This window comes from Neobacillus citreus (genome assembly GCF_018343545.2).
Classification (GTDB): Bacteria; Bacillota; Bacilli; order Bacillales; family Cytobacillaceae; genus Neobacillus; species Neobacillus citreus.
On sequence record NZ_JAGYPE020000009.1, the window covers coordinates 1 to 57671 of the forward strand.

General features: G+C 37.3%; 43 protein-coding genes and 2 pseudogenes. 8 read left to right on the forward strand and 37 right to left on the reverse strand.

From position 1 onward, the window contains the following. The 7 genes and pseudogenes from KHB02_RS07135 to KHB02_RS07165 all read right to left on the reverse strand — a co-directional run. Positions 1–905 (reverse strand): hypothetical protein (locus KHB02_RS07135; protein WP_420848070.1); only part of this gene is annotated, 905 nt, incomplete at its 3' end. A 401-nt stretch (positions 906–1306) separates the two neighbouring features. Further along, entirely contained in the window at positions 1307–2584 is a 1278-nt protein-coding gene (locus tag KHB02_RS07140) for a TRAP transporter large permease (protein ID WP_213145812.1), read from the reverse strand. Between the two features lie 38 nt (positions 2585–2622). Further along, the gene (locus KHB02_RS07145; protein WP_213145811.1) at positions 2623–3129 is read right to left on the reverse strand and encodes a TRAP transporter small permease; all 507 of its coding nucleotides are present in this window, start codon (positions 3127–3129) and stop codon (positions 2623–2625) included. An 87-nt stretch (positions 3130–3216) separates the two neighbouring features. After that, positions 3217–4320 (reverse strand): annotated as a pseudogene (gene dctP, locus KHB02_RS07150) (TRAP transporter substrate-binding protein DctP). Positions 4321–4346: 26 nt separating this feature from the next. Further along, a complete protein-coding gene (locus tag KHB02_RS07155) occupies positions 4347–5222 on the reverse strand; it encodes an isocitrate lyase/PEP mutase family protein (RefSeq protein WP_213145808.1) in 876 nt (291 codons plus the stop codon). A gap of 14 nt (positions 5223–5236) precedes the next feature. Beyond that, entirely contained in the window at positions 5237–5767 is a 531-nt protein-coding gene (locus KHB02_RS07160) for a 3-isopropylmalate dehydratase small subunit (RefSeq protein WP_241113757.1), read from the reverse strand. Continuing rightward, a complete protein-coding gene (locus KHB02_RS07165; RefSeq protein ID WP_213145806.1) occupies positions 5764–7050 on the reverse strand; it encodes a 3-isopropylmalate dehydratase large subunit in 1287 nt (428 codons plus the stop codon). Before KHB02_RS07165 ends, KHB02_RS07160 begins: the two co-directional genes overlap by 4 nt. A gap of 150 nt (positions 7051–7200) precedes the next feature. On the opposite strand from KHB02_RS07165, the gene KHB02_RS07170 reads away from it, so the two are divergent. Then, complete coding sequence (locus tag KHB02_RS07170; protein WP_213145805.1) at positions 7201–7794, forward strand: TetR/AcrR family transcriptional regulator; 594 nt, start codon at positions 7201–7203, stop codon at positions 7792–7794. Between the two features lie 105 nt (positions 7795–7899). Beyond that, positions 7900–8037: a YvrJ family protein gene (locus KHB02_RS07175; protein WP_213145804.1), complete on the forward strand. Its 138-nt coding sequence runs from the start codon at positions 7900–7902 to the stop codon at positions 8035–8037. A 477-nt stretch (positions 8038–8514) separates the two neighbouring features. Here KHB02_RS07175 and KHB02_RS07180 read toward each other — a convergent pair whose 3' ends face one another. The 4 genes and pseudogenes from KHB02_RS07180 to KHB02_RS07195 all read right to left on the reverse strand — a co-directional run. Beyond that, a complete protein-coding gene (locus KHB02_RS07180; protein WP_213145803.1) occupies positions 8515–9501 on the reverse strand; it encodes an SPFH domain-containing protein in 987 nt (328 codons plus the stop codon). A gap of 26 nt (positions 9502–9527) precedes the next feature. Then, the gene (locus KHB02_RS07185; protein ID WP_213145802.1) at positions 9528–10397 is read right to left on the reverse strand and encodes a TPM domain-containing protein; all 870 of its coding nucleotides are present in this window, start codon (positions 10395–10397) and stop codon (positions 9528–9530) included. Next, positions 10394–11422, reverse strand: coding sequence for a TFIIB-type zinc ribbon-containing protein (locus KHB02_RS07190; RefSeq protein WP_213145801.1), 1029 nt, complete (start codon positions 11420–11422; stop codon positions 10394–10396). Before KHB02_RS07190 ends, KHB02_RS07185 begins: the two co-directional genes overlap by 4 nt. 41 nt (positions 11423–11463) lie before the next feature. Further along, a pseudogene (locus tag KHB02_RS07195) lies at positions 11464–11888 on the reverse strand (PspA/IM30 family protein); the annotation flags it as partial. A gap of 515 nt (positions 11889–12403) precedes the next feature. Here KHB02_RS07195 and KHB02_RS07200 point away from each other — a divergent pair. The 4 genes from KHB02_RS07200 to KHB02_RS07215 all read left to right on the forward strand — a co-directional run bounded on the left by KHB02_RS07200 (position 12404) and on the right by KHB02_RS07215 (position 14691). After that, positions 12404–12790: a hypothetical protein gene (locus KHB02_RS07200; protein ID WP_241113758.1), complete on the forward strand. Its 387-nt coding sequence runs from the start codon at positions 12404–12406 to the stop codon at positions 12788–12790. A gap of 3 nt (positions 12791–12793) precedes the next feature. After that, positions 12794–13252, forward strand: coding sequence for a hypothetical protein (locus KHB02_RS07205; protein WP_241113759.1), 459 nt, complete (start codon positions 12794–12796; stop codon positions 13250–13252). 117 nt (positions 13253–13369) lie between these two features. Then, positions 13370–13567 (forward strand): helix-turn-helix domain-containing protein, encoded by a 198-nt coding sequence (locus tag KHB02_RS07210; RefSeq protein ID WP_213145799.1) that lies wholly within the window; start codon positions 13370–13372, stop codon positions 13565–13567. A gap of 608 nt (positions 13568–14175) precedes the next feature. After that, positions 14176–14691, forward strand: coding sequence for a competence protein ComK (locus KHB02_RS07215; protein ID WP_213145798.1), 516 nt, complete (start codon positions 14176–14178; stop codon positions 14689–14691). A 549-nt stretch (positions 14692–15240) separates the two neighbouring features. Here KHB02_RS07215 and KHB02_RS07220 read toward each other — a convergent pair. The 5 genes from KHB02_RS07220 to KHB02_RS07240 all read right to left on the reverse strand — a co-directional run bounded on the left by KHB02_RS07220 (position 15241) and on the right by KHB02_RS07240 (position 20330). Continuing rightward, positions 15241–16200 (reverse strand): hypothetical protein, encoded by a 960-nt coding sequence (locus KHB02_RS07220; RefSeq protein WP_213145797.1) that lies wholly within the window; start codon positions 16198–16200, stop codon positions 15241–15243. 65 nt (positions 16201–16265) lie between these two features. Further along, positions 16266–16427 (reverse strand): hypothetical protein, encoded by a 162-nt coding sequence (locus KHB02_RS07225; RefSeq protein WP_213145796.1) that lies wholly within the window; start codon positions 16425–16427, stop codon positions 16266–16268. A gap of 86 nt (positions 16428–16513) precedes the next feature. Next, entirely contained in the window at positions 16514–16996 is a 483-nt protein-coding gene (locus tag KHB02_RS07230) for a hypothetical protein (RefSeq protein ID WP_213145795.1), read from the reverse strand. A gap of 57 nt (positions 16997–17053) precedes the next feature. Next, entirely contained in the window at positions 17054–17470 is a 417-nt protein-coding gene (locus tag KHB02_RS07235; protein ID WP_241113760.1) for a hypothetical protein, read from the reverse strand. Positions 17471–17567: 97 nt separating this feature from the next. Further along, positions 17568–20330: an AAA domain-containing protein gene (locus KHB02_RS07240; RefSeq protein WP_213145793.1), complete on the reverse strand. Its 2763-nt coding sequence runs from the start codon at positions 20328–20330 to the stop codon at positions 17568–17570. 848 nt (positions 20331–21178) lie between these two features. On the opposite strand from KHB02_RS07240, the gene KHB02_RS07245 reads away from it, so the two are divergent. Together KHB02_RS07245 and KHB02_RS07250 are read left to right on the forward strand one after the other, a co-directional pair. Further along, the gene (locus KHB02_RS07245) at positions 21179–21967 is read left to right on the forward strand and encodes a hypothetical protein (protein ID WP_213145792.1); all 789 of its coding nucleotides are present in this window, start codon (positions 21179–21181) and stop codon (positions 21965–21967) included. A 141-nt stretch (positions 21968–22108) separates the two neighbouring features. Then, positions 22109–23095, forward strand: a complete 987-nt coding sequence (locus tag KHB02_RS07250) for a hypothetical protein (protein ID WP_213145791.1) — start codon at positions 22109–22111, stop codon at positions 23093–23095. A gap of 262 nt (positions 23096–23357) precedes the next feature. Here the strand turns inward: KHB02_RS07250 and KHB02_RS07255 are convergent, their stop codons facing one another. The 21 genes from KHB02_RS07255 to KHB02_RS07355 form a co-directional block, all read right to left on the reverse strand. Continuing rightward, on the reverse strand, positions 23358–25634 hold the full coding sequence (locus KHB02_RS07255; RefSeq protein WP_213145790.1) for a DEAD/DEAH box helicase: 2277 nt from the start codon (positions 25632–25634) through the stop codon (positions 23358–23360). Beyond that, on the reverse strand, positions 25541–25867 hold the full coding sequence (locus KHB02_RS07260; RefSeq protein ID WP_241113761.1) for a hypothetical protein: 327 nt from the start codon (positions 25865–25867) through the stop codon (positions 25541–25543). Before KHB02_RS07260 ends, KHB02_RS07255 begins: the two co-directional genes overlap by 94 nt. 5 nt (positions 25868–25872) lie before the next feature. Continuing rightward, entirely contained in the window at positions 25873–28338 is a 2466-nt protein-coding gene (locus KHB02_RS07265) for a DEAD/DEAH box helicase (RefSeq protein WP_213145789.1), read from the reverse strand. Between the two features lie 662 nt (positions 28339–29000). Then, the gene (locus KHB02_RS07270) at positions 29001–30944 is read right to left on the reverse strand and encodes a DUF2075 domain-containing protein (protein WP_213145788.1); all 1944 of its coding nucleotides are present in this window, start codon (positions 30942–30944) and stop codon (positions 29001–29003) included. Positions 30945–31072: 128 nt separating this feature from the next. Next, entirely contained in the window at positions 31073–31768 is a 696-nt protein-coding gene (locus tag KHB02_RS07275) for a DNA/RNA nuclease SfsA (protein WP_213145787.1), read from the reverse strand. A gap of 188 nt (positions 31769–31956) precedes the next feature. Further along, entirely contained in the window at positions 31957–35163 is a 3207-nt protein-coding gene (locus tag KHB02_RS07280; RefSeq protein ID WP_213145786.1) for a DEAD/DEAH box helicase, read from the reverse strand. A gap of 46 nt (positions 35164–35209) precedes the next feature. Further along, a complete protein-coding gene (locus KHB02_RS07285; RefSeq protein ID WP_213145785.1) occupies positions 35210–35917 on the reverse strand; it encodes a hypothetical protein in 708 nt (235 codons plus the stop codon). Positions 35918–35935: 18 nt separating this feature from the next. Then, the gene (gene pglZ / locus KHB02_RS07290) at positions 35936–37873 is read right to left on the reverse strand and encodes a BREX-3 system phosphatase PglZ (RefSeq protein WP_213145784.1); all 1938 of its coding nucleotides are present in this window, start codon (positions 37871–37873) and stop codon (positions 35936–35938) included. A 22-nt stretch (positions 37874–37895) separates the two neighbouring features. Next, positions 37896–40712, reverse strand: coding sequence for a DNA methyltransferase (locus KHB02_RS07295; RefSeq protein WP_213145783.1), 2817 nt, complete (start codon positions 40710–40712; stop codon positions 37896–37898). Between the two features lie 16 nt (positions 40713–40728). Then, positions 40729–44430 carry a DUF6079 family protein gene (locus tag KHB02_RS07300; RefSeq protein ID WP_213145782.1) on the reverse strand — a complete coding sequence of 1234 codons (3702 nt, stop codon included), beginning with the start codon at positions 44428–44430 and terminating at the stop codon, positions 40729–40731. An 18-nt stretch (positions 44431–44448) separates the two neighbouring features. Continuing rightward, positions 44449–44901, reverse strand: coding sequence for a BREX-3 system P-loop-containing protein BrxF (brxF, locus tag KHB02_RS07305; protein ID WP_213145781.1), 453 nt, complete (start codon positions 44899–44901; stop codon positions 44449–44451). Positions 44902–45049: 148 nt separating this feature from the next. Further along, on the reverse strand, positions 45050–47539 hold the full coding sequence (locus tag KHB02_RS07310) for a pPIWI_RE module domain-containing protein (RefSeq protein ID WP_213145780.1): 2490 nt from the start codon (positions 47537–47539) through the stop codon (positions 45050–45052). A 2-nt stretch (positions 47540–47541) separates the two neighbouring features. Next, positions 47542–50616 carry a pPIWI_RE_Z domain-containing protein gene (locus KHB02_RS07315; RefSeq protein WP_241113762.1) on the reverse strand — a complete coding sequence of 1025 codons (3075 nt, stop codon included), beginning with the start codon at positions 50614–50616 and terminating at the stop codon, positions 47542–47544. Then, positions 50613–51653 carry a restriction endonuclease-related protein gene (locus KHB02_RS07320; protein WP_213145778.1) on the reverse strand — a complete coding sequence of 347 codons (1041 nt, stop codon included), beginning with the start codon at positions 51651–51653 and terminating at the stop codon, positions 50613–50615. The genes KHB02_RS07315 and KHB02_RS07320 overlap by 4 nt, the downstream gene beginning before the upstream one ends. A gap of 20 nt (positions 51654–51673) precedes the next feature. Next, positions 51674–52624, reverse strand: coding sequence for a helix-turn-helix transcriptional regulator (locus KHB02_RS07325; protein WP_213145777.1), 951 nt, complete (start codon positions 52622–52624; stop codon positions 51674–51676). A gap of 207 nt (positions 52625–52831) precedes the next feature. Next, complete coding sequence (locus tag KHB02_RS07330; RefSeq protein WP_213145776.1) at positions 52832–53371, reverse strand: thermonuclease family protein; 540 nt, start codon at positions 53369–53371, stop codon at positions 52832–52834. A 112-nt stretch (positions 53372–53483) separates the two neighbouring features. Next, a complete protein-coding gene (locus KHB02_RS07335) occupies positions 53484–53912 on the reverse strand; it encodes a hypothetical protein (RefSeq protein ID WP_213145775.1) in 429 nt (142 codons plus the stop codon). Positions 53913–53979: 67 nt separating this feature from the next. After that, positions 53980–55275 (reverse strand): replicative DNA helicase, encoded by a 1296-nt coding sequence (gene dnaB / locus KHB02_RS07340; RefSeq protein ID WP_213145774.1) that lies wholly within the window; start codon positions 55273–55275, stop codon positions 53980–53982. A gap of 4 nt (positions 55276–55279) precedes the next feature. Further along, positions 55280–55612, reverse strand: coding sequence for a replicative helicase loader/inhibitor (locus KHB02_RS07345; RefSeq protein ID WP_213145773.1), 333 nt, complete (start codon positions 55610–55612; stop codon positions 55280–55282). Beyond that, a complete protein-coding gene (locus KHB02_RS07350; RefSeq protein WP_213145772.1) occupies positions 55605–56384 on the reverse strand; it encodes a conserved phage C-terminal domain-containing protein in 780 nt (259 codons plus the stop codon). Before KHB02_RS07350 ends, KHB02_RS07345 begins: the two co-directional genes overlap by 8 nt. Before the next feature lie 582 nt (positions 56385–56966). Beyond that, positions 56967–57173: a hypothetical protein gene (locus tag KHB02_RS07355; RefSeq protein ID WP_213145771.1), complete on the reverse strand. Its 207-nt coding sequence runs from the start codon at positions 57171–57173 to the stop codon at positions 56967–56969. Positions 57174–57671 lie beyond the last annotated feature (498 nt).

Consider the following 57671-nt stretch of genomic DNA (forward strand, 5'->3'; position numbering starts at 1 on the left):
GGTGGGCCATAAAGGATAGAATTAACACTGAGTTCTTGCCGACTATCATTAATCGGAACATTGACTTCTAAGTTATTAATCAATTCAGCATACTCCTTATCAAGAAATTCAATTAAATCTTTTACGGTGACAATCTCGTTATTGAATTCAAGTTCCATATCTAAATTTAGGATTTCCGGCCGTTCTTTTTCTCCGCCAAATTCACCTGGGGCCGTGATTCTTCTAAGTGCTTTTTCCCCTGCTCTTAAATAACAATAAGTCCGACCACTATGGTCACCATTGCACCACTGATAGATTCTAGGATAGTCGACATTTTTGGTGCAAATCCGTTGTGCAACATTCTGAATTTTTGTTGCCTCATGGTATCTGTCTGTATCCTTTTTGTTTTGGACTTCTTTATATGAAGAGTACGTAAGTAGTGCGGTTGCAAGCCAGACTGCAGTCGGGACCTGGTCAATCTTTGTTTCAATAATAGGTTTGGGATATGTTAGATTTGGATACAGTTCTTGTAAAGCTGCCGCCAATTCCGGTCTAAGCTTCCATTCAAAATTACCTCTTTTTCTATCATTTACTTCCTGTCCGTAAAATAAAATATACCAGTAAACATTAGAGTTACTTCCATCCCTTGTAGGCAAATCTCCGATATTCAGCTTTGCTCCAATCCTTTTACCTAAATTGGTCGCTAATCCAATGTATGAATTAGGGGTATTACCCAATTTTTCACTCACTTCTTTACAGGTAGCGGCATGGTTTTCGAAAGAATAAATGCATTTCATATGTTCAAGATTTTTTTCTGAAAAAATTTCTCCGTCCCGAAGCAAATCCAGCCATTGGTCTTTTGAAATCTTTACTTCGTAATCATAATATCTTGGATATGCCTGATCAATTTTATCTTGTATACTCATATGTAAAATTCCTTTCAATATAATTACTAGTTTTTAGTTATACTGCTCTTTTCCCAACCAGTTTTACACCAAAAAAAATTAATGATTTACTATTATTCTAACAGATTTAGGAAATATGTACTTTCCAAATTTGGTAAAACTCAATTAAGGGTCCCACCAAGAAAACAAAAAGCCAGGACGAATTTTTTCATCCTGGCACCCTTAAGTGGGTAGCCCACATAAATATACCTTAAGGGAATTCACTAAAAACCCCCTTATCAATTCCAATTTGGAGACAAAAAGCATTATCCTACCCAGGTTAGCATCAAATTGGAAATGACCTGATTCGCTTAATTCTTCCAAACCCGATATCGTAAGTGTGCCAAAAGAAACCAAGGTCTAGGTTTTTTTTGACAATACTATTACATCTTAGACGGAAGATATAATACAATTTCAGGAAAAATAATTATTAGAATGACTGTTAATAAAAGAACTCCAATAAAAGGGACTGATCCTTTTAGTACTTTATTTACACTTATTCCGGATTGCTGACTTGTAATGTATAGGTTGATTCCAACAGGCGGGGTAACCAATCCAATTTCTAATAATAAGACTACTAATATACCAAACCATAAAGGATCGTAACCCAAGTCTGTGATTAACGGGAATACAAGTGGCAGTGTTAGTAGCATAGACCCAAACAAATCTAAAAATAATCCTAAAATCAAATACATTAATACTATTAACACTAAAACACCTAAAGCAGGAATACTAGTTGATTCTATATAACTTATTAGTGAATTTCCTAAACGACTAAATGCAACAAAGTAAGAAAATAATGTTGCTCCAACTAAAATAACAAATATCATACATGTCTGCTGAACAGTTTCAATTAATGCATCAAGAATAGCCTTGAAATTCAACCTTCTAATCAATAGTCCAATCACAAGTGCACCAAATGCGCCAAATGCTGCTGCTTCTGTTGAAGTTCCAATCCCCGCATAAATAGCAATAATCACCGCCAAAATTAATAATAATATTGGCCATATATGCTTTAAGGATTGAAACCTTTCCCTCCAACTAGATTTAGGTATAACACTTTTATTTTTAATTGCAGCAGCTACTACAACAATACATAATAAAAATGCAAGCAATAATCCAGGTATAATACCAGAAATTAGTAATTTTCCAATAGATGTTTCAGTTTGAATGGCATAAACAATAAGTGGTACACTGGGGGGAATTAGTGCAGCTAATGTTCCACTTGATGAAGCTACCAGACCGGCGGAAAAGGAATCCGAATATTTAGATTTAATCATTTGTGGCACTGCCACTTTAGACATGATCGAGGTGGCAGCGATACTTGATCCTGAAAGAGTTCCAAAAGCGGCACTTGAAAAAACAGTCGTTACTCCAACACCTCCCGGTTTGTGCCCAATCCATTTTAAAACACAGTCAAATAAGTCCTCGGCAATTCGGCTTTTTGAGATGAAATTTGCCATTAAAATAAACATAGGGATGGTCGTGTAACTAAACCCATTGACACTCCTATATGCAGTTGTGCCCATAATTCCCATTAATGCATCCCACCCAGAAACAAACCAAACTCCAACTGAACCTATGATTAATAACACAAAACCAATCGGCATTCCCACTAGTATCAGAACAAGTAATAATATGGTTAAAATAATGACGCTCATAGCATCTCACCCCTAATTCAATTAATTTATCGTATAAATTACATTTCTAAATCATTAGTTTTTATGTTATTATTAAAAATTTTTTCTATAAAAATAGATAGTAACAATCTAATAAACATGACAAAAGATCCAAAGGAAATGGCCAAAACTGCGGGCGCCAATGGATATGCAATACTGCTTATAGAATGGATACCTTGATTAACATGACGGAGAAATAATAAAAAGGATGTATACGTAAGTACTAAAAAAATTCCTGCAGATAAAATCTTAACTAAAACATCAAAAACTGACTTCACACGCACTGAAAAAAATCTCTGTATCAATTCTACCTTCACATGACCACCATTTTTTTGGGTAAAGCTCATCGCAAGAAAAACGACAAATACCATTAGGTATTCTCCTGTAAACTCAATTACTCCAGCAATAGGTTTATTTAAAAAAAATCTTAAAACTGCGTTCGCAACTATTAATACCATCATAATAAATAAAGCAAAACTAGATAAATACGCTAAAAACTGATCAATCTTATTGTAGATTTTTAGCAAATTATACTCCTCCCAAAAGTGACTCTTTTAAAATATTAAAAGGGGGTACTCATCACTGGAGACGAATACCCTATTCATCAAATTTCATTATTTATATTTTGCTAATAGTTCCTCAAACTGATCCAACACTTCTCCAATTTTAAATCCTTCCTTTTCATTTTTTGCAGTCCAGGATTTATTAAATTCTTTATATTTATCATTCCACTCTTTCTTTTCTGCGTCTGAAAGTGTTTTTATTTCCATTGTTTTGGACCATTCAGCGATAATTTTCTTATTTTGTTCATCATCTGCTTTACTTCCACTATCGACAACTTCAGATGCAGCTTGTTTAAATGCCTTTTTCACGTTATCCGGAAGTGACTGCCAGACATTTTCGTTGATAATAAAACCACAATTTCCTGCTCCAAAACTAGCACCCTGTGTACCATATTTGATTAGTTCTCCTAATCCAAATGAATCAAGAGTAGTCGAATATTGAGCCACTTGATCAACAATCCCTTTCTCAAGTCCTTCATATTAATCAGGGGTTGCTATTGTGACAGGGGTCCCGCCAAAATGCTCAATTAATGCACTTATAAAAGCACCTGAGCTTCTTATCTGTTTTCCTTTTAAATCCTTTGGCGATGTTGCGACGCCTTTTGTACTGAATAAATCATATGGATTTGTAACATAACCTAATAATGGCCTTACGCCGTTTTTTAAGTAATCTGTTTCAAGAACTGGATCTTGTTGGATCAATTCATGAAAAGCCTTTGAACCTTGATTACTGGAATTAACTAAACCTGGGAAACCTGTAATTGAACTACTATAAGGCATCCTGTCCGAGGTATATGAACTAATATAGAATGCAATATCTGTAACCCCTTGTGAAGTTAAATCAAGATAATCACTCACATTTCCTAATTGCTGAGAGGGATAAAATTCGAATTGCACTTGACCATCCGTTAATTCTTTGACTCTGTCCATAAATGGAACGGTTACTGTCTTGGAAAAAAATGCATCCGGTGCTTCATGTGTGGCAAATTTTAAAGTGATTTTTTTCTTAGAATCGTTAGTTGATTGTTTTGAATTATCTCCCGATGAAGAACTTCCTCCTGTTGAGGACGTACCTCCACATGCAGACATAATAATCATTAAACAGATAAGCATAATTGATGTGAAGAATTTTTTATTCATCTCCATATCCCCCATAGAATATATTTAATATTGGCTCCAACCTATTTTTGTAAAGCACTAAGATATTTGTCTTGCAAACTTTCAATTTCTTTAAAACCAATAATTTCTTTGAATTCACTTAGTGACATCATTTCAGTATCCATTTCCTTCGTTTTTTTGAACTTTAGCAATTCACTTAGTCCTTTTTGAACTGCTGCGCTCGCTAGCAGTAATGGGACTAGTGGAAAATGAATAAATTTTGCATTCATTTCTCTTAATAATTCCTCTGGTAATCCACTACCAGCAAATACGGTCATTTGAACTGAAAGCGGACGAGCCAAGGCCTTACCAAACCTCGCTAAACCATATTCATCACCATTCACATAGGATAAAGGTTGAATAAAGTCCGCACCTGCTTCTATATAAGCATTAGCGCGTTTGACTGCTTCCTCACCTTCTGCATCCGTTCTAGCTATAATGACAAAATCCTCATCTGTCCTTGCATCAACTGCGGCTTTAATCTTTGCTACCCCTTCTTCCAACGAAATAAGTTCAGGTTTAGAACTAATTCCAAGCGGACATCTTTTAGGAACCACTTGATCCTCTAACGTAATGCCGGCTACTCCAGCTTTTTCAAATTGCCTTACTGTTCTCATGACATTGATGGCGTTCCCGTATCCTGTGTCCGCATCCGCTATAACAGGAACACTTACTGCATTCACAATATTTTGAACTACTTGCAGATTTTCCGTTGCAGTATAAAGCTCGGCATCAGGTAACCCAAGGGAACTCGCTGAAATGCCAAATCCTGTAGTAAAAACAGCATCAAAACCCGCTCTTTCAATTAAGATGGCACTCAATGAATCATAAGCACCGGCCGTATAAATAAACTCCTTCTCTTTAACCATTTTCCTTAACACACTAGTTTGCCTGACCATATTCCACTCTCCTTCTAGTTTTCAACCTTTTGTCCGCTTGCAAAGCGTTTCTTTAAATATTCGATGTGCCCGCCTAATTCGATGATATTTCTGTCAGAAGCAGGTAATGGGGCATAGTTTATTTTTTCTTTGGTTGATTCGTTCAATATATAAGATTCATTCCAATTTACAGTAAGGCTATCAAAACGCTTCACCTTTTTTAAAATCCCCTCACACTTGATGAGTGGCACCCCATCTGCTACCTGTCCTCTATAAAATCCAGGAGAAAATGATTCTGCAATAATGCCAGCAAGGCCAAGGTGTCTTAATACCAACATAGGCGGCTTATGAGGATGTCCATAACCAAAGTTTCTTCCCCCGATAATCCAATCTCCTTTTTGGATTTTCTCAACAAAATCAGATTCATATTCTTTCATACAAACCTTTACTAGATTTTCTACATTAGTCTCTTTGATATTTTCAATTCCAACCACACGATCAATATCAAAATGTTCCTCATCAAAAATCCAAATAACCCGGCCTTTCAGGATATCCAATTTATTCACCCCTTACTATTAATTAAGTCACCAGTGTCCATATATTTTCTAGGGTCAGTTATGACCCCATCAATTGCTGAGGCGGCTACAGTTGCTGAACTTACCAAAAATATTTCTGCATCGGTGCTGCCCATTCTACCAGGAACATTTAAGGTAGCTGTTGATAATGCCTTTTGTCCTGCCGAAATCGTTCCACTTCTTCCAAAACAAAAATCGCAGCTTGGCGCAGCAATAAAGGCTCCTGCTTCAAGGAATATAGATAATAAGCCCTCTTCTGAGGCTTGATGCATCAACTCATTAGATGATGGGATAATATTCAATTTAAAATTGGAAGAGACTTTCCTGCCTTTAAGAATACTGGCTGCTACACGCATATCATCAATTGTCCCTCCAACACAAGAACCAATATACCCCTGGTCAATTTTTATTCCTGCTACTTTACTCAGTGGAGCAATATTGGCGGGTGAAGGCGGCAGTACTACTAGGGGTTCAAGATCTGTTAAATCTATTACATACTCATTCTCATATTTTGCATCAGAATCAGGTTTAATTAATGAAAATTCATTAAGTGCCCTATCTTGTAAGTATTCTTCTACCTTTGCATCAGGTACTACAATGGCGCTCACAGCACCGACAAACATGGCAAGTCCACAGATGATAGCCCGTGCATCGATACTTAAATGAGAGATACTTGAACCATCAATTTCTAACACGTTATTTAAACATCCATCTGGGCCTATTTTAGATTGAATATAATTATAAATATCTCTAGCTGTAACCCCTTTTTTAGGAATACCTGTTAACGTTACTTTTACACTGCCTGGGACCTGAACCATTACTTTTTCCGAAAAATAGGCTTCAAATAGGTATCGACGATTACCAATTGCTAATGCACCAAGTGACCCTAAAGCGCTTACGTGGCCATCATAATGGAATAGGAATGCACCTGGGGTTGCGTATCCCAGCTCTCGCGCCATTTGATGTCCAATGCCCTTTCGTTCGTACAAAGTAATTCCCTGCTCTTTTGCAAACCGACGTGTTTGTTCGTGAAATGCTTCTTCTTTAGCTGTAATAGTAGGAGTCATGTGGTCAATGAAGAGAACAAATTTTTCGGGGTGTTTGACTTTCTTGATGCCAAATTCATCTTTCATCTGCTTTTCAATCCTGTCTGTATAACCAGGAAAATCATACGCTAAGACATAATCGGGGGATACCATTAGTTCTTCCCCAGGTTTAACGACCTCTTTCCCAGCTACTCGTGCTAAGATTTTTTCCGTAAGAGTCATTCCCATGTTCTACACCTCCAAAAAGTTTTCATAGTATTCTCAAACAAAGTGACCGAGTTCAATGACCGCGGTCATTGTTTTTTTAAATTATATAATGTATAATCGAACTAAGTCAACATATTATTTTGAATTTACTGAATATTAGGGGTGAAAAACTTGAAGCCACGTCAAATCAATGCTTTGCAGACAAAGGAAAATATTTTTAATGTTGCCTTAGAACTTTTTAACAAACACGGGTTTGAAAATGTATCAATTAATGACATCACAGATAAAGTTGGTATAGCAAAAGGAACATTTTATGTTCACTTTAAATCCAAGGATCAAGTTATTGTGGAACATTATAAAAAAATTGATGATCAATATGAAATTACTTTTAAAAAACTGGATAGAGTTGAAACAAACTATGAAAAAATCATGTTAATTTTTCAAGAAGGCTTTTTATATACTGAAAATGTTGGGAAAGAACTATTAAGGGTTGTGATGATCAACCAAATTAGCGGGAAAGAAGATATTCCCTTTGTTATGGATAGCACTCGCAAAATCTATAAGATTTTGTTTTCTTTAATACAGGATGGTCAAAGAAATGGAGAATTTTTAAAGGATAAAGATGCCGATGAGCTTGTAATGGCAATACTTCAACATTATGCAGGTACGTTTATGAGATGGTGCTTGTTAGATGAAAATACTCCACTATCTGAAATAGGAGTTAATTCAATGAAATTGATTATTGATAGTTTCATAGCAAAATAGGGATGGGAAGTATTCCAATATTATATCCCTATTTTTAAGAGAGAGGCCGGGATCATAACGAACGACCACTTTTTAAAATAATAATCAGAAAGGAGAAGAATGGTAGTGGAACAATTCATTTCATTCATAAACGAGGTAGGATTTCCCATTGTGGTGACACTTTATCTGCTTTATCGTATTGAATCGAAGCTAGATTTAGTGGTCCAGTCGATACAGAGTTTACCTGAGCGGATGAAGGTGTGAAGGATATATCCGACTGGGTGAAAATAGCCAACTACCATGTTTTCAGGATAGTTGGCTTTTATTCTTTGGCTCTGTTATTATTCATTGTTGATTTTCGTGTAGGTATGATAATTAATAGGCGGAGAAATTCCGGCTATTATATAGAGAGATTGCATATGAAGTAGATATAAGCGGAGAAATTCCGGTTAACTGCTCTAAATAAGACAAAAATTAATGATTTGGATAATATAAACGGAAAATCTTCCTTTATTTTTAAGGAAATAGGGGTATTTCCCAATTTAAACGGAATTTTTCCGTTTATTTTCAAACACAGTGAAATCAACATTCAGTTTTAACAGAGCCTATTCTTAAATAGATGATGTCAAGCTAACATAAGTTCATTGTTTCGAAATACCACCACCGGGCAAGACCAGTAACACAGGGTCAGACCCCCATCACGTTAAAGCTTTAGCGAATTGGGGGGCTGACCCTTTGGCCTTAAACAAGTTTTTGTCCGCAGTTTGGACAGAAATTAGATCCTTCGTTTTTTGTACCACAATTGGGGCAGAAGTTCGGACGCTTTTGCCCTTCTGTCGACGCTGGTGCATCTGACGAAGGCGGTGCCGGTTGGTTCTGGGGCTGCTGGTTCATTTGGTTCAGCATTTTACCCGCAATATTCATCCCCATCATCATCCCGGCCATATCTGATGCTGCCCCTCCGCCACTCATTTTTCCCGAAGCCATGCCATCTGTGAGCTCAATTTGCTGATAGCGGCCAACATCGCTAACCATGCCATGCGAAGCATTTTTGTTAATTCGGTCTTGAATCTCTTTTGGATAGCTGAAGCTCATCACATTAAATCCGGTCACTGAGATGCCGCTTTTTAACATTTGCATATCCAAATCATCCTGAATACCTTTGGAAATATCGAAGGAATTGGCTTGAAGATTGAACATATCCTTTCCTTCTCTTGAAATCCATTTCATCAAAAGCTGGTCAAGGACAGCGGTGATGCGAATTTTGACATCCTCCACCAAGTATTGCTCGCGAACGCCGGCAATTTGATCAATTAACGCAATATAATCCGCCACTTTAAAATTAAAGGTCCCGTTTGCTCGGATAGGCATCCCGCCCGGAAGCCCTGGCGCCGGAATATTAATCGCGTTTTGCGTACCCCATTTGACGACAAATTCCTTCGTATTCACAAACAGCACTTCCACCCGCATGCCGCTGTTGAAGCCGAATTTGAACCCCTTTAACGTCGATAAGAAGGGAATGATTTGCGATTCGATATCATACTCACCTTCGTCTTGGAAAACCCCTTCGATTTTTCCATTGTTGAAAAAGATGGCATCCTGGCCGGGACGAATGATCAATCGGCTCCCCTTTTTAATTTCATGATTGCTCCATTTATAGAAAATCATATCATCGCGAAATTCCTGCCATTCTACTACGTTTGCAAATTGATTTTTAAAAAAAGACATCGATCATCTACTCCCCTTCCACTTTATTAAAACTTGCCTCTGCTGCCGCTATGCGAGTGGCCGCCCCCAGTGATTCCACCACCGCCGCTGCTTGTATTATTGGACGGTTTTCTTTGCCGTGTCACGGTTTGATGGGTAAAGGTATCATGCTTTCCAATGACTCTGGATTTATCATGATCCATATACGTCTGGGCATTGACCGTGACTCTTCCCCCAGAGCGATAAGCCATGATGGTCACTACGATACCTGCCACAACAAGGGAGGAAATAAGTTGAAACCACCATTGAAAAAAGATATTTTCCTCGTCAGTGCCCGTAACATAGTGGTTTTGCCCATCAGATCCGCCGCCGTACCCATAGTCCTTGGATCCACTGGAGTCACTGGTTGGCTCTTGGCCCATGTATTCATACGAAGTATTTAAAAACTGGGAAAACGCTTGAAAATATTGCCCATCTGATAGATCTGGCGTAATTTGATCGCGAATCTGATCAAGCCTTTCATCATTCAAATACTGCTCGGCTTTTTTAAACCCAGCCAAGTAGATATCCCTCTCCCCCATATCAATCGCTAGGATCGCGGTATTTCCATGGGGTTGGTCAAAGCCGGGAGCATTTTCATCATAGAAATCCTCGACATACTGGACGATGTCCTTCCCATCCGAGCCATTTAACGTAATGATGATAAAAGCAGTTTCACGCTGTCCTCCCAATTCCGCCGCCAATGTTTGCAGTTCTGCTGCTTCAGCTTCCGTCAGCAACTGAGCACGATCATAAATATAATGCGTCCGATCAAATTCTTGCGCTTTCGCAGTCTGAAGGAACCCGAATAGCAGCACCAGCGGAACAATCAATAACAAGAACAGAAGTCCTTGTTTTCGAAAATAATTCCTACTCACCAAAAGCCACCTCCCATAAAATAGGCGACACATTTTAACGCAAAGAAGGTGCCCAAGGCAATACCACTAAACCACGAAGCGACTTTACCCTTGCTAATCGGCGGTTTGCCGACCACTTTGCCCGTTTGTCCATTCATCGCAAATAGATAATTTGAATGGTTATAATCATAACTTACCAGCCATACTGGCAATAGAACATAATCGCTTTTTCGGTTTTTTATATCAATCTGCTGATCCGTTATCCTGATAGAATGATAGCCTGATAATGTAGATTGAATATAAGATTCTATATATCCATCGATTTTGTCTTTCGCCCGTGGGAACAGCTCTTCGTCTGAATAATTGTATTTCTCGGCGAGATAGCCAGCCAAATAAGGGGTTTTAAAATCCTTTAATTGGTCATACGGGTATGGCTCCAATTTATCCATAAATTCATCATTCATTTTTTCCGATGCATCAACAGGAATTTTGACATAATCAAGATTAATATCTCGAAAAACATCATAATATTTTGTTTCCGTATAAATATAATCACCCTGAGTGTAGGTCCTGACCCTTGTGCCTGTTGCCTTTACCTGTACCTTGCTGTTTAAGTCATACAGCCAAAAGGGGACGTACAGTCCTGTCATACTTTTGATTCTGTCACCATTCAGGAAGCCTTTTGGGGTAAGCAACCCTTTTCTGCACCATTTTTGAAACGCCGTTATTGCCTGTTCCTTGCTAATGGAAAAAGGAATGACCTTTGCCGGTGCAAGATTTCCTGATAATCGGTCGGCAATCACCACACCCGCACCGCAGAAGCCGCAATGGGTCGCTGCGGTTTCCGCGTCAGTGATGAGCTCGGCGCCGCAATTCTCGCAATGGTACTCCTTTGCCTCATCCTCTGAAAATCGCAGTGACTTCAATTCTTCCGGATAATTTTCAATATTTTCGTGCCGGCCGCAAGCTTCACAGGATAAATCTCCTGACTCTGCATCAAAGCTCATATCACTCCCGCAGCCGGGGCATTTATAATGAAGGATCATATCCCCTCACCCCTCTTGTATGAACAAATAAAAATCTGCTATTTTGCTTTCAGGATCATCTTGCGCGTTTCCACTCCTCGATTTCTCTCATCAGTTTATGATGCATTTGTTTCATTTGCTGGGAGTTTTGTGATGACAATTGGTACGCCGTTTGGAGTTCCGATAAATTGGTCGTCAGCAGCGCTTTTTTCTCCAGAAACTTCCTTGCGTCGCCCTCATTGCCTGCCTCCATCGCCTTAGCTGCGTAGCGCTCCATTTTATTCATCTCATCCTGGCACTCCTCCAGCTTCCGTTTTGCCCGTTGCTCTTCCGCCAATACCGACGCCGTTTCTGCTTTTACTTTTCCCAAATCCTTGTTCAAATTCTGCAAATACTGATCAATCATTTTCTCAGGGTCTTCCGCCTTATCCAACAACACATTGATGTTGCTTGCCATAATATCTTTAAATCTTGTCAAAATACTCATTCCTGCCCACCCCTTCGAAAAAGTACCAATACAATATACTGTTTTATTTTCAAAAAGTTTCACATTTTACTGGCGCAACCCAGGCAAAATTATAGGAGGTATGCCCTATGAGACATGAAATAACCAAAGGGAAAAATCAGGCAACACCCAAATTTTATTACTTCACTCAACATTAACTTAAACCATTCCTTGTAGTTGAATCCCTGATACTACTCGTTATTATTCTGCTCAACCTACCAGTGTTTCAAAGGTATAGTTACTTTTTCTATTCCATTTCCCCCTCCATCTTCCATTTTCCTCCTAATTAAAAAACTATCAAATTGGTACGAAAATCACGAAATTGGCCTTCTCATTTCCAATTTGGAGCCGAAAATCGCATTTTCCTACCCAAATTCGCTCCAAATTGGAAATGAGTGAATTCGACTCAGTCTGCCAAACCCGATATCTTATAAGTGCCGGAATCATAGAAACGATGAATGGCAAGATATAACCAATCATAAGGGTGGTGCATACAAATGAGCTTAAAATCAGCCAGTATTGAACACTTTAACGAGTTTTCTCAATTTACTAGCCTCACTGAATTTAACCACCATATCGAACAGTGGCTGCTAGAGCATAAGGCCGACTTCTCTAAAGGGGAACTAGTTGGCTTAAAGCGTCTTGTCCGATTTGCCGCAAAGATCCCTGGTGTCTGCAATGCCAAAATCGGAACCATTCTGAAGGCCATTCACTCGGAATTCCACGACAATGGCATTTCCCGCTCAACCTTTAAACGGATGGTCTTAAAAGCTAAGGAATTAGGAATCATCACCGTCTACGAAACAGAGAGAAAAAACGGCTCACAGACTTGCAACTTATATGTTTTTAATCGTTTTCCTGCAAATGAACCACCCAAACCGTAAAAAATGAACCAGCCAATAGAAACTAGTTATCTTTTAAAAACTGAAAAAGAACCAAAGAATAATAAACGTAAAGAAGAACCGTTGGAATTAGATCATAGCTATGTTAGCAATCATGTTCCACAAGAATTTGTCCAGCTGGTAAGCTACTTTTATTCTGACGCAAAGACCATTGAGGAATTCTGGCATATGACGCAAATTGCTGCCTATAAATATAACAGCGAAAACGAAACAGATCAGATGCAGAAGATTGCTATTGAAGCCTTTAAACAGCTGATTCGCAAATTAAAATCAACTAAAGCTGTCAGAAATCCAATCGCCTACTTTTATGGCGTTTTGCAGAATAAATTTATGCGCCGATTTTATGATGAGCTTGACGGAGAATATGGTGTTTTACCAGGTTCTATGGCTAATGATTCCTGGATCCATAGTATGTTTATGGCTTATTATGAAGACAAACTTTAATTGTTTATTTTTATCATAACTTTGGTACAAAAATTAGCAATACCACGTTTCTGTAGGCTATAGCCCGTGGAGCATTTTACATTCTAATTGTGTAATAGTCTTAAAAGGAGAATTCTCGTGAGAAAAGAGAATGCCATTTACATAGGCGAAGTGATTAAAAGGATTCGTTCTGAAAAAGGATTGACAAAAGAGGAGCTTGCTCATGACAGCGAACTGGATCGATCATATATGAGTGATTTGGATACAAATAAAAAAGGTCCACTACTATTTACTGTCTTTAAACTTGCGAAAGGTTTACAGATGGAGCCCAAATAACTTGTAAACGAAATTAAATAATTTACGGGATTTCACGACACTTCTGAAAATTAAATAGCTAATTTAAGCGTTTATAGATGAAAACATGAACCTGAATAACAAGAAGATGTTGCAATTATTTTAAGATTCTAACAAACAACCAAACACGACATAAATCGACTATTTTTGACACAAAAAGTTACGAATTAGGCATTAAAATAATCCCAATTATGTAATTTTTTGTGTTATTTTTTATTTGTAAATATTTTTTGAAAATAATAATAAATTTTCACCTTATATTTCGGATATCTGTAAAAAATGCATTTAATAATTGATTAAATTACATACTGAGTTCTGCTCTTTATTCACACGTTCAAACAACTATATCTAAACGATTTTATAATAGTCGTAAAGTTACACTGATTTCTCTAGTTGCTTTTTATTATGTTTTGCAAAAGTGTTATTACTGGGAGGTGAGGTTAATGTGAGCAGCAAAAAAATAAACCAAGAGCATATGTCCTGGACAGACGGGCTCCTGGTCTAATAAGTTAGCGGCAAACTAACTTATTGATAGTATACCTTTTTTCAAAGATTAATCAATCAAAAAACCTTTAAGGAGCGAAAATTCTTTGGATATTGAAAAGTACTATATTATCAATCCGGATTTTATTCACATGTCAGGTTATAATGATCGAAATGGCAAACGCTCCACTCTTGTTGAAGAATTACACAGGAAACTGGTTGTTGACCGTTCTCCATTAGAAATACTAGCAGATACCATCAGATGTATTGGTTTTGATTTAAACAGCGCGATTGCCAACGCTAAAGCGCTCCTAGGGAATATACCGATGTGCCCTATCCAGGTGGATCCGATTCATAACATTTGCATCTTTGCGACCAAATCAGCCAAAAACGAGGATGCCATGTGGTTTAATCCACATCATATCGTCAGAACCAACGGGTATTATTTAAAAACCCATGTAATACTTACGAATGGACGTATTCTAACTGTCCCTTGCAAGGTATCTGCCTTTAACAATAAACTGCAAAATGCGGACCAATTACAAAAAATTTCAAAGGCAATCGTAAACGATCCTATTGGTTTTCTGTTAGATCCTAAGCGGTTCAGGTTGCAGCATAGTTAAAAGATCTTTAAATTGTTATTCTGCTTATCATATTTATACTTATGTTCCGTTTTTAATAAAATTTGTACGGTACATCTAGTGGAAAGTTACTGGTTATACTCAAAAGCCAGTTTCTTAGAATACCGAGTAATCATAGATACAGGCTTTTAATTTCTGAGTTTTGTTAGTAGTTAGCCGTGCTTCGCTAAGCGGATGATATTTAAAGATAACTTTGACGACTGATTCAAAGTGTATGCCTTAATTTTTCGTTCTGATTCAACCAGTTTTTCCTAGGCTACTTTTTCCTCTTCACTGTTTATATTTCTTATCGAAATGTTTGATGCAATTGGAATAGAAATCTCAAGAGAGTTTACAAGGTCACTTGCCCATATCATTCAGAATATTTGCTGGTTCATAAAGAATGAGTGCGTAAAATATATTCATGGTAAAAAAATTTTTTTCGGAATAATACTAACTGCTTAAAATTGAATTCTTCATCTTCTTTGCTTGTGATATGGTTCACCGTAACCTATCTAAATGCAAAAAAAATTAAAAGAGGGTTATTCCCCTTTACTCACTACTTATCATTTGTGCTATCTTTATAGTTTGTAGTTCCTTTTGAACATTGCTTATTGACGTAATACTACTCTTGGATCGTTGATCTAATTCATTAGGTAGCTTTTCAATTTTCTTTATAGAAGCATCTAAATCCTTTTTTAAACTTTCTTTTATATTTGCCCCATTTTCAGAACTGCCTTCATTTTCTTTCCAAAACTGAATTGCATTTAGCGTATCTTTCCCCATTTCCTGTAATGAAATAAAAAAGGATCTAGTTTTATTTACGGTAATTAAAACAGTTGAAGATAGTTCTAAAACTTTATGAGCTTCTATAGTAGAATTCCTTAAATCTTCAATCTGATAAATCAAGTTTGAGTTTAACTCTTGTTCAATTTGAAATAACTGTTCAATGTTTTTTTCCTTTTGATATTCTTCGAATAATAAAGTTAACTTTTGATGAGAATCACTCATCTCTTGTTTAATAACTGTTAAGTTCTCCAAACGAAATAATATGCTATCAATTTCATCAAGTTTAATCTGTGCAAAAGCTAAATCAGTACTTATTTTACTTACAATAGGATTATCAACAAAAGTGTTGACTCCTCTAACAACTGTAATTGCTGAGTCAGATTTGCCTAATGCATCACTTATAGGAGCCAAATTTCCATTTAGCCACTCAACATTTTTAACTAATAAATTTATATCCTGATTGTATTTATCTAGATCGCTAATTATTTTTGGTAATTCTGTTTCTATTACTTTTAACGAATTACTTCTAGCTTCATTTACTTGGTTCTTCATAGTATTTAACTCTGTCGGGTCACCAACACTATTGCTGACAACTATTTGACTAGCTTTATATCCGGTTAAACCTGAAATTAACATTGATGAGATAGTAATTGTAATAGGAAACAAATATCTTTGAAATACCGGTTTCTGGTTAGATACAGCCCTCTCCTTCACCACTTCCATATGCGGTTCCTTCCTCCTAAATTATTTCATATTAAAAAACCAGCAGTTTACAAAAACTCCTTACTTTAATCGAGGCATTCTTGCTGCACGACAAAAGCAGGGTGGTTACAAGTACCACCCTTAGATTTCCAAGTAACGTTTAAACTCTTTGGCGCAAGCGTACAATTCATTTCATCTAACCCATTTAGAAATTTATGTAGTTCACCAAATACTTGTAATTCGTTCATTTACTTTTCTCCTAATTTTAGCTTAAAAAATCTGGAGTGCGAGGCACCACTTTTTCTCCAAGAATGATATCCTAAAACCTACATCTCTAGGATATTCGCAAATTCTTTTTAAGGAGGTCGACAAGGATGTCTATTTCCTCCTTACTTTGTACTAATATATCCGGATCAATATCTGAATTTCCAATTGTAAATCCATTTTGTTGAAGAGTTTCTTGACTTAGTAAATGATTGAATAGAACCACATGAATATAACTATTATTCCTTCGTGGGGCTACAGATAATAACCTTTTTCTTGGTTTAACAGAATAATAGAAATAGAGTACACCATATCCCCTTTTAGGATTTGGGTCTTCACTGATCATTTTTATTAGGTCAGTCTGCATTAGCTTCTCTTCCAGGTATTCCATTAAACGTTCTGAGTCTACAGTAGCCTGATAAATTTTCTTGGTTTCGGATGTTATCCATCTTATATTATTTAAGAGCATTTTTCCTTCTCCTTCTTTAGAAACTTCTTGAGGTTTGGGAGCGTTTTCCTCTCGGACGCGTTGAATAAAATTACCGAGAACCATACTTAGAAAGATCACTACCATCCTTGGGGTAATACTGGGATTCCGATCCCCTAATTATCACAAATACTCTTTGGTAATAACCTGCCAAATTTTCAAGCCCCGTTCATATTCCATCTGAACCATAGTTGGAGATAGGACTACCCTGCTACCTACAATATCATTAATCGAAGATGATGATACTGCTTTTCGCAATTTCTCAAATCGATTTAAGTGCATGAAATACTCCTCATTTTCATGCCAACCATCATCATTATGATAATCGGCTATTTCCACTACTCCAGTCGCCAACCCTCGCGCAATGATTCCTTTTCCATTACGATATAAAAATACTAAATCATTAGGTTGTATTTGATTGATTTTCTCTTTCCAGGGAGAAAAATAGGCTGAACACTTTTCATTATTCAACATATCCCTCTCGGCTTCTCCTCCTGGTCTATTTGCCCGGTTCGTATTTATTATGTAGGCTTTTCTCAATTCTTTCACTCTCCTTTAATCGTAATAAACGTTTCTGCCTCCAAAGCCCTCACTCTAAAATAAAAAATGTTAAAATTTTTAAGTATTATATAAATTTTCATGATCCTATTAATCCGGCAGAACCTGATTTTATTTTAAATATTTCTTCCAACTTCTTATTAAGACGATTTTCTTCCATACTACCAGTAGTTTTCATTCTGATAATCGGAATACCATACTTCCGTAATATTTCATCCTTCATTTTGTCACGCTTCAATTGAACTGGATTGTTAGCGTGGTAGGCATGTCCATCCACCTCAACAACCAAAACAGGCATTTTATCATGCTTGTTAAAAATGACGAAATCGGTGTGAGATAAAATGTTCATAGCATAGGTACGTTCTTCCTCTGTCAATTTTACTGGATCTTTTATCAACATACGTAAGGGCTGATGTAACACCCAGTCCAGACTTTGATATTCCGGCAAATTAAGTACCTTACCAATCACAGTATTCATAAGATTTTCTGATTTAAAATTCGACACCTTCTTGCTTTTTCTCATCACTTCTAATAATTTTTCGGAATAGCTGCTATAAAGAAGATCGAAAACAGAATAAATTTGGCTCTCAATAACTTCAAAATTGTGATATTGAATATATCTCACCAAATCGCCTATATTTGTCCCGTTCCATTCTTCACTTCCCTCAGAAACTACTACAATCAGCTTTTTTACTGCACGAGAAATAGCAACATTAATTAGATTGGAGTTATCGGCAAATGCATTGCGTTCATTGTAATTGACAACAGTTGTAAGAATAATTACATCTCGTTCCCGCCCTTGAAATTTGTGGACAGTGTCGGCATCAATTTTTCGATTCCCAATCGTCTTCTGCAGTTCCTCCGCTTGTAATCTGAATGGGGAGATGATTCCGACTGTTTCTTCTGCCTCATTGATTTTTTGATCAGGAAATACTTCATTAAAAACAACATCAATCTGACGTTGATTCAATTTTCCTCTCGCATGATTACCTTTTGCAGTTTTATATAAAACCAGAGGTTGATTCTCCTCCTCTTGATTCGTTAATACAATTAATTCATTATTATAAAATTTTTGATTACAGAAACCTATAATTTTTGGGTGACAACGATAATGTTCTTTTAATAGAGTCTTGGGAATATTCCTATATAACTCTATGAAAGAGGATAACAAGCTATGGTTAGCAAAGCTGTAAGCACCAACCACCCCAAAGGTTTCAAAGATTTGTCTAGATTTATTGGCTATATCGGCGGAAACAACATTTGGAAGCTGTTTTACATCTCCAACAATTACTACGTTTTTAGCACATGATAGGGCCAAAGCACCGGTCGCAATATCAACTTGGGAAGCCTCATCTATGATGACATAATCAAAGAGATAATTCTTGGCAGCACTGTTTCTTAGTGAATGACTTGTACTTAATGTAACTGGGTATTCCTTCAAAAAAGACTTATGATACTCATCCTTCCATAACGCATCACTGGAAAAGATCGTTCTGCTTCCACCTTTATACTTTTCAGCTAATTTTGCTTTAAATAAGTCCATGGAACGTTGACTAAATTCTTTCATTTCCTCTTCAAAACTGTAATTCTCAAGCCTTTTCAAGAGTAACTCAATTTGGGTGTTTAATTCTTGAATTTTTTTTTCGTAAAAGACCTTTTGTAAAAATGAAATAAGCTCTTCAGGAGGTAATTTATAAAACTTTAAGTTAAAGATTCCATAGAAAAATAAATTATAAATTTTGTCCTTTAAGGAGAATTTATTTTCACTAACGTTCTGCTTAAATTCTAAAAGTAATTTCAAAGCCTTATCAGAACTAATTTTTTTTACAAATTTAAACATAATATCCGTAGTGTTTGATTGTTCATAATACTTAATGAAGTATTCATATTCAGTCTGAAAACTTGATAATTCTTGCTTGATAATGGCAAGATTGTTCTGATATCCAAGCATTTCATTTAGTTTATTTTGGGAAGCCCTTAACTTGGATTGAATATCGTTATATTCAGAGGATGTTATACCCCATTTACTCATGTCTGGATATGTACTTTTCTGGTTAGCAAAGAACTGTGCTTTATTTTGATTGTTACCTAGGTATGCTGCAATGAAATCCACTCCATACTTTTCGAGTTTTTCAAGGACATTAGCCGTAGCAGAGTTATTATTGCTGACCACAGCTACAGTTTTATTTTCCATTACTGCATTTGCAATAATGTTCAGTATGGTCTGTGTTTTACCCGTCCCTGGTGGTCCTTCAATAATACTAACCTGGTTCGATAGAGCTTTCTCCGTGGCTAATTTTTGACTAATATTAAATCCAAAAGGATAAACGGCATTAACTTTCTTTTGCTGTAACCCAAATTGTTCGCCTTTCAAGTATGAAGCTAACACGCTACGAGGACTTATCAGTGTAAGATTTTCATACTGTTTACTTAGGAAACTTTTATCATTTTCATCCTTTACACTTACATAATTAGCTAGCGTTTTTAAATAATTAAAAGTACTAAGTGTTGAGCTATTGGTTAACGAAGAATCTTCAATCACTAGTCTTGAACGCTGATAAGATTTTTTATATCCTGTTTTAAAATTAAGTTTTACATATTCGCCAAAATCAAGGATTTTCGTTATCCCGGATACTGGGTGATTATTCTCGTAAATTAGGCTAGTTGTTGGGTCTTTAATCTTTGGGTTCTTATACCATTTAATATTTTCATAATTATATTGAAAGACATGATGATTATTTTTATATTTAACTAGCCATCTTCCATCTTTATAAGTACATGATTCTATATTTTCAGTATTATCTTTCCCTTTTGCAAAAATTAAATGATGATCTTCGTTCATTATAGTTCACCACGTTTCAAGTTAGATTACCTTTGCTTCTATATAGCGTCTCGTTTGTATAAAGGCAAAGGTTATTATCCTATTCGCCCCAACTATGATTATACTACTTTTTTCCTAAGTTCCCATTTCATTGTAATAAAAACGTGCCAAAAGATACTGTTAGTGATAAAATGTAGCTAATTTAGATCCAAATAAATAACCCTTTAACAAAGAGGGTTAAAATTCTTTCGTATTTTCCCACCACATTAACCAATTTCAAGTTTAAAATCTCATAAATCTTTGCCACCTTTTCCCTTTGCAAATTGATATTGTCCGGGACAAAGTATCTGTATATTAGCTCTTACAAAAGTTGATTCACTACCGCTTCTGCCATATGCCTCCATCCAATCAAACAAATGAAAATCCCATTTTTTTTCACTAATATAAGCATGGATGTCACGATTAAATTGGGAGGCAATTTTATCAATTAGCTCCTGTTTTTGCCCTTACATCCCTGTTTTGATAAAAGCCTTTGGAAGCTCTTTGTATAAAGAGAACAGCAGAAGCTGCATTATAAGTATGCCCGGCAATTCGAAGGCTTCTAACACCTCTTGTACAGGGGGTAAGAAAAGTTACTAATCAGCTGCTTAATTCATCAATAAAATGTTTCGAACGGTAAAAGTGTACGTCCATTTTTTAGGATGGTTATTGGTGAATTGTCATAGAGGAGGGAAAAATAAATACAAATAAGAAAAAACACTTATTTAAATTCGAATAATTAGATATGATATAATCATTTATGAAATAATTAACAATTATGTTTAAAATGCGTTTTAGAGAGCAGTTTATACGAGATCGGAGGGAATTGTATGAGTATCGAGCAGCATGAAGCGATTGGACATACACTAAAAAAAATTACCATTAGATATGATTTTCGGGACTTAATGGGATTTCCCCAAGGCCACTTACGAAGAATACTAAAAATATGTGATGATTCTGGACTTACAAATATTGATACAACAAATTTAAATTCTTCAGATTTTATTTTTAGTGATCAGCTAACTACCCTTCAACCTCCGCATGGTCAATTATTACACAAAATGCCAAATTACGTTTTTTATAATGATGATGAAAGTTTAAATATCGAAATTAATCAATACTTTTTAAGGATTACTCACAATGTTGTTGGAGATTTAATCAGATTCAACCTATTGCTCACCTTATTTAAATCCATTTCAGAAGTCATTACAGAGATTGAAGAATTTATTCCGAGAAGATTGTCTTTAACAAAAATCAATGAAGTACTTTATAAGAATCTCGATCATTTAATATCAGATTTTAAGGAAGAGCAATTTGGCACCTTAAAAGAACTTGATTGGTCAAAACCTACGACTTTTTTAAGGCAAAATTTAAATTTTGAGGAAGGGGGATTTTTAAACAATATTACCCGTCAAATAGAGAGTGGCACAATTAAGGAGGATTCCTTCATTCGATTACTACTTCAATTTGAGATATTATGTTTTGATTATATTGATAAAAATCCAGAAGTAATATTAGATAGCATGAATAAGAATCTTTGGAATCTTTATCTTAAGCACGTGACTCCTAATGGTGAATATAAATTAGAGAACGGTGGAAAGTTTGGTGAGAAATTTTGAAAAGTGCAAACAGATTAAAAAATCATCGGGACTTTCAATCAACAGGAAGATTAAATAGCTCCTTCCGTTCGATAGAAGAGGCCCTAAACCCTCGAATAAGAGCTAGTGAAATCAACGATTACTTAATAAAAGATAAGACAAATGAGGCGATTAGACGGTTATCTTCAAAAAAATAATACATTAACCCTTTACATTATCGGTTATAAAAATCAGGGAGAGAGTATTGTAATTAACATAGCTGATCAATTTATTGGTGTTTTGGATTCTTACAAAACACCTAACCATTTCGTTACAAAAGATATTTTAGATGGTTTTGGAAGAAAGAAAGTAAATTTTCTATGTTGGACACATACAGATGCAGATCATACTTTAGGAATGTCAGATTTACTGAAAAATCACGTAGACAGAAAGACGTTGTTTTTCTTACCTGAAGGGTTCCAAGCAAAGGAAATTCAGGCAATGTATTCTAAATATGTATCCTCGGAATATCAAGAAATTAGTAAAATTGCTGATAAAAACATTGCTGTTTCAAACTATATTTCAGTCAATCAATCAGTTTCCGAGACGTATTCAATTCTATTTTCATCAAGTAGTGAAAAATTGTATATAGATTTAGAGTACTACACCCCACTTTCCAGAGTTGTAAAAAATTTATCACAAAAGGCTTTTGATAATTATTTTAAAAGAAATAAATATGTAAGTAATAAACCCAATTATTTCTCAACGGTGTTAAAAATAACGGTAAGACATCCTGATATAATTCCAATAACAATCTGTTTAACTAGCGATCTAGATAACTACATTATTAAGAGGATGGACGAGGAGCAGGCTCAAGAATGCTTTGATGGAAATCTTATTATTAAAATTCCCCACCATGGCTCTAAACATTCAAGAAATATATTAGAATATATAAATAGTTTTGGATTTGCTGCTACTACCTCCTATTCTAGTAGTAATTTACCACAAAAAGAAATATTAGATAGCTATAAACTAATAAATCCAAATGTCTCATTTACCGGGAAGGATAATACCCAAGAATATGGAATTATCAAATATGAAATTAAATTAACTGACAAATTCCATGATCTTATTAAATTAACACATCTAGGTGGAGCAGGCATTTATTAGACTAATACCATTTTTAATTACACCCAAATCTGAATTACCAGGTAACTCTATCACAGGGTTACCTGGTAATTCCTCTCTATAGAAGGCCAGTAGTTATACCTTAGATATTATGTATTTGTTACCTGAAGTTTACTACCCGCCAAAAATCCCTCCAATAATTGAATACCACCAGCTTTATCAAGCGGTTCGTTGTTTTTCTCACAGATGGTCAAATGAGTACAGTTTGGGCACCCATTTGTACATGGACATGCCCTCAAGATTCCTAAACCCTTTTAAAAATATGAAGCAGCCGTTCTTCGATCGCTTCCATGATACCGGCACCGCCACCTCCTGTTTCATAACAAACGATGGTAGGCTTGTTGTCAAATTCCTTTAAGTTTGTTGACGACATCAAGGAGAAATCACTGTGCGAGCATTTGACTATCGTCGGAATCGCTGAGGCAATCGCATGTTCAACGACATGCAGCGCACCTTCTGAGACTCCACCCGGAAACTGCACCCATAAACCTTCCGTTGTATACCGAACCGGATACATATTGCTCTCTTGAATGAGTTCCGAAGTTCCCCCGCCAAATAACTGAACTTTTTTATAACCAAACAAATGTCTGGTAATCTCCACTTGGCCTCGGCCAAGCTTGACCAAATCATGAATGGTGTTTTCCTTTACAACATCCAGCACATGAAAGGAATCAAAGATTTGCGATCTGGTGGTATAGTCAGCTTTAACGGGAAGTGCACAAATTTCATTTTTGCTGTGTAAAATTCTGGTCACCTTATACGTCTTCTGATTATAGAGGAATACCGCACCCAAATGATAATCCCGCAGCAACGACCGCTCATCGACCCCTTCATAAAGGGTTTCATTCGTTAGCCCTTGATTGTGAATCACATTATACAATTTGCTGCTGCTTAATAGGAAATTATACTTGATCTCCGGGTCCACTAATTTCCATGTACCTTTTGACACTTCCTTCATCTTTTCGAGAAAACCGTCCGCTTTTCGGGCAGCGGAAACTTTAAAAAAGTTATGCGGTGAGGAGATAGTCCCGTTCAATTCATGTGTGGCGTATTGCAAATGTTCCGCTACAATATTGGGGTTGGACACGTCGATGGTAACATGTTCCGCTTCCCGTTCCATGAATTCCTTCGGATTGGCAGCATAATATTGCTCCAAGGGATCCTCTTGGAAAATTTGAATGACGAGGCCAGGTCCTTTTCGACCGACACGCCCGGCCTGCTGCAGGAAGCTCGCCTTGCTTCCCGCATAGCCGATCATGAAGCACAGATTCAAATCGCCAATATCAATGCCCATTTCCAGTGCGGAGGTCGAGACAATCCCCACCAATTCGCCCTTTTTCAATTTATCCATGATTTCTTGCTTTTTGTATGCGTTCAACTGCGCATGAAAAGGTGAGAATAGTTCGGATGGTATGTCCACCCCATCCGTTAGCTCCGCCAACCTCGAACGAATGGCATTATTTAAATCAAAGCTTGCTGTCGTGGTTGCCCTTCGATTCCCGTAAAAGAAAATCGTCTTAGGCAGCATCTTGTACGTTCCGGCAATGGATTTTAGAATTTCAAGGGCCTCTGTAATCGGCGCTCTTCTTGTTCGGTTATCGGATTTTTGCTCAAGCAAACCGGGATTCCATAATAAAATTTCCCGTTCATAAGAGGGGCTTCCGTCCTGTTGAATTAAGGAAAATCCGTTCTTTCCCTTAAGTCCGGTTATTTCCTCCGCTAATTCCTTTGGATTCCCAATCGATGCGGAACAGGCAATAAACTGCAGATTGGTGTTCCCCAATGCATTGCATACGTTCCGCAGCCGGCGCATCAGCATCGCCACTTTGGAGCCTAACACCCCGTTATAGGCATGCAGTTCGTCAATAATGACATATTTTAAATTTTTGAAAAACCTTTTGCAATGTTGTTTATTCTTATGGTAATGGGCTGGTCCTCTAAGCAGAAAGTGTAAGAAATGAACATTGGTTAACCAGTACCGGGCGCTTTGATAGGTTAATTCCTTTACCGAATCAGACCCGCGCTCTAAGACTCCGGCTCCAATCTTTTTATCGCCAAGTTTGATCGTTTTATATCCGAAAGACGATTCCGTTAAACTTTTCTCGTAATCAAATGTAGCCAATGACTGAAGCTGATCCCGTGTTAACGCCTTCAATGGTGATAAATATAAGACGGTCGAATCATCATTTTCAATAAAAGACTCAAGAACAGGAATCGTATAAACCATCGATTTACCCGAAGCGGTCCCCGTAGTAATGACCACATTTTCGCCGTTTCGTACCTTGTTAATCGCGTCCGCCTGATGAGAGTATAATTGGGCGATTCCTTTTTGTGCTAATTTTTCCGTCAGAATCTCAGGCAAAGGTTTCTCCAAATCTCCAAAAATCGCTTCCCTTGCCGGAACTGAATATTGTTCGACAGTGGAGCCTAATTTGGCTCCCACCTTTTTGATCCCATCGATGACATCCTGAATAGGGTAATCCTTAAAGGACCAAGTCTCCATGCGGATATCTTTGAACATACCTTTTCATCTGGAGTCAGAAACTCTTCATTAATGATGTTTTGACAGCCTTGACAATAGATTCCATCTTCCAGCTGCAGTCCATGGCATTCATCCCATTGATGCAAATGAATACCGTTGGTAGGCTGTTTAATTTCTCTTTTATAAGGTGTATCTTTATACTTTCTGCTAATTTGAAAAAAGTTAACTTGCCTAGCAGTTGATTCGTGACAGTTTAAACAAACTAACGGCATAATATTTAAGCCTCCACTCCATAACTAGTAACCGTTTCAGCAATTATTTTAAGTACTTGTCTTCCTCCGGCTTTGGATAAATGATCATTATCCTTCCCAGGATATTGGATGCAGGAAGGACAACCTCCCACACAGGAGCAGGTTTCCAATAAATTCAAGGCACTGACAGAAAGCCTATCGAGGTGCTCTCCAATTGCTTTCGTTACCCCCATACCGCCTGATTGATTACCGAAGAATCCAATGACCGGGTTATTGCCGAACCCAGACATCGACAAGCCGGAGAAACTGGAAATATCGTTGCCATCGCAAATAATCGTATCCGGGATGACCGACAATAGGACGTGCTCGGCTGCCCGAATCGACCCGTCCAGCTTTTCCTGGGTGTAGTCAAAGCCAAGCGTAAGTTTCAATTCATTAATCATGTCTTCCCCTAAGACGATCCAAAAGCCTTCTGATTCAAAATTGGCGACCAGTGGATTGTCGAGCGCCACTTTTTCCTGAATTTTTTTGCCAAAATAGTTTTTCGCAAACCCGAAAACAGAGCGTTTGATGTTTAAGACGCCAGTGGATTGGACCATTTCGTCCATATCGATGGTCTGCTGCTCGTCCGCAATGCTGATAGAATCCTTAAACATGGATTGTGTATAGTACTCCAACTCGCCTCTAATCGGTGCTACAATAATTTCATGTTTTTTTCGATTAATACTGTCGACACGATAAGCCTTTTCGTTGGCATTCCAATAAACAGCGCCTTCATGAAAATCACGAAGCGCAGTCCATTCATCCACGTTATCAAGAAGCACTTCATGCTGTTTGTTCGTGACAACCTTATAATTGACAGTGGAGCCCGAGCGCAGGTTGCATCTTTCTCCTATTTCTCCTGATGGGATTTCATCCAATAGCAGGTCGGCCAGCCGCTGATCATTCACAAAAAATAGGATATCTTCAATGGTAAGGTCCCGTCCCAATTCCTCCTGAAGATACTGCAAATGTAATTTTAATAAGCTTTCATTTTTCGGGTCGATTCTGACAACCTCTGGCGGCTTCTCCAAAAAGATTTTTGGATTCTGCATATAGTACTGCTGAAGTGGCTCATCCTCAAACAGCATCACCGCTACACCTTCTCCCTTTCTGCCGACACGGCCAATTTGCTGGGAAAAAGCCGCTTTGCTGCCAGGATAACCGCTAAGAATCGCAAAGCTTAAATCGCCAATATCAATTCCGACCTCAAGCGCATTGGTCGCAATCACCAGATGGACATCACTGCGTTTAATCGCATGAATCACCTGTTTCCGTTCATCTACGGCTAGCATGCCATTATAAAAAGCAGCTAGCTGCACACCGCTGACACTTTCCCGGTTCAAGCGCAATTTTTTTCGTAAAACATCCTTCATCGATCTTGCCGTTACCTTCCCCTGTAGCCGGGAACCTTGAAACATAATGGTGCGGATGACGCGTTCATCGTGAACAAGGACATTTTCGGCAATCGATAACGCATCCGATATGGGGGCTTTCCGCTCGCTAGTATCCAAGGTGACGCCAGGATTCCAAAACACAATATGACGTTTTCTTTTTGCAGAGCCATCATTGTCAACAAGCGCAAAATCCTGTTTGCCCGTCAGCTCTTCTGCCAGCACTTCCGGTTTGTCAATCGTCGCTGAACATAGAATGAACTGAATGTTGGGATTGCCCAGTTCCTCGCAAACTTTCTGCAACCTGCGAAGGACGAGAGACACATGGCTGCCAAACGCTCCCCTGTACAAATGCATCTCATCAATGACGATATATTTTAGATTTTTTAATAGATTGACAATCTGTGAAGCTGATTGATAATTACCTTGCACCTGCTTAAGCAAAGAATGATGGATCATATCCGGGTTGGTAAAAAGAATTCGCCCATTTTTGATCAGCCGTTTTCTTGAGCCTGGCGGTGTATCGCCATCAAGCCGGCCATAGGTAAGATAGCTTGAACCTAATTTTATCGTCCGCTCAAACCACTCATCCTGCTCCAATTCCTCATCAGGGACGATTTCTTCCGTCCAACGATACAGTTGTTCAACCTGGTCATCGGCAAGTGCTTTCGTAGGGAATATGTATAAGGCCCGGGCCTCAGGGTCCTCGAGCAAGCCCTGCAGCACCGGCAAATTGAACGAAAGAGTTTTTCCCGAGGCGGTTTCCGTAACCAATACGACATCCTTCTTTTCCCTTACCGCATTATAGGTATCCGCCTGATGCGTGAATAATGAGGTGATGTTCATTCTGTTCAACGGAGCATTTAGGCTTTCCGGCAGCTGTTCGTTGATGGTACCATACACAGGCTCAGACTCCGGAATCGAATGAACATAAACTTCAGCCCGCTCTTTTTTGCTCAATTCCGTTAAACGGTTGATAATTTCCGATGAGTCAAATTCGCTAGAACTAACCCCTGGAATACGCTTGTCTACTAAAACAGCACTTTCTTGAGGTTCCAACTGAAGCTCAGCATGACACTTGGGACAATAGACCCCCTCCGGGCAGTGTTCGAGCCAGCCCGTCGAATCATCTAGATTCTGCCACTGATTGGGTGATAGTGCTGCGCCAACTTTAGTTCTACTAATCTATATTCGCCTCTTGATAACACGCGACGACTTAATTGAATCCCCTCTAACAACGAACCACAACTACACTGTAAAAAAGCCATAAATTTCCCCAATCCCTTCATTGCGTAAATCCTTCTGGATAAATTTTTTAAAATTTATCTTCATCAAATGAATTTTAAATTATTTTGTAAAACGAAATATATAACATATTCGTTATAATAGGATAATAATCCTGTTTCTCTTAATAAAATTTAGTGAAATTTACTTAGATACACCTAACCTTCGGTATCCCTCTTCAACTCTTTATGTAAATTCTAACAGTTTTAAGGAATTTAGACTGACCAAAATTGGTGAAACTGGATTCAATTTCCCTAAAATTAGTTAAATGTTTGACAGGCAACACCGTCAAATTTTGGTCTACTGGAATGGAAAAAACACTTAATTGAAAACAATAAAAGAGCCAACTATTCTTAGAATAATTGACTCTTTCATTTGTAATATTTATGAACAACTCTGAAAAAAATCTTTCGGGCAGTAACTGCCACAGGAGTATGCTAATATTCCTCCCCATCTTCAGCAACATACGACCAGGAATAATATTTAGTAATTTTTCCTGCCCCTCTGTTTGTATTATTAAACCGTTCCTCTAGATAAGCCGCAAGTGCTTGGTCTGTACAATACACAAAACACCCTTTTTGTCCTCGTGTCATTAATGTCCTGTATGTATTACGAATGATCTCATCGGCAAGATTAGCGGCTCTATATGGATCTTCTTTCAACATTTTCTTAATTCCTTTGAGGGAATTGTCTGTCTTGGCACGTTTTGTGTGGTCAGTGATTACTTTGCCATTCTCATATCTTAGATCATCACCAATAATAACCCCTACATAATCAAATTCCAATCCCTGACAGGTATGAATGCAACCACATTCACTAATAGAGGTTTCGTCAATTGCCCAGGTTTCTGAATTACCTAGGTTCCAACTCATCTTGAAATCAAATTTGTCCAACATGATGTCGTAGTAATTAGGATTACTCTTACCCTTTGTATCCCAGTTCCAACAATATCCTGCGACTAAACGAGATTTGTTATTAATTTTGTTTAGTTCCGTAATAGTGTCTCGAAGAACATTTGGATTATTAAAGACCCTAAAATCATATTGTCCTCCAATATCATTTGCGTTCGCTGTTTCACGTATTTGAAGGACATCATCAATCCAGGCTAAATAGCCATCAGATCCATTACATCGAAACTGTGAATCTAATTCCATGATGCTCATATTGGCACCAAATTCCCTCGTGTATTTTTGTATCTCAGCGATACTGCCCGCATCTTTTAGGGTTACCCGCTGATGTTCATCAATAAAAAAGATGGAGAATTTTGAGGCATTAATGATTTCTTTTGTTTGGTTTTCACCCAAGTGTGAAAACATACCGGACTTCTTATTCAGGCGATGTGCTTCATCCACGATCAAGGCATCGAATTCATCCTTTGGAGCATCGACATAACTCCCAGATCCTTTAAACAGGTTATCGATATGCCCTTTTCTGAAATCCTGTTTTAGTTTTGTTGCATAAATATTCCTAGGTGCAGCATTTTTTGTGACATACTGACACACCATACTTTGACTTGTTAACTCAACCAACAAATTTATTGCCAAAACAGATTTGCCTGTCCCTGGACCACCTTTTACAACTAATACCTGTTTGGTATTTGTCCGTATCGCTTCTCTCGCAAGATACACAGCTTGTTCAAAAACAACTTTTTGATCATCAATCATAATAAATTCTTGATTGCCTTTAAGCATAGCACTTAACGAGTCCTGCAAGGACTTTGAAGGTCGGATCCGGCCTTTTTCAATTTTATATAGATTTTCCTTATTGTCACCATATTGGATATACTTCTTGATAAAATTTCGCAGTTGAGTTGCTTGTCCTTTTACAAAAACAGGGGCCTGCTCTATGTAGTAATGGTAAACCGGATCTGTAAGTGTATCCTTGTCCCCCTGGTCTACATAGTTATGTAAATAGGCACAAGGATATAGGTTTATTTCTTCATTCTGCGCATTTTCATTATAATCCTTAATTAATGCGGCATAAGACCATGCTTGATATGAAGGATGTGTTGTTTCAACTAATCCGCGGTTTATGACCGTCTTAACAATAGCTTCCTTCCCTCTAATTACTTCTACTGATTGCCATTGTTTTAGTTCAACAATCACTACAGAATTCTTGTTTCCTTGTCTTCCTGAAATTAAAAAGTCTACCCGTTTAGATGTATATGGTATCTTAAATTCGATCGCAACACCTGCATCCTTAGGAATTTCGTTATCCATTAAAACACGATACATATATTGCATTGAATTATTCCAAGCACGAACTTCTCTCTCGTTTATTCTTCCTATCTTCGAGTTATAGTTTTTTGAAATATTATTTACGAGTTCATCATGAAGGACATCTTCTAAAAATTCTTCTTTCGTTGCTTCATAAACGATCATAGAGTATCATTCCCAATTATTTGTTAACATTATTATTTAGCTTTTTATGGTAATTAGCAAGTAGAATTACCCAATAACCGTCATTGAACGTAAATTATGATTCATTAACCAAATATAAAATAAAATAATTATGTAATAACTATTTTTAATTCATTAAACGTTATATTATTGCCGCTCCTAAAATCAACTGATACCCCTTTAATGATTAGCCCCCTCTCAATACACTCATTAAGCAACTTATAATATTCTTTATATGTTCTATCTATAATTATTTGTCTAACAATAGGACTTAGAGATACTAGAAAATACTCAATGCTATGCCCATTAGATAACAAAGAATTTATCTTAATTAATTGATTAATTGCCCTTTCAGAATGGACTTTAGGAAAGGTTGATGAATGTTTTATATCAAGTATAGCTTTGGCTTCAATTATTTTTTCATTGAGTCCCTTTTCTCTAATAATTAAATCGGCTTTATAACCATTAAATATTTTTTCTTGTTCAACTGTATAGACATTGGAACCCTTCATTTCAATTTCTTTAAAATAGTAAGCTAGTAATTCATTCACTTTGTTAAAGTTGAGGAGTATAAATTTACAATAATATTTTACAGCAAAAAGAGAAAATCTAGTCCTTCCCTTTATTCCTTTATTCTTTGATAAGAGTACAGTTTTATTACTCAGATTTATGTATTTCCCTATTTTTGAAGTATTTGATACATAACACTCTTCCACTTGCCCATCAATCAAGACTTCGCAAAGAAATCTATTTTTACTTTCTTTTATAAATTTCCCTTCGATTATTTCTATATTTTGAATTATCATTGTTTTACCTCTATTTTTTCGAATAAATGTTAACCTTTAAATAAAATTGGTTATTATCTCGTCAAATCATTCTTAGCTGGACACTTTCAAGATAATATCACAAATAGTTTATATAAAATAATGATTTATAAAAATAAAGAGGACAACCATCAATAAAAATGATTGTCTCTTCAAGGAATAATATCCGCTTAAAATAAAAACATCTCGTCCTTTAATGGACGTTCTTCTATTACCTGACCATTTACTATTAAATAGACATAGACATTCTTCAGAATCTCATCAAGATCCACTAAGTGCTCTTCTGTTAATGCAAAGCCTCTATCGTTCGTTACAATTATATACCTTTCCTCACCAGTGAACCTTTCACTATAAAAATCGACTAACGCCAAATTATCAAACATTTTAACATTTTGGCGGCCATTTTGTTTTTCGTAATCTTCTACGATTCGTTGATAATCTGCTGCCAAAACTCGGTTGGACCTTCCAGTTGGTATTAATTCCAATTGAATAATCCTCTTGGGAGGCTTCATGGTAATGTTTCTTTGACGGTCGATTAATGCTGTACGCTCTTCCTTCTTAGCATCGATATCAATGAGTTGCGCATTCATTTGGTTGATTAGCGCTGAATTTTTGTTATCAAAATTCTCCATCTGATATTTTTCTAATTTGGACAGTGTATCATTATATTGGCTATTAAAGGCTTTTGTTAAGTAGTTCGATAATTTATTTAACTGAACTTCCCTCTTTGAACGAACAGTATCCCTTACCTTAATCGCAGCAGCCAATGCTTTCTTCATCATTTCGGAGTCTTGCAGAACATTAAGTTCAGTTAATGGATCTTCAAATTGGCCTAGCGACAACCAGTATGGGTCTAATTGAATAATCGTGCCGTCCTGTCTTTTTCCCAAATAAATGAGGGCATTTTGAAGTTCCTTCCCGGTTCCATCGTTTACGGAAAGACTGTATATTTCAATATTTAGATGATCGGGTACATCATATGAAACCATATAACGACTAAGCGCATGTTTTCCACTATCTATTTTTGTCATTTCTAAAGCCAATTGATAAATTGGATTATCCTCTTGTATCAATGGAATATCTGGTTCAACATATTCCTTGTATCCTGTAAACCTGTAAGTTTCTGAATTACTCAAATTTAACTGTGGAAATGATTCACGAAGGAACTTTGGAATACGCTCGATTCGCTTCACTTTGCCCTCATTTGATTCTAAAATACGAACATTTCGCTTTTTTAAAATATAATCCACAAAGGAGTCATGCACACGATAAGGAATCTTCCTAACAGTAATATCACTTTGTTCACGCTTGAGTGATGGTACATCAATGGTTTCCTCATCCAGTCGCTCTTCTTTCAGCACTTTTAACAGTTTTAGGTTTTCTTCTGAAATGGCTTTGTCCATTTTTGAAACAACATCATCTAACTTCTCTCGGTGTAAAATTGCATCTTGCATTAGAGATGATAAACTGTCAAAATGGTCATCTAAAACTTCTCCGATAAAATTGTAAACAAGATCCGAGCCTAAATCCTCTTTCATTTTTTCCATCTTTTCAAGCAGACGGGTCATTACATGACCTTCACGGGTATTTTGTGCCACTAAATTAAAGATAAAGACTTCATTCTTTTGACCAATACGGTGAATACGCCCCATCCGCTGCTCCAACTTATTTGGATTCCAGGGAATATCATAATTGATCATTTGATTACAAAACTGTAGGTTAATGGATTCACCACCAGCATCTGTAGCAATCATTATTTGACATTCATTCCGAAACATCTCAACCTGCCGCCTACGCTCATCCATGGAAAAACTACCGACTATTTTTGCAATTTTAGGAACCCGCTCTAATAACTTTCGCTCCAAATAATGTAATGTATCCGCAGCTTCTGTAAATATTAGTATCTTCTCTCCCTGGTGGAGTAGCCCATCAATTCCAAATAATGTTTCTTCAAGCTCTTGATATTTTCTTTCGATTGTATAATTTTTAAGATATGTGGTTTTGGACAAAAGACGTTTAAGTTCTTTTAATTCTAGCTCAAGTTCTTTAGTGTCAATAATATCAATTGCCTGCTCGAGCCTTTTATCCAACATCTCTTGCTGCTCGTTAGACTCCTCGTTGTACTCAGTTAAATCCAATTTTTCAATCATCTTTAAATATTTATTCCGTTCTTGCTCAGTTTGCTGATAAAGCTTTTTTAACCGTTTGTAACGGCGCTCTAATGACAAATGAATCGCTTCAATAGATGAGCTTAACCGGCGTTGCAATAGCATCATGGCAAAAGCTGTACTGTTTTTCCCGTTATTCATTGCTCGATTGAAATGATCCCTTACATAATCGGTAACAGCGTCATATAGATCAAGCTCTTCATCTGTTAAATGATATTGAATCGTTTTAGTTGTCCGCTTTGGAAAAATCGGTGTGCCATCAAAATTCACTAAATTCTCTTTTAATCTTCTTATAATAAATGGATTACTTTTCTCCCTCAGGGTTTCATTAACTCCAGTACTTGAAAATATATCTTCATCAATGAGCCTCATCAGGTGGCGGAAGTTTTCCATATCTCCCTTGTGAGGAGTCGCAGTAAGTAATAAACAATTTGGAGCTTTTCTTAAAATAACTTCACCCAGTTGATAAAGCTTTGTCCGTGTAGTCTTTTTCTTTATTGTTCCATGTGTATATGCTGCCATTTTATGGGCCTCATCGACAATAATTAAATCAAATTGGGCTTCATTGATTAATTGTTTAATATCATCTTTTGCAGCCCAATATACTGAAGCTAAACAGTGATTGTTTGAAATAAATGGATTTTTCCCACCATATTCGTTCACAACTGCCCTATTAATAATATGAAATGACTCCTGAAATTTCTCCTGTAGTTCCTCTTGCCATTGCTTAAGAACAAGCGGTGGAACCAGAATTAATATCCTATCAACACTGTGACGTGCCTGAAGTTCCTTAATAAGCATTCCAGACATTATCGTCTTTCCTGCCCCTGGATCATCCGCCAATAGAAAACGTACATGAGGAACTTGTAACATACGCCCATAAACTGCTTCAATTTGATGTGGCAATGGTAAGACATTGGCATTACCTAATGCCCTTGTTTTTGCATACATCACTTCATTTTGCATGGCATTATAAATCAGGTAATGGTGTATATCCCGCGAACTTAATTGCTGGTTTTTAGTTTCATGTGTATTTAATCGCTCCATTGAATTAAACGTATCTTTTTCAACAAGCAGTTCAAAAAATTGATTCGAATTTCTCCCAATCGCTTCAATAACATAAAACACATCATCTATTGCTTCACATTTCTTTACCTCAACTATTTCAGGAAACTGCGGCCCTTTTACAACATCTCCTGCCCTAAACATGAACATCCCCCTATAAAAGATCCCCTATTCAAATGAATAAGGGACATTATCTTTTTAGCTCTACCATTGTCATATCAATACTTTTTACTAGTTCAAATTTATCTTCAGTCAAGTCCCTTGCTTTTATATGATAATCGAAAGGGAAGAATAGAGCATTGTTATTCATTAGTTCTAATGGAATAATATGTACATCACTGCACGTCAGTAAAACCTCTGCTAACAACTGATTTAGTTCTGATGAATGAACTTCAAATTTTTTTGACAATGAATAGGCTTGTTTTTTTTTAGGTTCAGTAACTCCCCAAAACTTAATACTTGTTAATACAGCACTTGTTGCAACCTCTACCCTACGTCTTTCACCATAAAGGCTTTTCATCTTTTGGCCTAAGATTTGGCTTGGTATCGCATCTTGCATGCGAAACTGCATTCCCATTTCCTTAACTAAGTCGTAAAAAAAGGGGTATGCTAATATTGTCATGCACCAATGAAGTAAAACCCGTTCTTCTTGTTTTAAAAAAGGGAACATCTCTAAAGCTTTATCACGAATAAAAGTGTGGTCTTCGTCAACTAAATACCAAATTTTCATTAACATTGTAACTGCGTTTTTTCGTGATTTAGCACCTTTAATATCTTCCCTAAGAAAATTGTCCAGTACTTCATACATTTCCTTACGCTCTAATCTTCTTGATTCATTAGCTGTAAAATCAAGGTGATGAAGCAGTACTTTTTGATCAAATCCTATTGGTTTCACCATAAATAACCTACCTCTTGCTTAAGACATCACTTTAATAAAAGGAACAATTACTTCCTCTATACTAATACCTCCATGGCTCATGATCGTCTCGCCACGATTTACAAATGCGGCATCGTCCTTAGCTAATAGTACATGATAATGTCCTGGTAAGCCAACATCATTCCATTTTAATGTTTGATCATATTTATCTGAGGCATAGTCCCTTAATTGTGTTGAATCATAAATTCTGACACGTTCTCCCTTTGTTTCAGCAAGAACACCTTCAGAAATACGTCCAATCCCAACGCTCTCCCTATTCCCATGATCTGCAGTTATGTAGATAGTGAATCCTACTTCCTGCAGGTCCTTAATCAAACAATATAGATAGTTGGTTTCTAACCATATCCTTAACTCAGAAGACACACTTCGTGCTCCTTGTATGGAACCATGTAACATACGATCTACAATATCAATAACAGCACCATACACTCTTACATTTGGTTGATGTAATGGCAAAATATTTTCCTTTTCATATTTCTCCTGACCAAGACCCCTCTGATAAGAAATATTTTTACGTGGTACGCCTTGATCCTCCCAAAAAGTATTCCATAATACCGATTCCTTGTTAGTAGTAGAAATAGAGTTAGCAAAATAAAATGGCTTCATTCCTGAAAAAATAGATTGACGTGACACCGATGTTAAGGTCGGCACCCAAGCAAAAACTCCATTTTCCTCAAAAGATAACCCCTGTCGAATTAGTTCCTCACGTATCTGAGCCCACTGAACAAATCCCATTCCATCCATCACTAGTAAGGCTAACTTATTTTCCTCTTGTGCTGCTAAATAATGAGAAATATGATGAACCATCTTTGGCAATGGCAGATGCGGTAAGGTACTAAGCAATCCATAATGCTGCAACATCCATTTTTCAAATGGCTTATTCATTTGATCAGAAATCTCAGCTGCTTCTTGAGTAAATGTCCCCGTTACTATAGCTCGATGTTTAAACTGTCCGTATAATTCGGCATATTTAATCCATTCTTTATAACGGTAATCATTGATAGTCGACTCTTTTAAACGTTGATATAAATGTTCTAACTGAATTTTTTCAGTTCTTGTCGTATCAATCTTCATTCCAACATGCATCCAAGCAGGTAAATCGTTATCTGGAAGACCCTCTACTGGCTGAAGTAAGCCCTCCACAAACAAATTATCCAGTATGCCTTTCATATAAGGATTGGTGAAAGGATGAGCTTCATAATACGATTCATCCTCAATCGCAACTCCACTTTGAGTCACTGCTAAATTATGAACTTGATGTACAAAAGTATCCCATTCTGCTCCCAGATAGTTATAGAAAAATGAAGATGAGAAAACAAGCTCTTGAATCGGCATCTCTGCCAAGTCGCTCTTCTGTATAAGTACACTCACAATATATTCTTTCACAACATCAGGAATAGAATCTAATTCGTAATGAATCGTTAGCAGCAGCTTCCAAAGCTCAGCACGTGTATACACTAAATCATACGGAAGCTTATAGATATGCTTCGTTAGAAAATCTAGCGTATCTTTATTAGAAGAAGAGCCTTGATACCGCTCATGTGCGGCATACAAGGCATCAAATACTTCTACATCAAGCTGTCTAATAATCTGTGTCGAAAACTTTGAGAAGATGTTGGCTAAATCAAGTTGAACCCTCTGACCAGTCTGCAGTAAGTCGTAGGAAAACACATGATAAACTTGCCCCTCCGCTCTTACAAGCAGACAACCATCTCTCCGTTCAATTCTAGTCCGATATTCATGCTCGAATTCATAACGAAACAGAATGCTATCACTAAAATTGACGACTTGTATATTCTCTTCATTTAACCTGGTTAAAATCATCTCATCTAACAGCAATTGATCACGATCAAGAACAAGATACAAAGGATTGTTTTGATTAAATTGTCTTAACACTTGATCTCGCCAATTCGTCATCTCTTTTCCCCTTGTCTTTGGCTTATAGTCCTAGCCTGATTTGAGCATTATCGTAATACATAAGCAGCTTATCATCCTCTTGAATCACACTTTCAGGAAGACGATCACCAACTGTCACAATTTTTTGGTAATCCTTATCGCTCCATGCCTTTTTAAATCCAGCTCGAATTGCTTCTGTACGGAATTGTTTCAGCTTTTTCTTACTTTTTTCAAGCTCTTCAATATAACCTTCAAATTCACGTAACAGTGATTTCTCACGCAACTTCTCCAAATCTGCTTGCTTGTTTGGATCAGGAACATACCAGCGATTCAATGCCTTTTCTTTCAACTTTGCATCATCATTTTCTAAGCCGCGTAAATCTTTATAGTTTTTACGAAGATAGCTTGCAATTTGATCAGGAACGGAAGCTTCACCATCATAGCGAAGGAAATTTTGATATAGTAAGTCATCCAACTCCGGTAACATTTCATGTTTTGCAATGTGTTGAATCTCCTTCATAAAGCTTGGATGTAAGTCCTGACGAGTCTGTGGTTTTTTCAATAATTGCTGACGTATCCATTCAATTGCACTTGTTTCATCGGAAACAAATAAACTCATTTGGGCAAATTCTTTTACTAGAATTCGTTTCTTATCATATTCTGCAACCTGCTTCTCTAAAAACGCCATACCATCTCTCATCGGAAATCGCTGGGCAACACCTACCTGGAATTCTCCAGAAGAAATCGGAACAGGTAATCCATTTTGTACATGATATGCAACCATTCGGTCGAATAAAATACGCGGTGTGCGCTCCGATATTATTTGAGCTTCTCCTTTAATACCAATAAATACAGGTAATTGTTCTAAATGTTGTTTGACAAATGTCCAAGCTGATTCTTCCGTGTTTTGTTCCTGTTTCATTTTTTCAATATTTTCTTTTCTTGGTTTATAGGCTGATATAACTAAATCTTGTTTTACTGCAGTTGTTGAGGTAACTGCTTTAAAGCTGCCAAACTTTTTATCTAACGCTGAAACATTTGCAATAATAAATCCTGCTTTTTGTATCGATTCCTGAATGGAATTCCAAACGGTTGCTTGGGAATTGCTAAACTCAACAGTCATCCAATGGCCTGGTTTAATCACCCGATAATATTCTTTAAATGCCATTTCCATTAAATGCTGATAATCTTGTAATTCTTTTTGTTGTACATTATTTACAATAGCTTCAGATTGATTATTGGTTTGAACTCTTAGCCACGATTCCCAAATGAAATTAAGCTCTGAATACATTAGATTACTACCAAAAGGCGGATCCGTAAAAATATAATCAACAGAATTGTCATTTACAGATAAAGAAGTTGCTGATCCACACCCAATTGCTGAGAGATGATGGCAATTATAGGAGGCTTTTTTTATATCTCGTAGTTTCCTTGGTAAAACATCGAATATAGATAACTCCACATTTAAAGAAGAAACAAAAAGTGTTCCAGGTAATCCTGGCGTGCCTCCTGGCTTAACAGGTTGATATCGTCTCATTTTATTAACATGAATATGAATAGATGACAAAATAAACAGTAATTCCGTATGCATGTTTGATTGTTTCAATTTATGGAAAAATGCTGCTAACGTGACTAAATTACGCTTAGTGTAAAAATGATGAACATGGGTATAACCATGACTTTTTAATGGCTGTGCTGTATTGTAACCTTTAGGCATTAAATTTGTTGGATACCAATATGGAGAAACAATAGAATGTAATTCATCAATTAATTCTAAATCCAAGGCATCAGGTTTTTTATTAAATCTTTTCTTATTAAAAGTATAATTAATTAAAACAGGTACTTGTTTGGCAAGTTGTATAACCTCGTTAGCTTTATTATCAAAACTACTTTCATACACTCGATTCAGACTTCTTTTTGATAAATTAATCTTGCAATAAGGACAGTCAAAGTTATCTTTTACTTTCCCAGTAGTGTCTTCTACAGCTACTTCAAAAAAAACTAACTCTGACTGACAATTTGAACAAAGAAAAACATCGCTCCAAATGATATAATTAATGATTCCCTTCTTCTTTGCTTCAACCTTATGCTCTATATCTTCGGGAACATGGGCAGTTTCATAATATTTTTTTAATTCAAGAAAGACTTCATCCATTATTTTTTTCATTTCTAATTCAACAACATCAAAATTTTTCATATTTAGGTTATAATTCTTGCTAATGAATGAAGCTGTAGGGGATAAATCATTTAGAATGGTCTTCCTACTTCCTAGTTCAGAAATACAATTTTTTTCTTCGTCATAGATTAGGTTATGATTATCTATGTAAAGACCTAAATCCTGAATGGCTTCTTTATCACCACATAATTGTGAAGCCACTCCAGTCATTCCTGTTCCCGAAAAACCATCTAGTATAATATCTCCTGGATTCGTGTAATTTAACATGTATCGCATAATTGCCTTGTGTGGTACTTTAGTATGGTAACTATGAGCATAATAAATCGGATCATTTTTCCCCTCTGTAACATCCGCAGCAAATGGCTCACGATTATACTCTTCATCCGTCTTCTTACCATACATTTCAACTTTTTCTTGTTCCCATTCTTCAATAAAATCATTAATCCATGGATTGGGACATGCTGTATAATACGGCGGGTCCGACAACGCAATAATATCTTCATCATTCCCGATTGGAAATCCTTCGATATCCCTTAGTTCTGGCAGCTTCTTTCTCAATTCATTTTGGAAATACAATTTCCGCTCTTCATCGTTCTTAAAAGTCATACCCAAACAGACAACTGGTTGGTTGTCTGCCTGAGCACTTTCAATCATAAACGAAAGCTGGTCTGTTTCTTTTGTCATTACACTTTACACCTCATTATTTTTTCAACATCACACGTATACGGTTTGTCGCTTGATTCCCTATCGTTTCTTGAATCATTGCCTCAAATCGTTTACGAAGTTCTTCTACTGTCAAAGGACTTCCATTTGCCATCATGTTGGTAATTTGGTCCATTGTTATTTCTACTTTATTAATCCCTTTTAAAAGGTCGTTGATTGCTTGAATCAAACGTAAGTCAATCGGCATTGTAAAAGACTGCTGTGCGATGAATTGTTGTACGAGCTCCTGCTGCTCTGGTCTTATTAATGCGATGTTTTCCTTAACTGATGGATCATTAAAATTATTTAACAGCGTATTGGTCCAGTTATTTAGCAATTCACCTAATTCATCTTCCAATGTCTCAAGCTTAAACTGATTGATAGCTGTTTCTTCCTTTGGTCTAAACTTACAATGCGGACATGTCGCTGTATGTTGTAAATCTTCACGTTTCAATTGATAGCAGACTCGTAAAGAATCCATCTTGTTTTGCCAATTCGCTAATACCTGGCTAGGAAGAATTTCAATTTTTTGTGCTATTTCCCTTAAAGCTTTTAAACGCTGATCATTTAAAAGACTACTTTTCTTCATATCTTCTGTAGCATTAAGTCTAGACTTATCATGAAGTTCCATATATAAACGAATATATTCTTCTTTTAAGCCTTCAATAGCTCGAACTTCATTACTATAGTCTCGTCCTTCTTTTAGTGCAACTGAAAGGTCATATAACGCGGTTTCAACTTTCTCATTCCATTCATGGTTTCGATCTAAATGCAGCTTCGCTTGAGCAAGATAATTCGCCACATTTGTATATTCTTTAACCTTCGCTTCTAGTCCTTCTAATTTATCTAGTGCATGTATATGATCAGCTTGGGCTTGAATATCACCTGCTGAAAATTTAAGATTATGCAATTTAGCTGGTGTATCATACCGCTGAATGCCTTCTAAAAACTCTTTCAGTTCCTCTAAATGCTGTACATACTCTTGGACTTCTGTTGTCGTAAACAAAGTTCCATCCCAAATTGGTAAACCTGTACGAATCGTTGGAATCATGCGGACTACTTTCTGAACTTTATCACGAGCATATCCAACAACTAAACGTATACCATGTGTTAAGTTTACCTCCTCAAGATTTGGAATCTGCACATTGAATAGATTAAACAGTGCATTGATTGCCGCAACAGGAAGTCCACTTGGTTTTTTTACATGACTAAAGTATGTAAGGTGGCCTAGTGGTACTCGAGAAAATTCTGCAAAGTTCATAGCATCATACGATTTTCCATTTACAGTAACCACTAGTTCCCCACCGTATACTAAAGCAGCAAGTACAACGACGAATAACTCGGGTTCCATTTTATATTGAATGGTATATCGAACATCTTCTGTACCTTTAATGGTAACCGTTTCTAGTAATTCATTTACATTTAAAACTTGTCCATGTTCTTTCTTATCTAACTCATCGAGTACCCATCTAGCGTAGCCAGACTGACGGACATTTAACTTGCCGTTTTGATCAAGTAGGACTAATCCGTCTAATATTGCAGTTCCCTGTCTCGTTTCTTTACCCGAAATTTGTTGCAATGCATCTGACACATATGTCGGCAAGTTTTCCTTATTTAAATAAGTAGTTTGTAGCTTTCTAAATGTTGGATAATCGGGATACTTTTCTTCAAACCAATCTGTAAGTAAGCCTTCAGAAACAGAGTTTACAATTTCAATGACAGTCGCATTGGGTTGAAGGAATATGCCAAATTCTAATATGTTGGCAGTTTTTCCACGATAAGTAATATCAAAAACATGCACGAAATTTTCACTTAACCAAGTAACAAGCTTTTTAAAGAAAGAAGCAGATTTTGACTCATATAATCGTTTTGTAGCAGATGTAGCTGAAATCTCCATCTCTCTTGCACCCGCATATAGCTTCAATAAATGTACAAATTGTTCATCCTTAGCAGAAAGGGTAAAGAACACTTCATCCGATTTTTGTTCATCTTTGAATTTCATTACACTAAATGGCTTTAGCATGTAAATATAGAAGTCCCTCTCTGGTTGTGCTGTTGAGCGTTCATTTGGAGCTCCAAAGAATAAATAACCTTGACGGGTTACTTTATGTGCTTCCCATGGGAGATTGTGCTTCCAAATTTTATATCCTGTCACGTATGTGTTTTCCGCTACTTGTGTTGCTTGCTTAAGTACTTCATAGTAATAGCTATCCAACTTATCGTCTTCAATCGTTTCTGCCTTTTGCTCAATCAAATCATCAACAGCAATATCTTTTTTCAAATCTAAAAAATACTGTCCATTGCTTTCATTCGTAGAGATGTACTGGAAACTAACTGTTTTTAAAATCTCACGCAATGCAGCCTCAACTGTTGTTTTCAGAAATTCTGACGGATTATCATCTTCTAGCAGCATGTCCAAGCTCATTGTAGAGTATAAAAACAAATCATCACGCAGCTCATCAGGAGTCAAGCCGACCTTGTCAAAAATATCACTTGTTGCCAGACGATATACAGCTAATGCGTTAACAATTCGAATAGCCATTGGTTGATACATTTTTTTGGTAAAAGCATTTTGAATACGATCCTTCAAAATACGGGATTTGTCTAGGACTTCACGGATATCTGGATTACTTTTATATGAAGGGTCTTCCTCAATAAATTTCCAATAGCTGTCGTAAGAAATTAGACCCGGTGCTCCCTCTGGAACATTTTCTTCAAGTATTCTTTTAATTTCACTACTTATCGTTTTTAATGCCACCCGCTTCTCAGCCACGTTTACCTTTTCAAAAGTAGATAAGTATGCGGGATGAATAGGAAATAGATTTACATATGTATCTAAATCTTCATTTAAACGATGATACAAAGAAGTAAATTGACTTAAGTGTTCTCTTATTAAAGCTTTCTGTTTTTCATCCTTCTTAAGCAATCGCTGCGATACAACGTAGGCGATATCCTCTCGAACGATACGAACTTGTTCAAAACGCTCTTTTACACGACGAAGTGAATCAGCCACGAAACTAAACTTCGGATTGTCAAACAGCATTTCTTGAATACCCGCAATAAAACGTAAACGTGTCTTGCTGCAAACTTCTCCGACTTCGCGCAAGAACCCAAGATCCAATGTCAATTCCTGTTCTTTACGACTTCTTAAGTAATCTAAAAGCTCATCCACTACAAGTAAGAGCCCCTGTTCAGGATATACTTCATGGAACAGTCCTATCATTTCTGTTAACGAATCTTTGTTGTTCCGCACTTGGTCTACAGGGGGAAACTTAAAATCCACTCCCATATCATAAAGACCTTCTTCTATTGCCTCACACAAGATATCACGTAAAGAAGTACGAACACTGCCAATTTCTGTACGAATGACTTTGAATTGTCCTTCAATCTCCTTGGCCTTTTTAGCAACTCGTTCATCTTGAATATGATTACTTGCATCTTCTAACTCTGCAATTGTTGAAATGACACTCATTAAATGCGATTTACCTGTTCCATAGTTACCGACAATAAACAATCCTTTATTGTCAACTTGTCGATGGAATTGAAGTTGTTCTATAACTGCTTCGTCTAGCTGTTCAGACATTCTTTCTGAAATAACATATGTATCAATTAAGTGAAATGCTCGTTCCTTATCATTTGCATCTGTTAACTGAATTACCGACTCAATTGGTTCAAACTGGACTAGATCACGATATTTCATTTATTTCTTCCCCCTTTATTACTTCACTACGATTCCGTCGAATTCTTTGCACTCATAATATTCAGGATGCCCGGGAACGGCATACACAAAACGGTTACCGTCGTAACTGCCTTTCCAAGAAACGACCAGCGTATAGTTCCTGCTAAAAGACTGCAAAAGTTGAATGACATCTTGTTTTAACGTCGGATCAAACAATACCTCAATATGCTCCAAGCAAAGTGTGATGCTACCCGCATTTCTTAAGACTTCACTTAGTAGGTGATGAACTCTGCCGGCCATCCGTTTATTTGGATACTCTTTTAATTTCTCACTTAGCAACAAGCTTATATTTAGAAACGGTATTCCTAAACTTTCAGCAGTTTTTTTAACAGCGTTTCCCTTTGGATTCTCACAAACCAAAATCATTTTATAATATTTAGATGAGATACTTTCTAACTCATATTCGATCTTTCTCACCAGATCCGTACTCATAGTAACACCTACAAATTTTAGTTCTTTAGTTTCATTCTACATAATTTAAGTGTATTTTTGAATTGTTTTCCAATAAAAATGATAACTAGGGAACTAAAATGGGAAAAGCACCAAGCTTGGTGCCTCTTCCTCTTGATTAATATTAATGTTACTCAATAAATGAAAATGCAAGTTGGGCATTTTCATCTTCAATAATCCACTCCTCAAAAACATCCGGATCATTATTCTCAAATTCATCCGCCAACACCGTCATGTATTTCTTAATCGATTTCATAATATCCAGTGGATAAGGCAAAATTGTATGAAATGAATAGGCTATGTTTAATTTTCTTAAATGATGTCCCATGATGGCTAATTGATCTCGTTCTTCTGCGTTTTCAGTTCCTAGTGGTATTAATTCTACTGACTGCTGGTGTAAAATTTGCGTTTTGGGGTTATAGAATTTTTCCATACCTAAGGTGGAGGCCTGCATATTATCTGGTCTTGAACCTATAGAGTAATAGATTCCAGCTTTATCTTTAAAGACCCCCATCCTTCTATTTTCTTTTACTTTACCATTAGGATTAATACGGTATTGCGAAACGTCATCTGTCGTATTGACCCTAATCACTCTAATCCTCTCGTTAGCATCGGGATGTTCCAGTGTAAATGGCAACTTGTGATAATCAAGCAATGGGTTTGTCAGTTCTGCCCATTTTTGATTTCTTAATTTTGCATCTAGCAAAATCACTAAATTAGAATCAAATTCACCCAAGCAGTTTTCTATAGCTCGGTTAAAGAATGACATATATCTCTTATGTGAATCATTCTTTTTAGTTGCCTTATTTAATAAGGAAGATAAGGATAATTTCCCTGATGCAAGCAATGCTTCATTAACAGATAACCACTCATTTTTGCCAAATAGTCTAATTTTGACTTCATTTTGATGCAATCTGGTTACAACGGGAAGAAAGACTTCCTTTTTGCGCCCCTTTGAAGTTCCTTTAATTATTCCGAGTCCTAAATAGATTGTATTTTCGTTTAAATTACTGGCTCTTGCCGGGAGAAATCCATGATCCATTAATAGGTCAAAAAAACTGTTCACAATCCTAGATTTGGCTTTATCTTCACTTTCCTCATGTTCTAACGGATAGATAAATTGTGATACCCTGCCGGCAAAGGCCAAACCATCTCTGTCAGCTTTTTTCGGATCTGTACCAGTTTCATAATTGTCCTTTAATCCGATTTCTACTAACGACATTGTCGGCAAGTCATTCCTCGTTTCAGACGCTGCCATTTTCTCTATCCATCTTACTCGCTTGTCATATGCTTTACTGTCTTGACCTGAATCAAGTGCTTCAGCAAGCTTTCCTGTATGGCGGGAGAAAAATTCCAAATTTATGGCGGGCTCTGCATTTAACCGATAGGTGCCATCAAAATTTTCAAAGATAATTTCTTGTAGTAAATAAGTATTAATTACCTGATGGTAAAAATCCTCTTCACCCCAAATCTCAAGTCTAAGAATACTTCCAGAAGCGAATGAGTGCCGTAACGGGAATCGGTCATTTCCTATCGAATCATTACGACTCAAAATATTGGTACACGGTTTTAGTGGGCTTAATTTTTCAAATATATCCTTTACAAGATCGAACAACGCCCATTTCTCAGGCAAGCCAATCCCATTGACAACTTTGCTAAGATTATATTTCGATGTAAATATCAAGTCGCTGTAGACCGCAAATGCCAATGGATTAGTACTTTCCATAAAAACCATTGGATCTTTTATTACTTGTTCCGGTTGGAATGGACATCCTAAAAGATCAGCAAACAAGGCATCAGTGCCTTCTGCCCAGGCAACCTGTCCAGATTGTTTTTTATATTTTAATTGTGCATAAGACAATGGTTGCAAACAATCGCTAGTAAAAGGGTCTTTTATTGATATTAATATCGATCCCTTCCGCTTGTAATGGACATCATTTAGTTTCTTAATACCTCTTTGTAAGATTCTACGGATACCAAAGCTTACATTTAAGATGGATGGTTCCGGCAATCCGCCCCTTGTTTTAAGTGAGAAACGAATCACATAGGAAAATGCTCCGCTTTTCTCCTTATTCTTTACTGGTTTAGACATGCACTCATGATTCCCGTTAAAGTAAACATGATGGAAAATTAGATTCCTATTGGTTCCGTTTGATAGTTTTAAATTACGGGGCTCCGAAGCAAATTTTCTAGCCATTAGCCCCGGAATCCAGCCATACTTCCATTCTTCCTTTTTATACTCTTTATATAAATCACCCATTCTAGACGACTGCCAAAATAGAGGTGTATATTGGATTTCAAATGGCAGTTCCTCAAAAGTGCAATCATTTTCTTTCGCAATCCAGTTTAAGCAAATTAACTTGATGATTTCAGAATCTACCTTTTTATCGGCAAGCAGCCACGGTTCATTCGCTACCCAACTCACATGAAAAATAGTTGAAAAAACCGCTTGAAGCTTCTTCCCTAAATTTCTCGGTTTCCATTTTAATTTGTAATCGTCCTTATCCATCTCCAGAAAATTTCTCCAGCTGGCGGGGAAATGTAAATAATAGACTTCTTCAGTTTCAAAAACAGTTGTGTCTACCTCAAAACTAAATAACTCCAATACATCATTTGCCATGTCTAAAAAACACCCACTTTGTTAATAGTTCCTATGCTTCTGGAAAACGGACCGTACAGGCTTACAAATAACGAATCATTTTCACTCTCTGACATAATTTTTTCCCAGTACTCCAACAATGAAGGTTTTCCATTTGGTTTTTCCATGTATTTTGCATCACAATAAAATACTCGAGCATCTTTGCCCCCACGAAGCAAGCGTCCAATTAACTGCCATGTTGGGATAAAGGTAAACCAGGCGAGAACTGTTCTTTCTTGGTCGGTAAGGATTGACCAATAATCAGGCTTACGGTACATGTCCTCAAACTTCCCCCTACTTTTTTTCCTTATTTTCCGCATTGCCTCCGCATAGGTTAGGTTATTATTTGCAATTTCTTCAAAGTAGAGAGGCAAGTTCCCGTGCAAGATTTGCACAAAATAACTAAGATCATTGGGAACCGGATATGGTCTAATTAAGAAAAATGCTGAGCCAAATAAAGCGCCATTTCCATATTTATCCATGATGTTATACCCGCGGCTGATTGCCAGCATAGGGGCAACTAAAATATCGGCATTCTCTAATGAAAATTGCTCCACCCTAGACCGCGGAAACCAAATTTCATTTTTCTTATCTTTTTGTGATAATAGCCGGTATCTTCCTTTCCATTCTGGAAACTGTTCTAAAGCAACCCCCACTATTTCCACATCATCATAGGAATTGACGACTAATAGGACCTTCCTCTCTTCCTCTATTTCCTTCCAATAATGGAGTTCAGCTCGAATTTTTGAAACAATTTCTTTGACAATCACTTGCAAATTGCTATGCCTTCTCCCTTGTTGCTGAACTCCTGATACCGGTATTAACTTCTCTCCGTTTTCAGGATCCCTAATTTCTATAAAATCTTGGGTCAATCTTGATGGTTTTCGTGAAGATTGAATAAACCATTGCGGTTCCACCTCGATATGGTAGTGAAGTGATTTTGGTGCATAACTTGTTCCCGATAGGAGGATGACCGTAGGACCTTTCTTCCCATCCGCTGCTTCATAGAGATAGGGCCACTCGTTTAATAATTGTCGCCCAACTGCCATGTATTGAATGATTTTAAATTCTCCGGTATCGATTCCTTCCTTTGTTTCGTAACGGTAACCAAGCATAACGCCTGTCATCGCTTCTTTCATAAAAGGGCGAAAATCCTTTATCTGCGTCAATAATGGAATTTCCACATTATTATTTAGGTAGTGTTGAACAACTGGGTAAAACTGTAGAATCCACTTCATGGCCCGCTCAATATGGGCAAGGTAGACAAAGAATTCAATCTTGCTATAAAGTTGGGATGCTTTATTTTTTTCAGGAATACTGCCTCCCAACTTGGAGATCCAATTATTGATTAATGTCTGTTTATCCCGTTGAGATGCCAAATTAATTAGACCATGTAGACGATCGTCCAAATTTACAACACTAGTATAGGTAGAATTTCGGACAAACTCTCTCATTTCCTCTGCCATTTTCTCCTGTAGTTTCTCATCATCAGAAAGGTCCTGACTGATCTCAAAAATTAAATAATTTAAATAGATTACCTTATTTCTTAACGATTCTCTTAGAGTAGTAGATTTTTTAATTTCAGCATAAAGGCTCCAAACCGATTCATGCAAATGGTCCAAATTTTTGCCCCATTGGGTAAGCAGGTCATTATCTGCCAAATCGTAGTTCCCCTGCAATGTTTCATTCAGCTGACCGTATAACTTCTCAACCAGATGCTTTGGGTTTCCGAATGCAGAGTGCTCTTCCAGAAAAGCCTCGTCAAATTGCTTTTGAACCTGGTCTGCTTCATCAACAAAAATGACATCCAGTAAATCATACATTGCCTCGTATAGTAATCTTTCTTGAGGGTCAATCGTAACTGGCAGCCTACTATGCAATACTGCTCCAGGAGTTGTCACCCAGACATCCGCATCCAATAGTTGCCCCCATTCCTTGTATATTCCACAATGTGAGGTTAAGGGGCATTTTTTGGGGCTTCTATCATCCTTTTGTTTGAGCGACTTACATGGATAATGCCTGGAACCATCATCATTAACATCTCCTGCTAAAGCTTGAATTGTACAGATATCAGATAAATGAGAAAGAGATTCGTAGTTAGTTATTTCATTTAATGAAGTAACTGGATTGCTTAATAAATAGTTTTCTAGGTGCAACCTTCGATTTCCACGCCCAACTAATGAAACCACTTTTAGTCCCAATTTGCGTAACTCGCTTACTCGATCCAAGACTTGGGCGACATTACCTTCCAGTAAACCTACTTTAGCCTTTTTGGTTTTTACAAGCCAATAGGTGTTCATCGTTCTAAATGTCGACTTTCCTGCAGCTAGTCCTCCGCCGATGTGTTGGACCCCTTCGTAAACAAAAGTGGATTGTTCGCTTCTAGATTTTAATAGTAATGGAGCTACCTTGTTCTGCCACTCATCCTTACCCTCTCCTAGGAGAGTATCCATTTCCTTTGCGATTTGCATCCAATCAAAAGATAGATCAAAGGCAATAGATTTTTTTTCACGATAATGCGGCAAATGACTATTCATAAAAACCCATTGACCTGGAATTTCACCTTGAAACTTTTGTTGAATATTATCCTTTCGTCTTATATAAGAAAATTTTCCCGCTTTTGCAAATTCCAAATCAGTGGTTTTTCTAGAGATTGGCTGTGTTAATATATTTTCATAGTCTTCTTTACGGTTAGGATCATACCTTGGGGTTAAAAAGGATATGATACCCTCATCCGTTCTATCTATTAATCTGTAAATTGATGGCAGTTCAAAGTAGTCCTCCATTTCCCTTTCCCAAAGTGATTGCCCAGTAAATTGCGAAAAGATGATTCTTAAACGGGAGAGTATACTTTTATCGGCTCCTAATGGCACAACCGGTTCATCGTAACCGGTAAGTAATGACCATGCTTCCCCCAGTTTTAGATTTTTGTCTATGAGATTGCATCCTACTGCCATTAGTTCAACATTGATAATTGTGGCTGTCCAATCTTCTATTTCAGGAATCTTTTTTAATCGGTTTTTTATCGGAGCTGTTAACTCATGAGCCGTTTTCCTCATTTTAGCCTCCATTCAGCCTCTTTAATGGCTTGTTTTTCTGACACTATATTGAAAAGCTTGGTTTCATTATTTTGCAGTTGCGATTTAACGGTATCTAAATAGCCGGGGAAGAGTTTAACCCGGTAATCGGGGACAACGTACCAGATCTCGTCTTCTAATTTATGAAGGTTCCTATTAATATATTGGGCTAGTTGGAAAGGGCTCCGGTAATCCTTTACATCCATGAATATCCTTTTGTCATTTGCCTCTGCTTGAATGTCATATTGGTCGACATTTGGATACAAGGTGACCATTAGCCCCTTTTTTCTTAATTTTTCTGCAAGCCTGATTTCAGACATACCAGGCAACAAAATGTACTTATGGATTCCTGGTATTAGCCTAAAGAGTTTCTGGTCCGTTTTTGGAAAATAATCCAAATCCTTAAAATCTCCTAAGGAATGGCAGATACTTTCTTTGTTGCAGCGCCAATGTCCATTTTTCCATTCCAAAGTCCAGCCGCAATGGGGACATTGTCGGTATTGGTCCACGTTTTCAATCTCCTTATAGCAAGCATGGAATAATTGTGCAAGCTCAACATCATTTAACTTGCTTTTAAGTTCATATATTTTGTGAAATGGAATAACTGCATGTTTCGGATTCGATAAAAAAGTCCTGATCTCACGATATTTGCTATCTAAAGTTAAATCCCGACAATAGAGTAGAATTCGTTTCATAACCGATTGTTCATATTCATCGGGAGATTGGAAATCTTCAAGAAAATCTTCCGCTTCGATGGTGACCCCTATCTCTTTGTCTAACAAACTGGCATCTGGTGGGAATAAATTTTGAAGGTTGGTGATCCCCCATTCCCCTGATGGCCGCTCCAGCAACCTTACAAAGTTAGGCAAGTCAATTGGAGGCTCTACTCCAGATTTGGCACACTCTCTGATAAATAACCGCTGTCCTTGGTGTACTTTTTCGGGGACTGTTTCTTTATTTTCTTCCCATTTTTTTAAGCCCGATATTAATAGAAAAAGCAGCTTGTATCGTCCTTCCATAGTAAAATCCTCCATATGTTTTATTTGTAGATATTGGTCCATCTTAGTAACTTTTCTTTCATCTCCGTCCGAAATTCTTTTGGATCAATAATCTCAGCATCCGGTCCGTATTGCATAATCCATTTCATAATTTCACGCTCGTCATTTACAGTAACCTCAAAAAGCAAGCTCCCATCGTGGATTTCAGTTAATTTTGGTGTTACATTAAATTCTTCTTCCTTAACATATCTAGCAACATCTTTACTAAACTTCACTTTAAACCGAATCAGTTTTTCTCCTCGGAGAATTGACCATGTGTTCTGCAAATACTTTTCCAAGTTTATATCGTCTTTTGTAAACTTTTGATTCAATACCTTAACATTATGGAACCTACTTAGACGGAAAGTGCGAATTTCATTACTCTTATGGTCGTACCCAATAATGTACAATCGGTCCTTTCGCGGCGTTAAAAAGTATGGATCAATCTTCCTTGCTGTCGTTGTATTTCTGCTCTGGGTATGATAAATCGCTTCGATTGTACGGGATGACAAGACAGCTTCACTAATTAATTGTAATAAATCGTTTTCTGAAGAAGATGCAGATGGTTTCCCACTCTGAAATACCCTTGAAATATTTGAAATTAATGTGTTTCTTTCTGCTTGTTCAGCAATATGAGTAGCCATTACTTTTTCATAGGCGGATATAAAAGCCTTGGTCTTGTACTTTTCACTTAGTAAAGCAGGGAGTAATGTAAATGCTTTTAGTTCTTCCTCATCCCAATTCAAAGGATACTGTTTAAAATTCCCAATAAACCTATAACCTTTACTATGGCCTTCGTTGGTTATAGGAATATTTGCTGCACTTAGCACCTCTAAGTCCCGATATATATTTCTCTCGGAAGTTTCGCAGATTTCGGCCAATTTCCTAGCCTTTATCCCTGGAGAGGCTTGAATTTTATTAATAATTGTCAATAATCGAATTAAGCGTTCCACAGATTATGCCTCCGTTTTGCCAGCTTATTACCTAAACTTGCATTTATTGTAACACATGTTTATGACAACGTATTGTCACGGAACATTTGTTTTGCAACTAAAAAAACTTGGTTAAAAAGCTTAACCAAGTTCCTACAAAGTTCCGTATTTAAAAAACCCTTTTAGCATTACCAAATTACATGCTGTATATCTCATTCCCCCCAGATACTATTCACACCCCTCAATCCCCCATTTCGTCACAAACCCACTCCGACTCCATATGTTTATTTGGCTGCGTCTTGCCTGATTCTCATTGTCTTTATTTAGATTCAGATATTTATAGGGTGGATCCATCATATAGCCCACTCGTGCCAATCCTTCTTTTAACAGCGTTTCCTGAACCGACTTCCCATCGACATAGACATAGGCCAACAACCTCCCGTATCCATCTCTTCTATTTCCCGGCTCCACTTCCAATGTAAGTGAGCCGTTCTTGACCAGCTCGTTATTCCGTTCAAACGCTTCCTTGGCATAGGGCTGAACACACCTGCCCGGCTTTTTCGATTCCGGTGTGTCGATTAACAAATAGCGGTCCGTTTCAATTTTTCCCATTACTCTTACTTTGATGATATCGCCATCGATTGTTTCCACTAAGGTAACTGGGAATTGGTCTTCTGGCAACAATCCCATTTCTGTTTGGCTGTCTTCATTCTTTTTCTGTTGGTTGAGACCCGGATTAATCTGTTCCGTCTCTGGAAGGTTTACCATGAACAGGGCAACTGCTGTCAGGAGGGCCGTGCCGGCTAGTTGTTTTCACATAATCTGGCCTCCCTGATTCCACACCCTCGTATTCTATTACATATTATCCTTCCCATCTCGGTCATGTGATTCCTTGCTCTTGTGTACAAAATGAATCATATAAGCTGCGAATTTTCGGTTTAGCAATGGATTCTGAAACAAATGGAATCAACGAGTGGTCTCCTACTTCTTTTAACTCAGAAAGCATAACCCGTTTTCCGCCATTTAGCTGCACGAATTTACCCCAGTCCTTTATGGCGACCTCTCTTGTTTCACGATTGTATCGAATCAACTCGTATTCCAAGCTGAATCGGTCTAGTAATGCTTGTGAACTATCAATCGAAACACCCAGTTCAAAAGCGATTAGTTTTCTTACAATATGATAGATTCCGATACCAGTCGCATGACGATTGGTTAGTAGATAAAGATAAAACGTCCTCTCTTCTACACTCATCTTTTTAAAAATGGGATGATCCCAAATTTCAACATTAATTCCTCTACGATTTCCCATCGTTAACACTTCCCTTTTCATTATTTTTTAAAAAGCTTTCGGCCACCTTGGTGGCTCCTACTTATGCCTAGAGGTTAACGAACGCCCCATATTGCTTGTTAAACCCAAGCTCAATGGTCCCGGTCGGTCCATTACGATGTTTTGCCAGGATAATTTCCATCTTATTTTTCTTCGGTGAATCACTGTTATAATAATCGTCACGGTACAGAAAAGCGATCAGGTCGGCATCCTGCTCAATTTGCCCGCTTTCGCGAAGATCCGAGAGAATCGGGTGTTTGTCATGTCTTGTTTCGACTCCCCGGCTGAGTTGCGATAGGGCAATGACGGTGACGTTCAGTTCCCTCGCCATAGTCTTGAGCGCCCGGCTGATTTCACTGATTTCTGCCTGGCGGTTTTGATAGTTTTTTCTATCGCCCTCAAGGAGTTGCAAATAGTCAACCACCATTAGCATCCGCCTTTGCTCTCCATATGCCCTGCGTGCTTTGCGGACCTTCGACCTAATATAAGCAACATCCATTCCAGCCCGGTCAAAGATATGCAGCTTTAGTTGTGACAGCTTTCCGATTCCATTGGCGAATTGTTCCCAATCATCCTCTTGGAACGACTGTTGAGGATTCCGCATTTTGATGCTGTCGATTCGACCTGTGCATCCGGTCATTCGCTTGATCAGCTGTTTCTTGGACATTTCCAGTGAGAAAATTAGGCTTACATCCTCTTCTGCCGCTTGGAGTGCCAAACTTAGAGCGAATGCTGTTTTCCCCATACTTGGCCGTGCCCCAATAATCACCAAGTCGGAAGCATGAAATCCTCCTGTCAGCCTGTCCAAATCATAAAAGCCGGAGTGGATTCCCACCATTTCGCCCTGATCCTGCTCGCACTCTACAAATAACTCCACCAATGATGAGGTGATCTCACCCGTGTCATCGTCAGTCTGACCTTCTGCAATACTCATCAGCTCATGGATTCCGTCTCTTACTGTTGTATCACTATCCTCACTGGCTGCCTGATACATTATTTTTTCGCCAGCTGATATCAGCTTTCGTTTATTGTCGTACTCCTTGACTAGTTTTTCATAGGTGTGAAAATTGGCTATACTTGGTACGCTGCCTGTCAATTGGGAGATATAGCTCATTCCACCCGCGTTTTGAATTAGCTCGATTCCGAGTTCATCGATTAACGTAACCAAATCTACTGGCTTTCCTTTTTCAACCAGGCTGCGAATGCCTGTATAGAGTAGTCGAAGCTCTGGAAAGTATAGCTGTTCCGGGAGAATAGCACACTCTTTTACTAACTCACTGTCGAGGAAAAAGGACCCGACAAATGCTTCTTCTGCTTCTTGATTATAAGGTTCAAATGGTCTCATCCTGCTACTCCCTTTCAATGCCCAATAGCTTTCTAATATTGGCCAGTTCTTTTTGCACGACTTCACTATTTGCCGGCACATAATGACGGGTAAGGATGACCTTTGTTTCATCGGGATCCGGAACAATCCCTGGAACACTGGACTTTATGTAAAGCTCGGACACTTTAGGCGGAAAAGGCGATTGCCGCACATGTTTCAGCAGATTCTCCTCCATATCGTCGAACGTTTGGTCTTTCACCGCGTCGTGCCAAAGATTCACTTTCTCTTGATCAAAACTAAACTGTTCATAAAACACCGATATCATTTTCAATAAGGCGAACGTTTCCCGCTTATTCATCTAGATCAAAATCCTCCTCGGTTAGTTCCTTTTTCCATAATTTTTGGTTGCGATAGGCCTCAAATTTCGAGCCAAATAATGTTTCCGGCCGCAGATATTTGCACATGACCGGGTCCTCCAGCCATTCCGCCGTTTTTAAATCGATTACTGCTTTGAAATCCTCCAGGGTAAATCCTTCTCTTGCCCTTGCTCGAATCAGCTCCTTTGTTTTCGGACTGCTTGGCATATAGGCTGCATTTGTTTTTTCATTCAGGTAGTGGATGACTTCGGCAACCGGTATTTTCTCTACTGCTGGTGATGGTGTTGCAGGCTGTGGCATGTATTCGTCACCGTTGTCATCCAACAACTCATATAAGTCGACTTGGGTGTGGTTTGGATCTGTTTCTGTTGCGGCGGTCTCATGATCGGCCGACTGAGGTTCCTCAGAAGGGTTCATTGGCTCGCTTTCTGTCAGTTCCTCCAGCCTTTGATAATCGATGGTATACCACTTGGTCTTATCCATTTTCGACCGATTCCAGTTCCCGGATAGCAGCAATCCTTGTTTTTCCAGCGAGTGAATCGCACGTTTAATGGTGCTTTCAGACCAGAACGGAAGCTGTTCCTGCCAATCTTTATACGTGTTGAATATCCACTTCCGGCCTTCAATGACATGTCTGCTGCCATGAACCCAATAATGGATTTGCTGCAGGATGACGGCTTCGTTCAAGCCAATTTTGACTGCCAGTGATGGGATAATCATCACCGGGTTTTCGTTGATCAATAATTTACTCACCCTATTCCCCTCCTCTTTTTCAATCGCCAATGGACTGGTTCGTCATGCTTGAAGGGCTGACCGATGCATCGGCTCATACGCTTCACCTTCTATATAGCGATTAGGACTTAAAAAGGACAGGGTAGATTAATAATTTTTTGTGAGTTTTAATTTTTATTTGTGGATAGGATGTATTTACTTGCGGATAATTGGGTTTTATTTGCGGTTTCGTATTTGCGGGACAAATATATATTTTTCTCTGTTGTATTCTCTGAAGTAATCTATGTGTAAATCTCTGGTATTGCTTGGTTCGGGATTGTTTCATCCATGATGCAGACTGAATAGGTGTACGAGTCATCCTGAGATACACATGGCTCAATCTGCATTTTACATCTGTTCCATTTGGGTCGTGAGCAGGTCAAGATGATGTTCGGGCTCTTTCAACTCTACACCCGCTCAAAAATATAAAAAAGAGCCAGGCACATACCAATTTACCGGTGTGACTGGCACTTAGTTACAGTTTTCAGTTTAATTTTCAACTCTTTTTTCAAGGTTGAATAATCTTTTGTCCATTTCAGTTAGTCTATTGTTAATATAATCCACTTAGGAATCAAGATTCTTCCTCTGTAATTTTAAAAGACCAATTACGTCATCTTTTTGTGAAACTTCGATTCTTTTAACCGTTTCAAATACCTGGTCAAGTTTATCTTCCATGTTATGCTGTCTATCATCTATACGTTCAAGTTTTTCTTCCATTCTTTCCTGTCTATCATTCATTTTTTCTAATAAAGCTAATATTTTGTTTTCCATTTTGTTCACCATCCATGAATCCATTTAATGTTTTTAATCGTTCCTTACTATTGTTTTAAGACGTGAATCCTTTCTAACACTTGCCGCACTATAAGGTAAATATTAATTTTTAAAAAAATTAGAGCTATCCTAGGAAAAGTTATACTTAAGAATTGTAAGTATCAATAGTGAGTCTTTTGTTGAGGAAAACATACTTAAGTGGATTTTGGTCAATGCTATTTTATTGAACAAAAAGTTTATTTGAAAACACCAATAGGAATTTAAACCGCAGAAGAGAAGGTCTTTCAGAGAAAATGCATGACATGAAAAAAGATCAGAAGTGAATAAAAGTGCAAACAATGTAGAAGCATGGAGGTAATTGCAGATAATTGAAAAACCTATAAATAGTATAGCAATGTAGGAGCATCTTTGAAATATTTTTTAAAAGATTTCAATAGATTGTAATATTATGAGTTGCTTAATGGCGTATTATTCGATTAAGGAGATTACAGCCGATTC

What these genes read in the sequence shown, in the direction of transcription:
- KHB02_RS07140 (WP_213145812.1), bottom strand. Translation starts at nt 2,584, where the DNA reads ATGAGCGTCATTATTTTAACCATATTATTACTTGTTCTGATACTAGTG.
- KHB02_RS07155 (WP_213145808.1), bottom strand. Translation starts at nt 5,222, where the DNA reads ATGGTCAGGCAAACTAGTGTGTTAAGGAAAATGGTTAAAGAGAAGGAG.
- KHB02_RS07165 (WP_213145806.1), bottom strand. Translation starts at nt 7,050, where the DNA reads ATGGGAATGACTCTTACGGAAAAAATCTTAGCACGAGTAGCTGGGAAA.
- KHB02_RS07180 (WP_213145803.1), bottom strand. Translation starts at nt 9,501, where the DNA reads ATGTCTTTTTTTAAAAATCAATTTGCAAACGTAGTAGAATGGCAGGAA.
- KHB02_RS07190 (WP_213145801.1), bottom strand. Translation starts at nt 11,422, where the DNA reads ATGATCCTTCATTATAAATGCCCCGGCTGCGGGAGTGATATGAGCTTT.
- KHB02_RS07200 (WP_241113758.1), top strand. Translation starts at nt 12,404, where the DNA reads ATGAGCTTAAAATCAGCCAGTATTGAACACTTTAACGAGTTTTCTCAA.
- KHB02_RS07205 (WP_241113759.1), top strand. Translation starts at nt 12,794, where the DNA reads ATGAACCAGCCAATAGAAACTAGTTATCTTTTAAAAACTGAAAAAGAA.
- KHB02_RS07220 (WP_213145797.1), bottom strand. Translation starts at nt 16,200, where the DNA reads ATGGAAGTGGTGAAGGAGAGGGCTGTATCTAACCAGAAACCGGTATTT.
- KHB02_RS07225 (WP_213145796.1), bottom strand. Translation starts at nt 16,427, where the DNA reads ATGAACGAATTACAAGTATTTGGTGAACTACATAAATTTCTAAATGGG.
- KHB02_RS07230 (WP_213145795.1), bottom strand. Translation starts at nt 16,996, where the DNA reads ATGGTTCTCGGTAATTTTATTCAACGCGTCCGAGAGGAAAACGCTCCC.
- KHB02_RS07240 (WP_213145793.1), bottom strand. Translation starts at nt 20,330, where the DNA reads ATGAACGAAGATCATCATTTAATTTTTGCAAAAGGGAAAGATAATACT.
- KHB02_RS07245 (WP_213145792.1), top strand. Translation starts at nt 21,179, where the DNA reads ATGAGTATCGAGCAGCATGAAGCGATTGGACATACACTAAAAAAAATT.
- KHB02_RS07250 (WP_213145791.1), top strand. Translation starts at nt 22,109, where the DNA reads ATGAGGCGATTAGACGGTTATCTTCAAAAAAATAATACATTAACCCTT.
- KHB02_RS07255 (WP_213145790.1), bottom strand. Translation starts at nt 25,634, where the DNA reads ATGTTCAAAGATATCCGCATGGAGACTTGGTCCTTTAAGGATTACCCT.
- KHB02_RS07260 (WP_241113761.1), bottom strand. Translation starts at nt 25,867, where the DNA reads ATGCCGTTAGTTTGTTTAAACTGTCACGAATCAACTGCTAGGCAAGTT.
- KHB02_RS07270 (WP_213145788.1), bottom strand. Translation starts at nt 30,944, where the DNA reads ATGATCGTTTATGAAGCAACGAAAGAAGAATTTTTAGAAGATGTCCTT.
- KHB02_RS07275 (WP_213145787.1), bottom strand. Translation starts at nt 31,768, where the DNA reads ATGATAATTCAAAATATAGAAATAATCGAAGGGAAATTTATAAAAGAA.
- KHB02_RS07280 (WP_213145786.1), bottom strand. Translation starts at nt 35,163, where the DNA reads ATGTTTAGGGCAGGAGATGTTGTAAAAGGGCCGCAGTTTCCTGAAATA.
- KHB02_RS07285 (WP_213145785.1), bottom strand. Translation starts at nt 35,917, where the DNA reads ATGGTGAAACCAATAGGATTTGATCAAAAAGTACTGCTTCATCACCTT.
- pglZ (WP_213145784.1), bottom strand. Translation starts at nt 37,873, where the DNA reads ATGACGAATTGGCGAGATCAAGTGTTAAGACAATTTAATCAAAACAAT.
- KHB02_RS07295 (WP_213145783.1), bottom strand. Translation starts at nt 40,712, where the DNA reads ATGACAAAAGAAACAGACCAGCTTTCGTTTATGATTGAAAGTGCTCAG.
- KHB02_RS07300 (WP_213145782.1), bottom strand. Translation starts at nt 44,430, where the DNA reads ATGAAATATCGTGATCTAGTCCAGTTTGAACCAATTGAGTCGGTAATT.
- brxF (WP_213145781.1), bottom strand. Translation starts at nt 44,901, where the DNA reads ATGAGTACGGATCTGGTGAGAAAGATCGAATATGAGTTAGAAAGTATC.
- KHB02_RS07310 (WP_213145780.1), bottom strand. Translation starts at nt 47,539, where the DNA reads ATGGCAAATGATGTATTGGAGTTATTTAGTTTTGAGGTAGACACAACT.
- KHB02_RS07315 (WP_241113762.1), bottom strand. Translation starts at nt 50,616, where the DNA reads ATGAGGAAAACGGCTCATGAGTTAACAGCTCCGATAAAAAACCGATTA.
- KHB02_RS07320 (WP_213145778.1), bottom strand. Translation starts at nt 51,653, where the DNA reads ATGGAAGGACGATACAAGCTGCTTTTTCTATTAATATCGGGCTTAAAA.
- KHB02_RS07330 (WP_213145776.1), bottom strand. Translation starts at nt 53,371, where the DNA reads ATGGTAAACCTTCCAGAGACGGAACAGATTAATCCGGGTCTCAACCAA.
- KHB02_RS07335 (WP_213145775.1), bottom strand. Translation starts at nt 53,912, where the DNA reads ATGGGAAATCGTAGAGGAATTAATGTTGAAATTTGGGATCATCCCATT.
- dnaB (WP_213145774.1), bottom strand. Translation starts at nt 55,275, where the DNA reads ATGAGACCATTTGAACCTTATAATCAAGAAGCAGAAGAAGCATTTGTC.
- KHB02_RS07345 (WP_213145773.1), bottom strand. Translation starts at nt 55,612, where the DNA reads ATGAATAAGCGGGAAACGTTCGCCTTATTGAAAATGATATCGGTGTTT.
- KHB02_RS07355 (WP_213145771.1), bottom strand. Translation starts at nt 57,173, where the DNA reads ATGGAAAACAAAATATTAGCTTTATTAGAAAAAATGAATGATAGACAG.